49 protein-coding genes and 2 pseudogenes (1 of these 51 only partly in view) are annotated in these 56763 nt (G+C 64.1%); 26 read left to right on the top strand and 25 right to left on the bottom strand.

Annotation, left to right across the window (positions count from 1 at the left end):
- Positions 1–105: 105 nt before the first annotated feature.
- Positions 106–885 carry an exodeoxyribonuclease III gene (locus ACIPZ8_RS12575; protein WP_008091582.1) on the bottom strand — a complete coding sequence of 260 codons (780 nt, stop codon included), beginning with the start codon at positions 883–885 and terminating at the stop codon, positions 106–108.
- A gap of 80 nt (positions 886–965) precedes the next feature.
- Between ACIPZ8_RS12575 and pyrE the strand changes: the two genes are divergently transcribed.
- Positions 966–1607 carry an orotate phosphoribosyltransferase gene (pyrE, locus tag ACIPZ8_RS12580; RefSeq protein WP_028632893.1) on the top strand — a complete coding sequence of 214 codons (642 nt, stop codon included), beginning with the start codon at positions 966–968 and terminating at the stop codon, positions 1605–1607.
- Positions 1608–1676: 69 nt separating this feature from the next.
- Here the strand turns inward: pyrE and argB are convergent, their stop codons facing one another.
- From argB to coaBC, 4 genes and pseudogenes are all read right to left on the bottom strand, one after another.
- Positions 1677–2585, bottom strand: a complete 909-nt coding sequence (gene argB, locus ACIPZ8_RS12585) for an acetylglutamate kinase (protein ID WP_110639898.1) — start codon at positions 2583–2585, stop codon at positions 1677–1679.
- A gap of 30 nt (positions 2586–2615) precedes the next feature.
- Positions 2616–3989, bottom strand: a pseudogene (locus ACIPZ8_RS12590) (phosphomannomutase/phosphoglucomutase); the annotation flags it as partial.
- Positions 3990–4124: 135 nt separating this feature from the next.
- Positions 4125–4580 (bottom strand): dUTP diphosphatase, encoded by a 456-nt coding sequence (dut, locus tag ACIPZ8_RS12595; RefSeq protein WP_400723303.1) that lies wholly within the window; start codon positions 4578–4580, stop codon positions 4125–4127.
- Positions 4581–4585: 5 nt separating this feature from the next.
- Entirely contained in the window at positions 4586–5797 is a 1212-nt protein-coding gene (coaBC, locus tag ACIPZ8_RS12600) for a bifunctional phosphopantothenoylcysteine decarboxylase/phosphopantothenate--cysteine ligase CoaBC (RefSeq protein WP_294340832.1), read from the bottom strand.
- A gap of 128 nt (positions 5798–5925) precedes the next feature.
- Here coaBC and radC point away from each other — a divergent pair, with 128 nt between their 5' ends.
- Positions 5926–6606: a DNA repair protein RadC gene (radC, locus tag ACIPZ8_RS12605; protein WP_400723306.1), complete on the top strand. Its 681-nt coding sequence runs from the start codon at positions 5926–5928 to the stop codon at positions 6604–6606.
- A gap of 97 nt (positions 6607–6703) precedes the next feature.
- Here radC and ACIPZ8_RS12610 read toward each other — a convergent pair whose 3' ends face one another.
- Entirely contained in the window at positions 6704–8293 is a 1590-nt protein-coding gene (locus tag ACIPZ8_RS12610) for an ABC transporter substrate-binding protein (RefSeq protein WP_400723309.1), read from the bottom strand.
- A gap of 361 nt (positions 8294–8654) precedes the next feature.
- On the opposite strand from ACIPZ8_RS12610, the gene rpmB reads away from it, so the two are divergent.
- Together rpmB and rpmG are read left to right on the top strand one after the other, a co-directional pair.
- Positions 8655–8891: a 50S ribosomal protein L28 gene (gene rpmB, locus ACIPZ8_RS12615; RefSeq protein ID WP_003253504.1), complete on the top strand. Its 237-nt coding sequence runs from the start codon at positions 8655–8657 to the stop codon at positions 8889–8891.
- A gap of 11 nt (positions 8892–8902) precedes the next feature.
- Entirely contained in the window at positions 8903–9058 is a 156-nt protein-coding gene (gene rpmG / locus ACIPZ8_RS12620; protein WP_003253507.1) for a 50S ribosomal protein L33, read from the top strand.
- Between the two features lie 67 nt (positions 9059–9125).
- Here the strand turns inward: rpmG and ACIPZ8_RS12625 are convergent, their stop codons facing one another.
- The 3 genes from ACIPZ8_RS12625 to ACIPZ8_RS12635 all read right to left on the bottom strand — a co-directional run bounded on the left by ACIPZ8_RS12625 (position 9126) and on the right by ACIPZ8_RS12635 (position 10279).
- On the bottom strand, positions 9126–9329 hold the full coding sequence (locus ACIPZ8_RS12625) for a hypothetical protein (RefSeq protein WP_400723312.1): 204 nt from the start codon (positions 9327–9329) through the stop codon (positions 9126–9128).
- Between the two features lie 282 nt (positions 9330–9611).
- Positions 9612–9833, bottom strand: coding sequence for a hypothetical protein (locus tag ACIPZ8_RS12630; RefSeq protein WP_400723315.1), 222 nt, complete (start codon positions 9831–9833; stop codon positions 9612–9614).
- Between the two features lie 86 nt (positions 9834–9919).
- The gene (locus ACIPZ8_RS12635) at positions 9920–10279 is read right to left on the bottom strand and encodes a cupin domain-containing protein (RefSeq protein ID WP_400723318.1); all 360 of its coding nucleotides are present in this window, start codon (positions 10277–10279) and stop codon (positions 9920–9922) included.
- A gap of 196 nt (positions 10280–10475) precedes the next feature.
- On the opposite strand from ACIPZ8_RS12635, the gene ACIPZ8_RS12640 reads away from it, so the two are divergent.
- On the top strand, positions 10476–11969 hold the full coding sequence (locus ACIPZ8_RS12640; protein ID WP_400723321.1) for an aldehyde dehydrogenase: 1494 nt from the start codon (positions 10476–10478) through the stop codon (positions 11967–11969).
- A gap of 102 nt (positions 11970–12071) precedes the next feature.
- A complete protein-coding gene (locus ACIPZ8_RS12645) occupies positions 12072–13211 on the top strand; it encodes an MFS transporter (RefSeq protein WP_400723324.1) in 1140 nt (379 codons plus the stop codon).
- A gap of 2 nt (positions 13212–13213) precedes the next feature.
- On the opposite strand, the gene ACIPZ8_RS12650 is transcribed toward ACIPZ8_RS12645, so the two are convergent.
- Together ACIPZ8_RS12650 and ACIPZ8_RS12655 are read right to left on the bottom strand one after the other, a co-directional pair.
- Positions 13214–14770, bottom strand: coding sequence for a phospholipase D family protein (locus ACIPZ8_RS12650; protein WP_400723327.1), 1557 nt, complete (start codon positions 14768–14770; stop codon positions 13214–13216).
- A gap of 60 nt (positions 14771–14830) precedes the next feature.
- Positions 14831–16261 (bottom strand): PLP-dependent aminotransferase family protein, encoded by a 1431-nt coding sequence (locus tag ACIPZ8_RS12655; RefSeq protein WP_400723330.1) that lies wholly within the window; start codon positions 16259–16261, stop codon positions 14831–14833.
- Positions 16262–16440: 179 nt separating this feature from the next.
- Here ACIPZ8_RS12655 and ACIPZ8_RS12660 point away from each other — a divergent pair, with 179 nt between their 5' ends.
- Complete coding sequence (locus ACIPZ8_RS12660; protein WP_400723333.1) at positions 16441–16671, top strand: DUF1127 domain-containing protein; 231 nt, start codon at positions 16441–16443, stop codon at positions 16669–16671.
- A 30-nt stretch (positions 16672–16701) separates the two neighbouring features.
- On the opposite strand, the gene ACIPZ8_RS12665 is transcribed toward ACIPZ8_RS12660, so the two are convergent.
- Positions 16702–17994, bottom strand: coding sequence for an NAD(P)/FAD-dependent oxidoreductase (locus ACIPZ8_RS12665; protein ID WP_400723336.1), 1293 nt, complete (start codon positions 17992–17994; stop codon positions 16702–16704).
- Positions 17995–18096: 102 nt separating this feature from the next.
- On the opposite strand from ACIPZ8_RS12665, the gene ACIPZ8_RS12670 reads away from it, so the two are divergent.
- Positions 18097–18450 (top strand): YkgJ family cysteine cluster protein, encoded by a 354-nt coding sequence (locus ACIPZ8_RS12670; RefSeq protein WP_400723339.1) that lies wholly within the window; start codon positions 18097–18099, stop codon positions 18448–18450.
- A gap of 2 nt (positions 18451–18452) precedes the next feature.
- On the opposite strand, the gene ACIPZ8_RS12675 is transcribed toward ACIPZ8_RS12670, so the two are convergent.
- Positions 18453–18941, bottom strand: coding sequence for an Lrp/AsnC ligand binding domain-containing protein (locus tag ACIPZ8_RS12675; RefSeq protein WP_400723342.1), 489 nt, complete (start codon positions 18939–18941; stop codon positions 18453–18455).
- Positions 18942–19094: 153 nt separating this feature from the next.
- On the opposite strand from ACIPZ8_RS12675, the gene dadA reads away from it, so the two are divergent.
- The 5 genes from dadA (at position 19095) to ACIPZ8_RS12700 (ending at position 24883) form a co-directional block, all read left to right on the top strand.
- The gene (gene dadA / locus ACIPZ8_RS12680; protein WP_110639855.1) at positions 19095–20399 is read left to right on the top strand and encodes a D-amino acid dehydrogenase; all 1305 of its coding nucleotides are present in this window, start codon (positions 19095–19097) and stop codon (positions 20397–20399) included.
- Positions 20400–20546: 147 nt separating this feature from the next.
- A complete protein-coding gene (alr, locus tag ACIPZ8_RS12685) occupies positions 20547–21620 on the top strand; it encodes an alanine racemase (RefSeq protein WP_400723345.1) in 1074 nt (357 codons plus the stop codon).
- Between the two features lie 110 nt (positions 21621–21730).
- A complete protein-coding gene (locus tag ACIPZ8_RS12690; protein ID WP_027917004.1) occupies positions 21731–22279 on the top strand; it encodes a cupin domain-containing protein in 549 nt (182 codons plus the stop codon).
- A gap of 136 nt (positions 22280–22415) precedes the next feature.
- Positions 22416–22838 carry a cytochrome c5 family protein gene (locus ACIPZ8_RS12695; protein ID WP_027917003.1) on the top strand — a complete coding sequence of 141 codons (423 nt, stop codon included), beginning with the start codon at positions 22416–22418 and terminating at the stop codon, positions 22836–22838.
- Between the two features lie 188 nt (positions 22839–23026).
- Entirely contained in the window at positions 23027–24883 is a 1857-nt protein-coding gene (locus tag ACIPZ8_RS12700; protein WP_400723350.1) for an acetyl-CoA hydrolase/transferase C-terminal domain-containing protein, read from the top strand.
- A 118-nt stretch (positions 24884–25001) separates the two neighbouring features.
- Here ACIPZ8_RS12700 and ACIPZ8_RS12705 read toward each other — a convergent pair whose 3' ends face one another.
- Together ACIPZ8_RS12705 and rep are read right to left on the bottom strand one after the other, a co-directional pair.
- Complete coding sequence (locus tag ACIPZ8_RS12705; RefSeq protein WP_003253535.1) at positions 25002–25574, bottom strand: xanthine phosphoribosyltransferase; 573 nt, start codon at positions 25572–25574, stop codon at positions 25002–25004.
- A 65-nt stretch (positions 25575–25639) separates the two neighbouring features.
- On the bottom strand, positions 25640–27649 hold the full coding sequence (rep, locus tag ACIPZ8_RS12710; RefSeq protein WP_027917001.1) for a DNA helicase Rep: 2010 nt from the start codon (positions 27647–27649) through the stop codon (positions 25640–25642).
- A gap of 299 nt (positions 27650–27948) precedes the next feature.
- Between rep and ACIPZ8_RS12715 the strand changes: the two genes are divergently transcribed.
- Positions 27949–29616 (top strand): putative bifunctional diguanylate cyclase/phosphodiesterase, encoded by a 1668-nt coding sequence (locus tag ACIPZ8_RS12715; protein WP_400723353.1) that lies wholly within the window; start codon positions 27949–27951, stop codon positions 29614–29616.
- Between the two features lie 54 nt (positions 29617–29670).
- Here the strand turns inward: ACIPZ8_RS12715 and ACIPZ8_RS12720 are convergent, their stop codons facing one another.
- Positions 29671–31053 (bottom strand): NorM family multidrug efflux MATE transporter, encoded by a 1383-nt coding sequence (locus tag ACIPZ8_RS12720; protein ID WP_400723356.1) that lies wholly within the window; start codon positions 31051–31053, stop codon positions 29671–29673.
- Positions 31054–31209: 156 nt separating this feature from the next.
- Here ACIPZ8_RS12720 and ACIPZ8_RS12725 point away from each other — a divergent pair, with 156 nt between their 5' ends.
- The 3 genes and pseudogenes from ACIPZ8_RS12725 (at position 31210) to ACIPZ8_RS12735 (ending at position 34235) form a co-directional block, all read left to right on the top strand.
- Positions 31210–32136, top strand: a complete 927-nt coding sequence (locus tag ACIPZ8_RS12725) for a LysR substrate-binding domain-containing protein (RefSeq protein WP_400723359.1) — start codon at positions 31210–31212, stop codon at positions 32134–32136.
- A 200-nt stretch (positions 32137–32336) separates the two neighbouring features.
- Positions 32337–33377: pseudogene (locus ACIPZ8_RS12730) on the top strand (Cache 3/Cache 2 fusion domain-containing protein); the annotation flags it as partial.
- Between the two features lie 135 nt (positions 33378–33512).
- Entirely contained in the window at positions 33513–34235 is a 723-nt protein-coding gene (locus ACIPZ8_RS12735; RefSeq protein ID WP_371915561.1) for a methyl-accepting chemotaxis protein, read from the top strand.
- A gap of 128 nt (positions 34236–34363) precedes the next feature.
- On the opposite strand, the gene ACIPZ8_RS12740 is transcribed toward ACIPZ8_RS12735, so the two are convergent.
- Together ACIPZ8_RS12740 and ACIPZ8_RS12745 are read right to left on the bottom strand one after the other, a co-directional pair.
- The gene (locus ACIPZ8_RS12740; protein ID WP_400723362.1) at positions 34364–35749 is read right to left on the bottom strand and encodes a VOC family protein; all 1386 of its coding nucleotides are present in this window, start codon (positions 35747–35749) and stop codon (positions 34364–34366) included.
- Positions 35750–35867: 118 nt separating this feature from the next.
- Entirely contained in the window at positions 35868–36758 is an 891-nt protein-coding gene (locus tag ACIPZ8_RS12745) for a LysR family transcriptional regulator (protein WP_400723365.1), read from the bottom strand.
- Between the two features lie 136 nt (positions 36759–36894).
- Here ACIPZ8_RS12745 and ACIPZ8_RS12750 point away from each other — a divergent pair, with 136 nt between their 5' ends.
- Both ACIPZ8_RS12750 and ACIPZ8_RS12755 read left to right on the top strand, forming a co-directional pair.
- The gene (locus ACIPZ8_RS12750) at positions 36895–38385 is read left to right on the top strand and encodes an aldehyde dehydrogenase family protein (RefSeq protein ID WP_103448501.1); all 1491 of its coding nucleotides are present in this window, start codon (positions 36895–36897) and stop codon (positions 38383–38385) included.
- A 166-nt stretch (positions 38386–38551) separates the two neighbouring features.
- Positions 38552–39838, top strand: a complete 1287-nt coding sequence (locus ACIPZ8_RS12755; protein WP_400723368.1) for an NAD(P)/FAD-dependent oxidoreductase — start codon at positions 38552–38554, stop codon at positions 39836–39838.
- Between the two features lie 34 nt (positions 39839–39872).
- Here the strand turns inward: ACIPZ8_RS12755 and ACIPZ8_RS12760 are convergent, their stop codons facing one another.
- Positions 39873–41300, bottom strand: a complete 1428-nt coding sequence (locus tag ACIPZ8_RS12760; protein ID WP_400723371.1) for a mechanosensitive ion channel domain-containing protein — start codon at positions 41298–41300, stop codon at positions 39873–39875.
- Positions 41301–41521: 221 nt separating this feature from the next.
- Between ACIPZ8_RS12760 and ycaC (ACIPZ8_RS12765) the strand changes: the two genes are divergently transcribed.
- The 4 genes from ycaC (ACIPZ8_RS12765) to ACIPZ8_RS12780 all read left to right on the top strand — a co-directional run bounded on the left by ycaC (ACIPZ8_RS12765) (position 41522) and on the right by ACIPZ8_RS12780 (position 45868).
- The gene (gene ycaC, locus ACIPZ8_RS12765; RefSeq protein WP_085676453.1) at positions 41522–42151 is read left to right on the top strand and encodes an isochorismate family cysteine hydrolase YcaC; all 630 of its coding nucleotides are present in this window, start codon (positions 41522–41524) and stop codon (positions 42149–42151) included.
- A 114-nt stretch (positions 42152–42265) separates the two neighbouring features.
- Positions 42266–42832: an antibiotic biosynthesis monooxygenase gene (locus ACIPZ8_RS12770; protein WP_400723374.1), complete on the top strand. Its 567-nt coding sequence runs from the start codon at positions 42266–42268 to the stop codon at positions 42830–42832.
- 39 nt (positions 42833–42871) lie between these two features.
- Positions 42872–43693, top strand: a complete 822-nt coding sequence (locus tag ACIPZ8_RS12775) for an alpha/beta fold hydrolase (protein ID WP_400723377.1) — start codon at positions 42872–42874, stop codon at positions 43691–43693.
- Between the two features lie 192 nt (positions 43694–43885).
- On the top strand, positions 43886–45868 hold the full coding sequence (locus tag ACIPZ8_RS12780) for an amidohydrolase (protein ID WP_400723380.1): 1983 nt from the start codon (positions 43886–43888) through the stop codon (positions 45866–45868).
- A gap of 104 nt (positions 45869–45972) precedes the next feature.
- Here the strand turns inward: ACIPZ8_RS12780 and ACIPZ8_RS12785 are convergent, their stop codons facing one another.
- The 3 genes from ACIPZ8_RS12785 to ACIPZ8_RS12795 form a co-directional block, all read right to left on the bottom strand.
- A complete protein-coding gene (locus ACIPZ8_RS12785) occupies positions 45973–47571 on the bottom strand; it encodes an MFS transporter (RefSeq protein WP_400723383.1) in 1599 nt (532 codons plus the stop codon).
- 1 nt (position 47572) lies between these two features.
- Positions 47573–48835, bottom strand: a complete 1263-nt coding sequence (locus ACIPZ8_RS12790) for an OprD family porin (RefSeq protein WP_400723386.1) — start codon at positions 48833–48835, stop codon at positions 47573–47575.
- A 100-nt stretch (positions 48836–48935) separates the two neighbouring features.
- Entirely contained in the window at positions 48936–49847 is a 912-nt protein-coding gene (locus ACIPZ8_RS12795; RefSeq protein ID WP_027916985.1) for a LysR substrate-binding domain-containing protein, read from the bottom strand.
- Positions 49848–49982: 135 nt separating this feature from the next.
- Here ACIPZ8_RS12795 and ycaC (ACIPZ8_RS12800) point away from each other — a divergent pair, with 135 nt between their 5' ends.
- Entirely contained in the window at positions 49983–50612 is a 630-nt protein-coding gene (gene ycaC, locus ACIPZ8_RS12800) for an isochorismate family cysteine hydrolase YcaC (RefSeq protein ID WP_079230358.1), read from the top strand.
- 492 nt (positions 50613–51104) lie between these two features.
- On the opposite strand, the gene ACIPZ8_RS12805 is transcribed toward ycaC (ACIPZ8_RS12800), so the two are convergent.
- Together ACIPZ8_RS12805 and ACIPZ8_RS12810 are read right to left on the bottom strand one after the other, a co-directional pair.
- Positions 51105–52892 carry a monovalent cation:proton antiporter-2 (CPA2) family protein gene (locus ACIPZ8_RS12805; protein ID WP_400723390.1) on the bottom strand — a complete coding sequence of 596 codons (1788 nt, stop codon included), beginning with the start codon at positions 52890–52892 and terminating at the stop codon, positions 51105–51107.
- 135 nt (positions 52893–53027) lie between these two features.
- Positions 53028–54002, bottom strand: a complete 975-nt coding sequence (locus ACIPZ8_RS12810) for a GlxA family transcriptional regulator (protein WP_400723393.1) — start codon at positions 54000–54002, stop codon at positions 53028–53030.
- A 132-nt stretch (positions 54003–54134) separates the two neighbouring features.
- Here ACIPZ8_RS12810 and ACIPZ8_RS12815 point away from each other — a divergent pair, with 132 nt between their 5' ends.
- Together ACIPZ8_RS12815 and ycaC (ACIPZ8_RS12820) are read left to right on the top strand one after the other, a co-directional pair.
- Complete coding sequence (locus tag ACIPZ8_RS12815) at positions 54135–54497, top strand: helix-turn-helix domain-containing protein (protein ID WP_400723396.1); 363 nt, start codon at positions 54135–54137, stop codon at positions 54495–54497.
- Positions 54498–54583: 86 nt separating this feature from the next.
- The gene (gene ycaC / locus ACIPZ8_RS12820) at positions 54584–55210 is read left to right on the top strand and encodes an isochorismate family cysteine hydrolase YcaC (protein ID WP_400723399.1); all 627 of its coding nucleotides are present in this window, start codon (positions 54584–54586) and stop codon (positions 55208–55210) included.
- A gap of 73 nt (positions 55211–55283) precedes the next feature.
- On the opposite strand, the gene ACIPZ8_RS12825 is transcribed toward ycaC (ACIPZ8_RS12820), so the two are convergent.
- A protein-coding gene (locus tag ACIPZ8_RS12825) for an AAA family ATPase (RefSeq protein ID WP_400723402.1) crosses the window boundary here: on the bottom strand, positions 55284–56763 show its 3' portion. It continues 3569 nt past the right edge of the window; 1480 of the gene's 5049 nt are visible here — the last part of the coding sequence; its start codon lies off the right edge, out of view; it ends in the stop codon at positions 55284–55286.

Raw genomic sequence — 56763 nt, forward strand, 5'->3', positions numbered from 1 at the left:
GGCTCTGAAAAACAAAACGCCCGATGCGGTGCATCGGGCGTTTTGAGGCCTGTCGGCCTACCTGAACAGGTGTAAACCTATTTCAGGACTAGACATGAGAAAAACTCAGATGGTCAACGTCCAGTCGTAGTCGACAATCAGCGGCGCATGCTGGGAGAAGCGCGGCTGACGCGGCAGGCGGGCATTGCGCACGAAACGGCGCAGGCCCGGGGTGAGGATCTGGTAGTCGAACCGGTAGCCCAGGTTGAGCATCTCGGCCTGCTCGTTGTCCGGCCACCAGCTGTACTGGTCGCCTTCACGGCTGACTTCGCGCAAGGCATCGACATAGCCCATGTCGCCGGTGATCGCATCCATCCACGCCCGCTCTGGCGGCAGGAAGCCCGGCGACTGCTGGCTGTCACGCCAGTTCTTGATGTCGAGCTTCTGCTGCGCCACGTAGAACGAGCCGCAATAGATGTATTCGCGACGCTTGCGACGCTGTTTGTCCAGGTACTTGGCGAAGTCGTCCATCAACTTGAACTTCTGGTTCAAGTCTTCGTCGCCGTTCATGCCCGAAGGCAGCAGCAGGCTGGCAATACTGACTTTGTCGAAATCTGCTTGCAGATAACGCCCGTAGCGATCGGCTGTCTCGAAACCCAGGCCGGTGATGACTGCCTTGGGCTGCATGCGCGAGTACAGTGCCACGCCACCTTGGGCGGGTACCTCCGCGTCGCAGGCATAAAGGAAATAGCCATCGAGCTGGAAAGCTGGGTCGTCGAGTTCAAAGGCCGAGGCGCGGGTATCCTGAAGGCAGATGACGTCGGCATTCTGGGCTTGCAACCAGCTGAGCAATCCACGCTCGGCTGCAGCCTGAATGCCATTCACGTTCACACTGATGATCCGCATAAATGGCCCCAAAAATCTCGTGCGTGTATGATACCCGAGCTCAACCCATTTAGCTAAATCCGTGGTGTCCGGGACCTTACATGCAGCCGTATCAGCGCGACTTCATCCGTTTTGCCATCGATCGCGGCGTGCTGCGCTTCGGTGAATTCACCCTGAAATCGGGCCGTACCAGCCCGTATTTCTTCAATGCCGGCCTGTTCAGCAGCGGTTCGGCCCTTGCGCAACTGGGCCGTTGCTACGCGGCAGCCATCGTCGACAGCAAGATCCCGTTCGATGTGCTGTTTGGCCCGGCCTACAAGGGTATCCCCCTGGCGGCGGCCACCGCCGTGGCCCTGGCCGAGCAGCATCAGCTCGACGTGCCGTGGTGCTTCAACCGCAAGGAAGCCAAGGATCACGGCGAAGGCGGCAGCCTGGTAGGCGCGCCGCTGGCCGGTGACGTGCTGATCATCGACGACGTGATCACTGCCGGAACCGCGATTCGCGAAGTGATGCAGATCATCAACGCCCAGCAGGCCAAGGCCGCTGGCGTGCTGATCGCGCTGAACCGCGAAGAGCGCGGCAATGGCGAGCTGTCGGCGATCCAGGAAGTGGAGCGCGACTTCGGCATTCCTGTGGTGAGCATCGTTTCGCTGACCCAGGTGCTGGAGTTCCTGGCGGACGATCCGCAGCTCAAGCAGCATCTGCCGGCTGTCGAGGCTTACCGGGCGCAGTACGGGATCTGATCCTGGCCCGGTAACGAAAAAAGGCGACCTTCGTGAGAAGGTCGCCTTTTTTATTTCTGCCTGTGCAGGTTATGCGTGACGCTTGCGGTTGGTGATCAGGGTGCCGACGCCGCTGTCGGTGAAGATCTCCAGCAGCACTGCGTTCGGCACGCGGCCGTCGACGATGTGCGAGCTGTTGACGCCGCCCTGGACCGCTTCCAGCGCGCACTTGATCTTCGGCAGCATGCCACCGTAGATGGTGCCGTCGGCGATCAGTTCGTTGACCTGCTCGGTGGTCAGGCCGGTCAGGACCTGGCCCTGCTTGTCCATCAGGCCGGCGATGTTGGTCAGCAGCATCAGCTTTTCAGCCTTCAGCGCTTCGGCAACCTTGCCCGCCACCAGGTCGGCGTTGATGTTGTACGACTCACCGTTGGCGCCCACGCCGATCGGCGCGATCACCGGGATGAAGTCGCCCTTCACCAGCATGTTCAGCAGGTCGGTGTTGACGCTCACCACTTCGCCGACGTGACCGATGTCGATGATTTCCGGCTGGGTCATCTCCGGGGTCTGGCGGGTGACGGTGAGCTTCTTCGCACGAATCAGCTCGGCGTCCTTGCCGGTCAGGCCGATGGCGCTGCCGCCGTGGCGGTTGATCAGGTTGACGATGTCCTTGTTGACCTGGCCGCCGAGGACCATTTCCACCACATCCATGGTCGCGGCGTCGGTGACGCGCATGCCATCGATGAAGTGGCTCTCGATCGACAGACGCTTGAGCAGGTCGCCGATCTGCGGGCCGCCACCGTGCACGACCACCGGGTTGATGCCCACGGCCTTCATCAGCACGATGTCACGGGCAAAGCCGGTCTTGAGCTCCTCGCTCTCCATCGCGTTGCCGCCGTACTTGATCACCAGGGTCTTGCCGACAAAGCGGCGGATGTAAGGCAGTGCTTCGGACAAAACCTCGGCTACATGGGAAGCGGCATCGCGATCGAGGGTCATGCAGGGCTCCTGTAAGGAACAGATAGTCGGTCAGAACGGCAGTTGCAGCTCAGGGGCAACCCGCAGCAACTGGGCGCGGAAAACATCCTTGATACGTTGCAACTCGGCGGCGCTTTCAGCCTCGAAACGCAGCACCAGCACCGGTGTGGTGTTGGAGGCGCGGACCAGGCCCCAGCCTTTCGGGTAGTCCACCCGCACACCGTCGATGGTGGTCAGGTTGGCTTCGCCCCAGTCGGCGTCGCGTTGCAGTGCATCAATGATGCTGAATTTACCCTCGTCGGTCACATCAATATTGATTTCCGGCGTGGAAATATCGTTCGGGAAGCCGGCGAACAGGTCTTCGGCGTTCTGCGAGGCCTTGCTGAGGATTTCCAGCAGGCGCGCGGCACTGTAGATGCCGTCGTCGAAACCGTACCAGCGTTCCTTGATGAAGATGTGACCGCTCATCTCGCCAGCCAGCAGCGAGCCGGTCTGCTTCATCTTCTTCTTGATCAGCGAGTGGCCGGTCTTCCACATCAGCGCGCGGCCACCGTGCTGTTCGATCAGCGGGGTCAGGCGGCGGGTGCATTTGACGTCGAAGATGATCTCCGCGCCCGGGTTGCGCTCCAGCACGTCGAGTGCGAACAGCATCAGCAGGCGGTCGGGGTAGACAATGCTGCCGGTGTTGGTCACCACGCCCACGCGGTCACCGTCGCCGTCGAAGGCCAGGCCGATGTCGGCGCCGGTTTCCTTGACCTTGGCGATCAGGTCTTCAAGGTTTTCAGGCTTGCCCGGGTCCGGGTGGTGGTTGGGGAAGTTGCCGTCCACCTCGCAGAACAGCGGGATGACGTCGCAGCCCAGGGCTTCGATCAGCTGCGGTGCGATCACACCTGCAGCGCCGTTGCCGCAATCCACCACGACCTTGAGCTTCTTCGCCAGCTTCACGTCAGCGACGATCTGCTGGAAGTAGCGGTCGAGGATCTCGACCTTCTGCACGCTGCCTTCGCCGCGCGGCACGTCGTTGGTCTTCAGGCGGGTCAGCAGGGCCTGGATCTGCTCGTTGGCCAGGGTGTCGCCAGCAATGACGATCTTGAAGCCGTTGTAGTCCGACGGGTTGTGGCTGCCGGTGAGCATCACGCCCGATTTGCCGGCCAGCACGTTGGCGGCGAAGTACAGGGCCGGGGTCGGCACCAGGCCGACGTCGCTGACCTGGCAACCGGCATCGATCAGGCCCTGGATCAGCTGTTCGACCAGCATCGGGCCGGACAGGCGGCCATCGCGGCCAACGGAAATCTGCGGTTCGCCCTGGGCAATGGTCTGCGCGCCGATGGCGCGGCCGATCCAGTAGGCGGTTTCGCCGTGCAGGGTCTTGCCGACCACGCCACGGATGTCATAGGCGCGGAAGATGCTTTCCGGCAGTGCCGGGACCAGGTGGGCCATGTCGTTCATCTCGGAAAACTCCATTAGTCAAAGGCTTTCTGGGCAGGCGCAAACTGAACGCTTGGACGGTGGAAACGCCAGAGAGTTCGCCATCCTTGGCCTGAACGGTTGCTGGTCGGCTCAGTGGCTGCCGGAATGGCCGAAGCCGCCCGTGCCACGCTGGCTCTCGTCGAAGCTCTCGACGATGTCGAAATGTGCTTGTACCACAGGCACCAGGACAAGTTGTGCGATGCGCTCGCCGACGGCGATGGTGAACGCTGTGTTGCCACGGTTCCAGCACGACACCATCAGCTCGCCCTGGTAGTCCGAATCGATCAGGCCAACCAGGTTGCCGAGCACGATGCCGTGCTTGTGACCCAGGCCCGAGCGCGGCAGGATCATGGCTGCCAGGCCTGGGTCGCCGATGTAGATCGACAGGCCGGTCGGGATCAGCAGTGTCTGGCCCGGCTCGAGGACGGTGTCCTCTTTCAGCAGGGCGCGCAGGTCGAGGCCGGCGGACCCCGGGGTGGCGTATTGCGGCAGCGGGAATTCGCTGCCCAGGCGTGGGTCGAGGATCTTGGCTTGAAGTGCGTGCATGTAACTTATTGAACCTGGTTGAGCCGTTCGGCGATGAAGGCGACCAGTTGCCGGGCGATCTTGCCCTTGCTGGTCTGCGCGAAGAGGGTCTGGTGCTGCTGGCGGTCGATCACGGTCAGGGCATTTTCCTCGCTGTTGAAGCCGATGCTGGGGTTGGCCACATCATTGGCGACGATCAGGTCGAGGTTCTTGTCCTTGAGCTTGCGCGTGGCGTAATCGAGCAAGTGTTCGGTCTCGGCGGCGAAGCCGACGCTGAACGGACGGTCGGTGCGGCCAGCAAGGGTGGCAAGGATATCGGGATTACGCACCATCTGCAGCAGCATGCCGTCGCCGGTCGTAGGATCCTTCTTGAGCTTTTGCGGGGCGACCACCTCTGGGCGGTAGTCCGCGACCGCCGCGGAAGCGATGAACAGGTCGCACGGCATGGCGGCTTCACAGGCTGCGAGCATGTCCCGTGCGCTTACCACGTCGATACGCTGCACGCGGTCGGGGGTCTGCAGGTGCACAGGGCCGGTGACGAGGGTCACCCGAGCACCGGCTTCGGCGGCCGCCTCGGCCAGGGCGAAGCCCATCTTGCCGGAGCTATGATTGGTGATGTAGCGCACCGGGTCGATGTTTTCCTGGGTCGGGCCGGCGGTGATCAGCACGTGCTTGCCGGTCAGCGCCTGGCGCTTGAAGCTTTCCGCGGCGCACCAGGCCAGGTCGGTGGCTTCGAGCATGCGGCCCAGGCCCACATCGCCACAGGCCTGGCTGCCCGAGGCCGGGCCGAACACCTGGATGCCACGGCTCTTGAGCAGCTCAAGGTTGGCCTGGGTGGCCGGGTCGCGCCACATCGCCTGGTTCATCGCCGGGGCCACGGCCACGGTGGCGTCGGTGGCCAGCACCAGGGTGGTCAGCAGGTCATCGGCCATGCCTTGGGCCAGGCGCGCCATGAGGTCGGCGGTGGCCGGGGCGATCAGTACCAGGTCGGCCCACTTGGCCAGTTCGATGTGGCCCATGGCCGCTTCGGCGGCAGGGTCGAGCAGATCCATGTGCACCGGGTGGCCGGACAGCGCCTGCAGGGTCAGCGGGGTGATGAATTCGGCACCACCACGGGTCATGACGACGCGCACCTGCGCGCCGTGCTCCAGGAGTCGGCGAATCAGCTCGGCACTTTTGTAGGCGGCAATGCCACCTCCGACGCCGAGAACGATGCGCTTGCGATACAGCCGCTGCATAGGCTTGCCTTTTTCCAGTGAGAGCGGGCGGCGACGTTTGAAAATGCCTGCGGCAGAACGTCGCATGTACGAGGCGAAATAGATTAACACAGGGCCGAAACGGGCCGCAGCAAGGGCAGGGAGCAGGGATGAACATCAGGGAGTGGCCGGCTGAAGAGCGGCCGAGGGAGAAATTGTTGCAGCGCGGGGCTGGAAGCCTGACCGATGCAGAGTTGCTGGCTGTGTTTCTTGGCTCTGGCGTGCGTGGGCGAAATGTCGTGGAGCTGGCGCGAGGTCTGCTGGTGAAGTTCGGCGGCTTGCGTCAGTTGCTGGAAGCCGACCGTGAAGCCTTCGTCGGTGAGCTTGGGCTGGGTCCGGTGAGGTACAGCCAGTTGCAGGCATTGCTGGAGATCGGGCGCAGGCACCTGGCCACTGCGATCGAACGCGAGTCGGTCATGGACAGCCCGGCTGCGGTGCGACGCTATCTGAAGTCCATGCTGCGCCATGAAGTGAGCGAGGTGTTCGGCTGTCTGTTTCTGGATACCAAGCACCGTCCGCTGGCGTTCGAAATCCTCTTCCGGGGCACGATAGACCGAGCGAGTGTCTACCCGCGCGAAGTGGTGCGCCGGGCGCTGCAGCACAACGCGGCGGCGCTGATCCTGTGCCACAACCATCCTTCGGGCAGCAGTGAGCCGAGCCAGGATGATGTGCACCTGACGCTGTCGCTGAAGCGGGGGTTGGGGCTGATCGATGTGCGGGTGCTGGATCACATCATCATCGGCGAAGGCGAGCCGCTGTCGATGGTCGAGCATGGGTGGATTGTGGCTTAGGCGGGGTAATACGGTCAGGGCTGCAAGGCGCCTGTCTTGAGGGGTGTGGCGCTCGATCTCAACGCCACCACAACTCTCAAGGCCGGCGCCCCAAAGCTCAGCGAGTAGCCGACACCTTGCTGAAGTCCAGCCGCCCGAACGGGTTCACCTGATAGCCCTCGATCCCTTGGCGCAACAGCGTCGCTGCCGTCGGATGCGCCAGCGGCACCCACAGCGCCTGCTGCTGGATCAAGGTCTGCGCCTGCTGGTACAGCCGGCTGCGCACGCTCTGGTCGTTGGTGGTGCGCCCGGCACTGATCAGCTGGTCCAGGCGGTCATCGCAGAACCGTGCGAAATTGGTCCCCGACTTTACCGCCGCGCAGGAAAACTGCGGGCTGAGGAAGTTGTCCGGGTCGCCGTTGTCACCGGCCCAGCCCATGAACAGCAGGTCATGCTCACCCGCCTTGGCCCGGCGGATCAGCTCGCCCCACTCGATCACGCGGATCTCGGCCTTGATGCCGATCTTCGCCAGGTCGGCCTGGAGCATCTGTGCCCCCAGGCTCGGGTTGGGGTTGAGCAGGCTGCCTGACGGCCGGGTCCAGAGGGTGGTGCTGAAGCCGTCGGCCAGGCCGGCCTTGGCCAGCAGTAACTTGGCCTTGCTCAGGTCCTGCGGGTAACCGGGCAGGTCCTTGGCGTAGCTCCAGGTGTTGGGCGGGTAGGGGCCGTTGGCGGCGGTGGCGGTGTCTTCGAACACGGCCTTGAGGTAGGCCTGCTTGTCGAAGGCCAGGTTGATCGCCTGGCGCACTTCAGGCTTGTCCAGCGGTGGGTGTTCGCTGTTGATGGCGACGAAGGCGGTCATGAACGCCGGGGTGGTGGCGACCTTGAGGTTGCCGTCCTTGCCGGCTTCGGCGATGTCCACCGGCTTGGGCGACAGGGCCACCTGGCATTCGCCGCGCTTGAGCTTCTGCAGGCGCACGTTGGCGTCGGGGGTGATGGCGAAGATCAGCGGGTCGACTGCGGGCTTGCCGTCGAAGTAATCCGGGTTGGCACGGTAGCGCACCACGGCGTCCTTCTGGAAGCGCTGGAACACGAACGGGCCGGTGCCGATAGGCTGGCTGTTGAGTTTTTCCGGGTTGCCTGCCTTGAGCAGCTTGTCGGCGTACTCGGCCGAGTAGATCGAGGCAAAGCCCATGCTCAGGGTGGCCAGGAAGGTGGCGTCGGCGTGGGTCAGGGTGAAGCGCACGGTGTTTGGTTCCGGGGCCTCGATTGCCTTGATCAGGCTGCCCAGTTGCAGCGACTGGGCGTGCGGGTAGCCGCCCGGCGCGGTCTTGTGCCAGGCGTGGGCGGGGTAGAGCATGCGCTGGAAGCTGAACAGCACGTCGTCGGCATTCAGCTCGCGGGTTGGCTTGAAGTACGGCGTGGTGTGGAACTTGACGCCTTCGCGCAGCTTGAAGTCATAGGTCAGGCCATCGGCCGAGACGCTCCAGCTCTGCGCCAGGCTGGGCACGACCTTGCCCTGGGCCGCATCGAACTCCACCAGGCGGTTCATCAGCATGTCGGCCGAGGCATTGGTGGTGGTCAGCGAGTTGTACTGGACCACATCGAAGCCTTCGGGGCTGGCCTCGCTGCACACGCTCAGCGGGGCGGCCTGGGCTGAGCCTGCGGCAAGCAGGGATGTGAACAATAAGGAAAGGGCGGCAGCACGCATCGTGGCTCCTTGGCTGGTCAGTGGCCCATCTGCCGGTGCAGTCTGGAAACGTCCTACCCTAGTGCGCGTTTTCGGAAATGACCACCTTCTTTTTCAGGCGCTTGGCGACGAGCGGTCGACAGCGTGGCGAGCGAGTCGTTATGCTGCTCGCGCACGATTCGTGGCAGCGGAATGCTCATATTCTGTTGTTGCGGCGTAGTCTTTCTGGTATAAAGCAGCGCTCTTTTCTAGGGGCTCGGCCTGTCGCATCAGCGGATCCGGTCGATAAGACCTCCAGAATCACGGCGCCTGGCGCCAAAGACTGAGAGATTAAGCGGCCAACCCATGCCGGGTTGGGCATGTGGTTTTAGAGGGCTGAGTCATGTCGAGAGTCTGTCAAGTTACTGGTAAGGGTCCAGTAACCGGGAACAACATTTCCCACGCAAACAACAAAACCCGTCGTCGTTTCCTGCCGAACCTGCAGCACCACCGTTTCTGGGTTGAATCCGAGAAGCGTTTCGTGCGTCTGCGCGTATCCGCCAAAGGCATGCGTATCATCGACAAGCGCGGCATCGACGCCGTTCTGGTTGATATCCGTAAAGCTGGCGCCAAGGTTTAAGGGAGAACATCATGCGTGAATTGATCCGTCTGGTTTCGAGTGCCGGTACCGGCCACTTCTACACCACCGACAAGAACAAGCGCACCACCCCGGACAAAATCGAGATCAAGAAATACGATCCGGTTGTTCGCAAGCACGTGGTGTACAAGGAAGCCAAGATCAAGTAATTGATCGGCGACCTGAAAAAAAACCCGCATCCGAAAGGACGCGGGTTTTTTTATGCCTGCGGCAAGGTCAACTGAAGCTGAAGCCCTGGATCAGCTGGTTGGCATCGGTGCGGATGTGAATCCGGTTGATGTCGTACTCCTTGGTGCTGATTTCGTTGGGCCCTACGACGCGAGCCCGGCCAGTGATGCCGGTGATGGTGCTTTTCACCGACGGTTCGTAGGGGGTGCCGATCAGATGGGCGAGAGCTTGCAGCACTTCTTCGTTGTTCATGGCGTACTACCTTTTTTCGTGAGAATGGCCCGGTGTGGGCGGGATCATCATCACGGGGTCCTTCGGGTAGCCTGCGTTACATAGTTGTTATCACTGATCGGAACTGTGCATGGGGCTCGCGGCAAGGCTGTTCGCTGTCACGTGGAGTACAACCCAGCCAAGGCCAGGCAGTGCAGCGGCGACGTGAAAACCCCCGCCTCCGTGAGGGGGCGGGGGTTCTGTGCTTCTCTTCTACGACGCAAAGACGCTGGTCAGCTCACTGAGCTTCGCTCGCAATCTGCCTCAGTTGGGCACGAATTGCTTGATGAGGTCATTTTCGTCGAGGAATAGACGGATCCGGCCTTCCGCGTAGTCCAGGGTGACGATATCGCCGCGGTGAACCGTAGCAAATTGCTTCCCGGTCAGCTCAAGGATGTAGGGTTCGACGCTTTTTACATAGCGCGAGCCGATCAGGTGGCGAATGCTTTCCAGCAGTTTGTTGATCCGATCTTCTTGGTTTTGCATGGTGTACCCCTGCGAATGGTTGAAGTGGCCTCAAGTGGAAAGGCCATCTTCTGCAGATATCGCAGGCGTTGTGCCCTATCTATGTATTACTTCTGTTCGAACATCACATAGATCTTGCGGCACGGCTCCAGCACCTCCCAGGTGCCCTTGAAGCCGGCGGGGATGACAAACCGATCACCGGCACGCAGGGTCTTGGCCCCGCCATCCTGGTCGCGCAGCACCGAAACGCCCTGCACGATCTCGCAGTACTCATGTTCGGTGTAGTTCACCGTCCACTGCCCAATCTCTCCTTCCCAGACGCCTGCGGCGAACTGCCCGCATGGGCTGGAATAGTGGTTGTAGACAGCCTGGTCCGGCTCGCCCTTGAGGATTTTTTCCGCCGCAGGGCGGTAGCGTTCTGCCTCGGTGAGAACCTGGGCGAAGTCGATGATGCTGTCGATGCTCATGGTGCGGCTCCTGTTGTTGTTTAATAAAATGCACATCAGTAGGCTTTTAGGCCGTTCGTGTCAAATATATTGATACTTTATCCCGCCTGGTTTAGGGTATCGCTTGCCAGTGTGCGCTCGTCGCCCGGCCAGAATTCTGACAACGCCAGTGAGTCCTCAGTGCGGCGTTGCACCTAAACAAGAGGAGGAGTTTCGTATGACCACCCTGACCCGTGCGGACTGGGAACAACGTGCCCAGCAACTGAAGATCGAAGGCCGTGCCTTCATCAACGGCGAATACACCGACGCCGCATCCGGTGAAACATTCGACTGCCTGAGCCCGGTCGACGGACGCTTCCTGGCCAAGGTTGCCAGCTGCGACCTGGCCGACGCCAACCGCGCCGTGGAAAACGCCCGCGCCACCTTCAATTCCGGCGTCTGGTCGCAACTGGCCCCGGCCAAGCGCAAGGCCAAGCTGATCCGCTTTGCCGACCTGCTGCGCAAGCATGTCGAAGAGCTGGCGCTGCTGGAAACCCTGGACATGGGCAAGCCGATCGGCGACTCCTCCAGCATTGACGTGCCGGGCGCGGCGCAAGCGATTCACTGGACCGCCGAAGCCATCGACAAGGTCTACGACGAAGTCGCCCCGACGCCACACGACCAGCTCGGTCTTGTGACCCGTGAGCCGGTGGGTGTGGTCGGTGCCATCGTGCCGTGGAACTTCCCGCTGCTGATGGCCTGCTGGAAAATCGCCCCGGCCCTGGCTACCGGCAACTCGCTGGTGCTCAAGCCGTCCGAAAAATCCCCGCTGACCGCCATCCGCATCGCCCAGCTGGCGATCGAAGCCGGCATTCCGGCTGGCGTGCTGAACGTGCTGCCAGGCTACGGCCACACCGTGGGCAAGGCGCTGGCTCTGCACATGGACGTCGACACCCTGGTGTTCACCGGTTCGACCAAGATCGCCAAGCAACTGATGGTCTACGCCGGCGAGTCGAACATGAAGCGCATCTGGCTGGAAGCTGGCGGCAAGAGCCCGAACATCGTCTTCGCCGACGCGCCGGACCTGCAAGCTGCCGCTGAAGCTGCTGCCAGCGCCATCGCCTTCAACCAGGGCGAAGTCTGCACCGCCGGTTCCCGTCTGCTGGTCGAGCGTTCGATCAAGGACAAGTTCCTGCCGATGGTGGTCGAGGCCCTCAAAGGCTGGAAGCCTGGCAACCCGCTGGACCCACAGACCACCGTCGGTGCGCTGGTCGATACCCAGCAGATGAATACCGTGCTGTCGTACATCGACGCTGGCCACAAGGACGGCGCCAAGCTGCTGGCCGGTGGCAAGCGCACCCTGGAAGAAACCGGTGGCACCTACGTCGAGCCGACCATCTTCGACGGCGTGACCAACGCCATGAAGATTGCCCAGGAAGAAATCTTCGGCCCAGTGCTGTCGGTGATCGCCTTCGACACCGCCGAAGAAGCCATCGCCATCGCCAACGACACCCCGTACGGCCTGGCCGCCGGCATCTGGACCTCGGACATCTCCAAGGCCCACAAGACCGCCCGCGCCGTGCGCGCTGGCAGCGTCTGGGTCAACCAGTACGACGGCGGCGACATGACCGCACCGTTCGGTGGCTTCAAGCAGTCGGGCAACGGCCGTGACAAGTCGCTGCATGCGCTGGAGAAGTACACCGAGCTGAAGGCGACCTGGATCAAGCTGTAATTCCAGTGGGGGCCGCCTGGCGGCCCAACCATGGCCGGGGCGGCTCATACCGCCCCGGCTTCGTCGTTTCTGCCGTTCAAGAATTTTGCCTGGGAGGCTGCAATGCGTTGGGGAACCTACTTTGCCGTGCTGGCGTCGGTGCTCAGTGTCGGGCTCGCGCTCGGTGTGAGCATGCCGCTGGTGTCCCTGCGCCTTGAGGCCTGGGGTTACGGTGGGTTCGCCATCGGCGTGATGGCGGCGATGCCGGCGCTGGGCGTGCTGCTCGGTGCCAGCCTGGCCAGCCGCCTGGCTGGCTGGGTCGGCGTGCCTTCGGCGATGCGCCTGTGCCTGTGGGGTGGGGCACTGTCCATTGGCCTGGTGGCGCTGTTGCCAAGCTACCCGCTGTGGCTGGCCCTGCGCCTGCTCATTGGCATGTCGCTGACCGTGGTGTTCATCCTCGGCGAGAGCTGGATCAATCAGTTGGTGGTCGAGCAATGGCGCGGTCGCCTGGTGGCGTTGTACGGCAGCAGCTACGCCCTGAGCCAGCTGGCCGGGCCGTTGGTGCTGGGGTTCCTTGGCTCGGACGATGACTTCGGCTTCTGGGCCGCGACCGGGCTGTTGCTGCTGGCACCCTTGCTGCTGCTCGGGCGCGGTGGTGCACCCAGCACCGAAGCCTGCAGCGTGACCTTCGGCGACCTGTTCGCCTTCTGCCGCCGCTTGCCGGTGATTGCCTGGGCAGTTGCCCTGTTTGCCGCCTTCGAGGCGATGATTCTTACCTTGTTGCCGGTGTATTGCCTGCAGCAGGGCTTCAGCACCGAGATCGCCCTGTTCATGGTCAGCACCGTGGTGGTGGGCGATGCGGTGCTGCAGTTGCCGATCGGCGCATTGGCCGACCACATGTCGCGGCAGGCGCTGTTCACCGGTTGCGCGGTGACCTTGATGGTTTCCAGCCTGGCGATTCCGTTGCTGCTGGAGACGCCCGCGATCTGGCCCCTGTGGGTGTTGTTCGGTGCCAGTGCCGGTGGCCTGTTCACCTTGTCGCTGATATTGATCGGCGAGCGTTACCGCGATGACGCCCTGGTGCGGGCCAATGCTCATGTGGCGCAGCTATGGGGTATCGGTTGCCTGCTCGGGCCGTTGCTGGCCGGCGCGGGGAGCCAATGGATCAGCGGGCATGCGCTGCTGTGGCTGATGGCGGCGGGGGCAGCCGGCCTGGTGGTGCTGACCCGCCGGCGCGGCGCGTTCGAACCAGCCTCGGCCTGAGCCTACAACATCTTCTCAAGGCCAACGGCCTTGCTGATCCAGGCATTGAACCGCCGCCAGATGCCACCTGGCTCGGAGGTCAGCATGTGCCGTTGGCCATGGTCCTCGGTCGACCAGACCAGTCGGTCACCCACCAGCTTGACCTGATAGCTCAATGCCGGCGCCATACCCTGCTGGGCCAGCTCGCGGGTATATTCGGCCAGCTCCGGGCTGTCCACCAGCACGCCGACTTCGGTGTTCCACAGCACTGAGCGAGGGTCGAAGTTGAACGACCCGATAAACGTCTTGCGGCGGTCGAACACGATGGCCTTGGTGTGCAGGCTCGAGTCCGAGCTGCTGCCATGGAAACTCAGGCGCGCAGGTGTCGGGGCGCCCGGCTGACGGCGCAGTTCGAACAGTTGCACGCCGTGCTCGAGCAGTGCGCGGCGATAGGGTGCATAACCGCCATGCACCGCCGGCACGTCGGTGGCTTCCAGCGAGTTGGTCAGCAACTTGACCGAAGCCCCGGCGTCGGCCCGGCCGGTCAGGTACAGCAAGCCCGGCTCACCTGGCACGAAATAGGCCGACATCAGGATCAGCTCGCGCTGCACGTTGGCCAGGTCCGGTGCCAGTTGCTGGCTCAGCAGCAGTTGCGGGTCTGGCTCATCGTCGGCCAGTACCTTGCTCGGCGCATCCCACAGTGCCTGGGCGTGGGCCCAGATCAGTTCGTTGCGCCAGACATCCAGGCGCGGCTGCGACTGGTAGGACATGAGCCGGTCATACAGGGACTTGCGCTGTACCCGCGCCTGGGCCAGGGACACTTCCAGGCGCTGGCGGCTGGCGCGCAGGTCGTCGGCATCCGGGGCGCGCCAGAGGAAGTCGGTGATCGGCCGGCTCAGGGCGCTGTTCCAGTACTGGTCGAAGCTGTGCCCCAGTTGCTCGGCCACCGGGCCGACGCCGAGCAGGTCGATGTCGGTGAAGTTGAGGTTGGGTTCGGCATCGAAATACTCGTCACCCAGGTTGCGCCCGCCGACGATGGCCATGCTGTTGTCCACCAGGAACAACTTGTTGTGCATGCGCCGGTGCTGGCGCGACAGGTTGAACAGGCGGCCGACTGCACGCGTCACCCCTGTGCTGCGCCCCAGGTGCAACGGATTGAACACGCGGATCTCGATGTTCGGGTGGGCATCGAGGGTGCCCATGATGGTGTCCAGGCCATCGCTGGTGGTGTCGTCAAGCAGGATGCGCACGCGTACGCCGCGGTCGGCTGCACGCAGCAGTTCGTGCACCAGGGCGCGGGTGCTCAAGCCATCGTGGACGATGTAGTACTGCAGGTCGATGCTCGCCTGGGCGTTGCGGGTCAGCTCGGCGCGGGCACGGAAGGCCTCGTTGCTGTTGGGCAGCAGGCGAAAGCCCGAGCGCCCGTCATAGGGTGCGGCCTGGCGCAACACCGAGCGGCCGAATGCCGACTCGCTGGCGGGCAGCGCCTGGCTGGTTTCGCGGGGCGTGCCGACGCTGACACAGCCATTGAGGCCGAGCAGCAGTACCAGCAGCAGAGGCAAGGCTCGCTGGAGTCTCAAGGGTGAATCGTCCTGTACAGCAAAGCGCTAAGGGGTTGGACTACGAAAGGCGGCGCAAAGTTACGCCTCGGTGTTGCCTTCAGCCACTAGACGAAGGGCGGTTTCACCTACCTTGCGCACGGCTGCTTCGATCTTCGGTGTTGGTCGCGCAGCGAAATTCATGCGCAGGCAATGGCGGAACTTGCCCGAGGCCGAGAAGATGCTGCCCACGGCGACCTGCACACCCTGCTCCAGTAAAGCGCGGTTCAGCCGCAGCGTGTCGAAATCTTCGGGCAACTCCACCCACAGCATGAAGCCGCCCTGCGGCCGGCTGACCCGGGTGCCGGGCGGGAAATAACGGGTTACCCAGTCACTCATCAGGTCGCGGCCACGCTGGTACTGGCTGCGCATGCGTCGCACATGGGGCTGGTAGTGGCCGGCGGCGATGAAGTCGGCGATCGCCAGTTGCGGCTGGCTGGCGGTGCTGCCGGTGCTGATGTACTTCATGTGCAGCACCCGCTCCAGGTAGCGGCCGGGGGCGACCCAGCCGATGCGCAGGCCAGGGGCGAGGGTCTTGGAGAACGAACTGCACAGCAGCACGCGGCCGTCGTCGTCGAACGACTTGAGGGTGCGCGGGCGCGGGTAGGTGTACGCCAGGTCGCCATACACGTCGTCTTCAAGGATCGCCACATCGTAGCGCTGGGCCAGGCTCAGCAGGGCTTTCTTGCGGGCTTCGGGCATGATGTAGCCAAGCGGGTTGTTGCAGCTCGGGGTGATCTGGATGAGCTTGATCGGCCATTGCTCGAGCGCCAGCTCCAGGGCTTCGAGGCTGATGCCGGTGACCGGGTCGGTAGGTATTTCCAGGGCTTTCATGCCCAGGCCCTTGAGGGTCTGCATGGCGCCGTGGAAGCTCGGTGAGTCGACCGCGACGATATCGCCCGGCTCGCACACTGCGCGGATGCTGCACGACAGCGCTTCGTGGCAGCCGGTGGTCACCACCAGGTCGGCCGGGCCCAGGCGGCAGCCGGAGTCGAGCATCAGCCGGGCGATCTGCTCGCGCAGGGCGAGGTTGCCGTGGATGTTGTCGTAGTACAGGCCAGGCATGTCCTGGCGTCGGCTCAGTTGGGCGAGGCTGCGCAGCAGCGGCTTGAGGGTCGGGCTGTCGATGTCAGGCATGCCGCGGCCGAGCTGGATCACGTCCTGGCGAGGAGTACTGCGCACCAGTTCGAGCACCTGCTCCCATTGCGAGATATCCACCGGGCGTTGGGCCGGGCGGCTGACTGCTGGCAGGGCAGGGAGGTGGCGATGGTCGCTGACGAAGTAGCCGGACTTGGGCCGAGGCGAGACCATGCCGGAGTCTTCGAGCATGCGGTAGGCCTGCTGCACGGTACTCAGGCTGACACCGTGCTCCACGCTCAGGGCGCGCACCGATGGCAGGCGTTGGCCGGGGCGGTAGAGGCCCTGTTCGATGCGCGCCCCGAGCAGTTCGGCGAGGTTCAGGTAGAGGGTCACGGCATACTCCTACGCTTCTTGACGAAAGCGACCAGTACAGTTGCGTTGAAAATACAGCATTCAGGCGTCAGGCGACCAATTCTGTATGGGAATAATAAGCCTGTATTGGATCTGTATTGCCAGGCCTGTCGTCGCGCATGCTTTCTCCACGGTTACACACTGAATGGGAGAAAGCAGCGATGGGTGGCATGAGCGATGTGCGCTTGCAACTGTTGGCCAAGGAACTGGACGCCGGGCAGCAGACCAAGGTATTCAATGCACCGGCAGGGCTCGGGCGTTGGGGGCTGATGCTGCATCGCTGGCACACCCGCCGGGCCCTGCTGCAGCTGGATGATGACCAATTGCGGGACATCGGCTTGAGTTGGGAACAGGCGCGTCGGGAAGGCTATAAACCCTTCTGGAAAGACTGACGCGGACCTTTGTAGGAGTTGCGCCAGCTATTAGATGAGCTCTTTCAGGCGATGCCAGAGCATCCCCAGGGCCAGTATTGGCGAGCGCAAATGCTTGCCACCAGGGAAGGTCACGTGCGGCACCTTGGCGAACAGGTCGAAGCGCCCGCTTTGCTGGCCGCTGATCGCTTCACCCAGCAGGCGCGCGGCCAGGTGGGTGGCGTTCAGGCCGTGGCCGGCGTAGGCCTGGGCGTAATACACATTCGGCTGGCTGGCCAGGCGGCCGACCTGTGGCAGGCGGTTGGCGCCGATGCCGATCATGCCGCCCCACTGATAATCGATGCGCACATCCGCCAGTTGCGGGAACACCTGGAGCATCTTCGGCCGCATGTAGGCAGCGATGTCCTTCGGGTCGCGCCCGGAATAGTGGCAGGCACCGCCGAACAACAGGCGACGGTCGGCCGACAGGCGATAGTAGTCCAGCGCCACGCGCTGGTCGCACACGGCCATGTTCTGCGGCAGCAGCTGATGGGCGCGTTCTTCGCCCAGCGGCTCGGTGGCAATGATGTAGCTGCCGGCAGGCAGCACCTTGCCGCCCAGCTCGCGGTTGAGGTCGTTGTGGTAGGCGTTGCAGCACAGCACCAGGGTCTTGGCACGCACCCGGCCCTGGGCGGTGTGCACCTGGACCTCAGGGCCGTAGTCGATGCGCGTGACCTCGGACTGCTCGAACAACTGCACGCCCAGGCGACTGGCCACGGCCGCTTCACCCAGGGCCAGGTTGAGCGGGTGCAGGTGGCCCGAGCCCATGTCGATCAGGCCGCCGACATAGCGATCGGAGCCCACCACGCTGTGCATGTCATCCTTGCCGACCAGGCGCAGTTCGTGGCGGTAGCCCAGGCTGCGCAGTTCATCGGCATCCTCGGCAAAACCCTTCAGCTCGCCGGGTTTGTTGGCCAGGTCACAGTAGCCCCAGGTCAGGTCGCAGGCGATGGCGTGGCGCTCGACCCGTTCGCGGACGATCTGCACGGCTTCCAGGCCCATCAGCCTCAGGCTGCGTACGCCGTCCTCGCCGATCACCGGGAGAAACTGCTCCAGGCCGTGGCCGACGCCGCGAATCAGTTGGCCGCCATTGCGCCCGCTGGCGCCCCAGCCGAGCTTGCGTGCTTCCAGGAGTATCACCGAGAAGCCCCGCTCGGCCAGTTCGATGGCGGTGTTCAGGCCCGAGTAGCCACCACCAACGATGCACACGTCGGCGCTGTGTTCGCCTTGCAGGAAGGAGTGGTCCGGGTGGGGCGCGCTGCTGGCGGCGTAGTAGGAGGCGGCGTGCTGCGCGCTGTGGATCATGAGCGAGGTCCTGTGGCGGTTTGGTTGTAGGAGGATAAGCCGTGGCTTGGCAATTGGCCCTATAATTCAGGCCAGATTTCACTTTCGATCCTGTACCCAGCCATGTCCTGCAACCGTCACAAGATCCACTTCCTGCGCGAGCTCATTCCTTCATTCGAATGCGAGCCCGGCTGCCATGACTGCTGCGGCCCGGTGACCACCTCGTCGGAAGAGATGGCCCGCCTGCCGCGCAAGACCCAGGCCGAGCAGGATGCCGCGCTGGAGCACCTGAACTGCGTGCACCTGGGGCCCAACGGCTGCACCGTCTATGAAGAACGGCCGATGATCTGCCGCCTGTTCGGCACCACGCCGCGCATGGCCTGCCCGCGCGGCCGTGGCCCGGAGCCGATGATCGAGCCCGAGGCCGAGCAGCTGGTCCATCAGTTCATCGCCAGCACGCGCCAGGTGCTGGTCTAGCCTCAGTCAGGGATCGGCAGGCAGAGGCTCTCCTTCACCTCTTCCATCACGATGTAGCTCTTCGACTCGCGCACGTGTGGCAGCTTCAGCAGGATGTCGCCGAGCAGCTTGCGGTACGAGGCCATTTCCGAAATGCGCGCTTTCACCAGGTAGTCGAAGTCGCCGGATACCAGGTGGCATTCCAGCACATGGGGCAGCTTGAGCACCGCGCGGCGGAACTCCTCGAAGGTGTCGCCGGACTTGTAGTCCAGGCTGATTTCCACGAACACCAGCAGGCTGCCCTTGAGGTGCAGCGGATTCAGGCGGGCGTTGTAGCCCATGATGATGCCCTCGCGCTCCAGGCGGCGTACTCGCTCGGTGCAAGGGGTGGTGGAAAGCCCAACTTTCTCGCCCAGTTCGGTGAAGGAAATACGCCCGTCATTCTGCAGGATACGCAGGATGTTACGGTCGATCTTGTCCAGTTCACGCTTGCTCTGGTGCTGGGTTCTCATAGGGGATGCCCCTCCGTGAAAGGCGATTTTGCCGAGAATTCTCGCCAATAATAGGCTTTTATATAGTGAATTGCACTGGGCTCAGATTCTTATACTGCGCGCATCCATGCCATATCAACAAAATAGCGGTGCGCCGCGTGCGAGGGATGAACGATGCGAGTATTGGTACTTGGTAGCGGTGTGATCGGTACCGCCAGTGCCTATTATCTGGCCCGGCAAGGCTTCGAGGTGACCGTGGTCGACCGCCAGCCGGCAGTGGCCCTGGAAACCAGCTTCGCCAACGCAGGCCAGATCTCGCCCGGCTATGCCTCGCCCTGGGCCGCCCCCGGCGTGCCGCTGAAAGCCATCAAGTGGCTGCTGGAGCGCCACGCGCCCCTGGCCATCAAGCTGACCGGCGATGTCGACCAGTACCTGTGGATGGCGCAGATGCTGCGCAACTGCACCGCCAGCCGCTACGCGGTGAACAAGGAGCGCATGGTGCGCCTGTCCGAGTACAGCCGTGACTGCCTCGACGAACTGCGTGCCGAAACCGGTATTGCCTACGAGAACCGTAGCCTGGGTACTACCCAGCTGTTCCGCACCCAGGCCCAGGTTGACGCTGCGGCCAAGGACATCGCCGTGCTCGAACAGTCCGGCGTGCCTTACGAGCTGCTCGACCGCGATGGCATCGCCCGTGTGGAACCGGCCCTGGCCGGGGTGAAAGACATCCTCGCCGGCGCCCTGCGCCTGCCCAACGACCAGACCGGCGACTGCCAGCTGTTCACCACCAAGCTCGCCGAAATGGCCGTGAAGCTGGGTGTGGAATTCCGCTTCGGCCAGGACATCCAGCGCCTGGACTTCGCCGGCGACCGCATCAACGGTGTGTGGATCGACGGCAAGCTGGAAACCGCCGACCGCTACGTGCTGGCCCTGGGCAGCTACTCGCCGCAGATGCTCAAGCCCCTGGGCATCAAGGCCCCGGTGTATCCGCTCAAGGGTTACTCGCTGACCGTGCCGATCACCAATGCCGACATGGCGCCGACCTCGACCATTCTCGACGAGACCTACAAGGTCGCGATCACCCGTTTCGACAATCGCATCCGCGTTGGCGGCATGGCTGAAATCGCCGGTTTTGACCTGTCGCTGAACCCACGTCGACGCGAAACGCTGGAGATGATCGTCAACGACCTTTATCCTCGCGGCGGTGACCTGAGCCAGGCCAGTTTCTGGACCGGCCTGCGCCCGGCGACCCCGGACGGTACGCCGATCGTGGGCGCCACTGCGTTCCGCAACCTGTTCCTCAACACCGGCCACGGTACGCTGGGCTGGACCATGGCGTGCGGCTCTGGCCGTCTGCTGGCCGACCTGATTGCGCGCAAGAAGCCGCAGATCAGCGCCGAAGGCCTGGACATCTCCCGGTATGGCAACAGCCCGGAAGTCGCCAAGCACGGCCAGACCGCGCCTGCCCACCAGCAGTAAGGTTGCCTGTACCGGCCCTTTCGCGGCTAAAGCCGCTCCCACAGGACCGCATGATCCTGAAGATTGTGCAGTCCCCTGTGGGAGCGGCTTTAGCCGCGAAGAACCCAACACCGTTTTCAACTTGTGAACCACCATAAGGCAGCCGCCATGCGTCCCGCCCGCGCCCTGATCGACCTGCAAGCCCTTCGCCACAACTACCGCCTGGCCCGTGAACTGTCCGGTGCCAAGGCCCTTGCCGTGGTCAAGGCTGATGCCTACGGCCACGGCGCCGTGCGTTGCGCCCTGGCCCTGGAGCCCGAAGCCGACGGCTTTGCCGTGGCCTGCATCGAAGAAGCGCTGGAGTTGCGTGCCGCCGGCATCAAGGCCCCGGTACTGCTGCTTGAAGGTTTCTTTGAAGCCAGCGAGCTGGCGCTGATCGCCGAGCACGACCTGTGGTGCGTAGTGCATTCACTGTGGCAGCTCGAAGCCATCGAGCAGACCCAGGTGCACAAGCCGCTGACCGTCTGGCTCAAGCTCGACAGCGGCATGCACCGCGTCGGCCTGCACCCCAAGGACTACCACGACGCCTACCAGCGCCTGCTGGCCAGCGGCAAGGTTTCGCGCATCGTGCTGATGAGCCACTTCGCCCGTGCTGATGAGCCGGAGGCCGACGCCACCGAGCAGCAGATCGCCGTGTTCAACGCCGCCCGTGAAGGCCTGGCCGCCGAATGCAGCCTGCGCAACTCGCCCGGCGTGCTGGCCTGGCCGCAGGCCCCGAGCGACTGGGTGCGCCCAGGCATCATGCTGTACGGCGCCAGTCCTTTCGAAGCCGACCAGCCCCAGGCCGCACGCTTGCAGCCGGTAATGACCCTGCAATCACGGGTCATCAGCGTGCGCGAGCTGCCTACCGGTGAACCGGTGGGCTACGGTGCCAAGTTCGTCAGCCCGCGCCCGACCCGTGTCGGTGTGGTCGCCATGGGCTACGCCGACGGCTACCCGCGCCATGCGCCCACCGGCACGCCGGTGATGGTTGCCGGCAAGCGCAGCCAGCTGATCGGCCGTGTGTCGATGGACATGCTCTGCATCGACCTCACCGACGTGCCCGAGGCCACGGTCGGCAGCCCGGTCGAGCTGTGGGGCAAGCAGGTGCTGGCCAGTGATGTGGCGATGCAGGCCGGGAGCATTCCCTACCAGATCTTCTGCAACCTGAAACGCGTGCCGCTGGACTATTACGGCGAATAAGGCGCCGAAGCGGACAGCTTGAGGGGCGGTGTGTTGTAAATACTGAACGGCATTGCCATGATATCGTTCACATTCACCCCGCCATCTCACCGTTTCAGGAGGCTCCAGCTTTGGACGTCGGCGAACGACTGCAAGCCATCCGCAAGCTCAAGGGCCTGTCCCAGCGGGAACTCGCCAAGCGCGCGGGGGTGACCAACAGCACCATCTCGATGATCGAGAAGAACAGCGTGAGCCCCTCGATCAGCTCGCTGCGCAAGGTCCTCAGCGGCATTCCCATGTCGATGGTCGAATTCTTTTCGGTCGAACTGGAGGCCGAAAGCCCCGCGCAGATTGTCTACAAAGCCCACGAGCTGATCGACATCTCCGACGGTGCGGTGACCATGAAGCTGGTGGGCAAGTCGCACCCCAACCGCGCCATCGCCTTCCTGACCGAGGTCTACCCGCCGGGTGCCGATACCGGTGCCGAGATGCTCACCCACGATGGTGAAGAAACCGGCATCCTGCTCGAAGGCAAGCTCGAGCTGGTGGTGGGCAACGAGATCTTCATCCTTGAGGCGGGCGACAGCTACTACTTCGAAAGCACCCGCCCGCACCGTTTCCGCAACCCGTTCGATGCGCCAGCGCGGCTGATCAGCGCAGCGACACCGTCGAACTTTTGATCCAGCGCAGTGCATTGCTTCGGCAATACCCCTTTCCTGAGTAGGGTCGTTCCACGGTTTCCGGGTTCCCGCTATACTTTTCAACGCTCGCATTACCGTGGCCGCGGGCGTGATTAGCCACCATGAGGGTGTTCGCGTGAACCAAATCAAGAAGATGCTGGCCGTACCAGCAGCCGTATTCGCCCTTTGGGCAATGAGCGCAACCGCAGCGACCAACGACGAGCTCGCCAAACGCCTTGAGCCGGTGGGCCAGGTGTGTGTGCAGGGCCAGGAATGCAAGGGCATGGAAGTGGCTGCCGCAGCAGGGGGCGGTGGGGCCAAGACCCCGGATGATGTGATTGCCAAGCATTGCAACGCCTGCCACGGTACCGGCTTGCTGGGGGCGCCGAAGATTGGCGACGGGGCAGCGTGGAAGAAGCGCGCAGACGAGCAGGGTGGTGTTGACGGGCTGTTGGCCAAGGCCATCACCGGCCTGAACGCCATGCCGCCGAAAGGTACCTGCGCGGACTGCTCGGATGATGACCTGAAAGGGGCCATCAAGAAGATGTCCGGGCTCTGAGCCACAGATGAATTGCACAAGGCCCGCCATTTCAGGCGGGCTTTGTTTTTCCACAGGGACATCACAAGACTCAAGGATGGTGAAGATCCTGTGGGAGCGGCTTTAGCCGCGAAAGGGACGGTACAGGCAACCAACCCGCTTGAGCCCATGTCCAACCCCTGACCCCATGGATGATTCAGGAGGCCCCGATGCACCTTTGCTCCATCGACCAGGCCGTCGAGCAGGTCCTCTCCCGGTTGCCAGCCCACATTCACATGGGGCTGCCGCTGGGCCTGGGCAAGCCCAACGCCTTCGTCAACGCACTGTACGCCCGGGTCCGCGAGCTGCCGGAGCGACGGTTGACGATCTACACCGCGCTCTCGCTTGGCAGGCCACCCCTGGGCGACGGCCTGCAGCGGCGGTTTCTCGAGCCCTTCGTCGAGCGTGTGTTCGCCGATTACGAAGAGCTCACCTACCTCGCCGATCTGCGCAACGACAGCCTGCCGCCGAACATCCGTGTCGAGCAGTTCTTCATGCAACCCGGCAGCCTGCTGCACAGCGAAACCGCCCAGCAGGACTACATCAGCAGCAACTACAGCCATGCCGCGCGCGACATCAACGCCAAGGGCCTGAACCTGATCGCCCAGCTGGTCGCCGCCACGCCGGAGAAGCCCGTCCACCTGAGCCTGGCCTGCAACCCCGACATCACCCTCGACCTGCAGCCGATGATCGCCAAGCGGCGTGCAACAGGTGAAACCATCCTCATGCTCGGCCAGGTGCATACCGAACTGCCCTACATGCCGGGCGATGCGGAGTTGCCGATCGACGCATTCGACCTGTTGATCGACGAAGCGGAGCAGCGCCGGCTGTTTTCTACCCCGAACATGCCGGTTACCACCCAGGACCACTGCATCGGCTTGCACGCCAGCACACTGGTGCGTGACGGTGGCACCCTGCAGATCGGCATCGGCGCCATGGGGGATGCGCTGGCAGCAGCGTTGCTGGCGCGCCAGGGTGACAACGAAGGCTATCGTGCGCTGCTCGACGAGCTGGACGTCGGCCCATGGCAAGCGCTGATCGAGCGGGAAGGGGGCCTGGATGCCTTCGCCCAGGGCCTCTACGGCTGCAGCGAAATGTTCGTCAACGGCCTGCTGGCGCTGGTCGAGGCCGGTGTGGTGCGGCGCCCGGCGGATGAGCACGGCGTGTTGGTGCATGGCGGCTTCTTCCTCGGCCCGCAGGCGTTCTACCAGCGCTTGCGCGAGATGCCGCTGGAGCAGCGTGGCCGGTTCGTCATGACCCGCATCAGCTTCATCAACGAACTGTACGGCCAGGAAGACCTCAAGCGCCGCCAGCGCCGCGATGCGCGCTTCGTCAACACGGTGTTCGGCATGACCCTGCTTGGCGCCGGGGTGGCCGACCAGCTGGAGGACGGGCGCGTACTGAGCGGGGTCGGCGGGCAATACAACTTCGTTGCCCAGGGCCATGCGCTGGAGGGCGGGCGCTCGATCCTGCTGCTGCGCAGCTGGCGCGAGTCGGGTGGGGAGGTGACGTCCAACCTGTTCTGGCGCTACGGCCACTGCACCATCCCCCGCCACCTGCGCGATATCGTGGTGACCGAATACGGCATTGCCGATTTGCGTGGGCAGACCGACAGCGAGGTGATTGCGCGGCTGCTGGCGGTGAGTGATTCGCGCTTTCAGGGCGAGTTGATGGAGCAGGCCAAGCGTGCCGGCAAGCTATCCAGGGACTTTCAGCTGGATGCGCGCTTTGCCGACAACACCCCAGAGCGGCTGGAGGCCATCAAGGCGCGGCATGCACGGTTGTTCCCGGAGTATCCGCTGGGCACGGATTTCACGGCAGAAGAACGGGATCTGTTGCGGGCGCTGAACTGGTTGAAGAGCAAGTTCAAGCTGAGCGAAGTGCTGGAGCTGGGCAAGGCGGCACTGGAGGCGCCGGGGCCGGAAGGGTATGAGGCGCACCTGGTGCGGATGCAGCTCGACAAGCCGCAGGGGTTGAAGGAAGAGCTGTATCAGCGGTTGTTGCTGGCGGGGTTGGCGGCTACCTGACGATCGCCGGGGCTGCTTTGCAGCCCATCGCGACCTGCGGTCGCTCCTACAGGGGATCGCGTTCCTTCGTAGGAGCGACCGCAGGTCGCGATGGGCCGCAAAGCGGCCCCAATGGCCATCACTCGATAAAGCTGACCACACCACCTTCCAGCGACTTCACCCGGGCCAGCGATTCAACGCGGTAGCCCTGGCTGTCCAGCTCGGCACGGCCGCCCTGGAACGACTTCTCGATGACGATGCCCAGGCCGGCAACGGTCGCACCGGCCTGCTTGATGATCGAGATCAGCGCCTGCGATGCCTTGCCATTGGCCAGGAAGTCGTCGATCACCAGCACGCGGTCGCTGCTGTTGAGGTGGCGCGGCGAGATGGCCACGGTGTTCTCGGTCTGCTTGGTGAAGGAGTACACCGAGGCGGTCAGCAGGTTCTCGGTCAGGGTCAGCGACTGGTGCTTGCGCGCGAAGATCACCGGTACGCCCAGCTTCAGGCCTGTCATCACCGCCGGGGCAATGCCCGAGGCTTCGATGGTGACGATCTTGGTCACGCCGGCATCGGCGAACAGGCGGGCGAACTCGTCACCGATCAGCTGCATCAGCGCCGGGTCGATCTGGTGGTTGAGAAACGCGTCGACTTTGAGAACCTGGTCGGAAAGCACGATGCCTTCTTCGCGAATCTTCTGATGCAGTGCTTCCACTGTGGTATTCCTCGATGTAACAAAGGTGGCCGCTGAAAGCGGCAGATTTAAAGAATAAGGGTTGATCAGCGTTTGAGCATCGCCCGGATATCGGCCAGGGCGTTGTTGCCGCGAGCGGCCTTCACCTCGACCGGCGCGTCGTCCAGGCCTTCCCAGGCCAGGTCGTCCGGTGGTAATTCATCAAGGAACCGGCTCGGCGTGCAGTCGATGATCTCACCGTACTGCTTGCGCTTGGCGGCGAAGGTGAAGGCCAGGGTCTGGCGCGCGCGGGTGATGCCCACGTAGGCCAGGCGGCGTTCCTCTTCGATGGTGTCGGCCTCGATGCTGGAGCGGTGGGGGAGGATCTCCTCCTCCATGCCCATGATGAACACGTAAGGGAATTCCAGGCCCTTGGAGGCGTGCAGGGTCATCATCTGCACACCTTCGGCGTTTTCTTCCTCTTCCTGCTGGCGCTCGAGCATGTCGCGCAGCACCAGCTTGCCGATGGCGTCCTCGATGGTCATGTCACCCTCTTCGTCCTTCTCGAGGGTGTTCTTCAGCGCTTCGACCAGGAACCAGACGTTGCTGATGCGGAACTCCGCCGCCTTGTCGCTGGCGGTCTGCTGGCGGATCCAGTTCTCGTAGTCGATGTCGCGGATCATCTCGTGCAGCGCGGCAATCGGGTCTTCCAGGGCGACCTTGTGGCGCACCCCGTCGAGCCAGTGCTTGAAGCGCTGCAGGCGCTCGGTGTAGCGGGCGTCCAGGTGCTCGCCCAGGCCCAGCTCTTCGCTGGCGGCGTACATCGAGATGCCGCGCTCGGTGGAATAGTTGCCGAGCTTTTCCAGGGTGGTCGAGCCGATTTCCCGGCGCGGCACGTTGATCACCCGCAGGTAGGCGTTGTCGTCGTCCGGGTTCACCAACAGGCGCAGGTAGGCCATCAGGTCCTTGACCTCCTGGCGGCCGAAGAAGCTGTTGCCGCCCGACAGGCGATACGGCACCTGGTGGTGCTGCAGCTTCAGTTCGATCAGCTTGGCCTGGTAGTTGCCGCGGTAGAGGATGGCGAAATCGCTGTAAGGACGGTTGGTGCGCAGGTGCAGGGTGAGGATCTCCATGGCCACGCGTTCGGCCTCGGCTTCCTCGTTCTTGCAGCGGATCACGCGGATCTCGTCGCCCACGCCCATCTCGCTCCACAGCTGCTTTTCGAAAGCATGCGGGTTGTTGGCGATCAGCACGTTGGCGCAGCGAAGGATGCGGCTGGTGGAGCGGTAGTTCTGTTCGAGCATGACGATCTTCAGGGAGGGGTAGTCCTCCTTGAGCAGCATCAGGTTCTCGGGGCGCGCGCCACGCCAGGCGTAGATCGACTGGTCGTCATCGCCCACCACGGTGAACTGGTTGCGCATGCCGATCAGCATCTTCACCAGCAGGTACTGGCTGGCGTTGGTGTCCTGGTATTCGTCCACCAGCAGGTAGCGCACGCGGTTCTGCCAGCGTTCGAGCACGTCGGGGTGCTCCTGGAACAGCTTGACCGGCAGCAGGATCAGGTCGTCGAAGTCCACCGCATTGAACGCCTTGAGCGTGCGCTGGTAGTGGGTGTAGACGATGGCGGCGGTCTGCTCGCGCGGGTTGCGCGCCTTTTCCAGCGCTTCGGCGGGCAGGATCAGGTCGTTCTTCCAGGCACCGATCATGTTCTTGATCTCGTCGATGCCGTCGTCGCCGGAGTATTCCTTCTGCATGATGTCCGACAGCAGGGCCTTGATGTCGGATTCGTCGAAGATCGAGAAGCCCGGCTTGTAGCCCAGGCGCTCGTGTTCCTTGCGGATGATGTTCAGGCCCAGGTTGTGGAACGTGCACACCGTCAGGCCCCGGCCTTCCCCCGGACGCAGCAGGGTGGCGACCCGCTCCTTCATCTCGCGGGCGGCCTTGTTGGTGAAGGTCATCGCCACGATGTACTGGGCACGGATGCCGCAGTTCTGGATGAGGTGGGCAATCTTGCGCGTGATCACGCTGGTCTTGCCCGAGCCAGCACCGGCGAGCACCAATAGAGGGCCGCCGACGTAGTCACGGGCTTCCTGTTGCCGGGGATTGAGTCGGGACATGCTAGAAACCGGGGGTCGCCAGAAAATAGCCGCGCATTCTAACAGGCATGGGCCACTTGTGGCGCGACCGTCTGACGTTTGAGTCAGACTTTTGTTCAGGGCTAAGCATTAGTGAAACTAATGCTATTCACCGGAAAAATCGTAATTGCCGGTTTGACGACTTTCGCGCAGGATGCACGTCAAAATGCGACGGGAGGCACTGTAGGCAAAGGATATGTCTAAAAGTGAAAATCATTTTCATTTATGCAGTAGCATGTCCGACATCCAACGCTACACCTTTCGAGCCTTAAGGAGCCCGCTTGTCCACGCCTGTCGAACCTTTGCGTTTGCTGCTGTTGGCTGATGAGCCGGAATGGGCCGCCTTATTACGCGAATGCCTGCTGCCGCTTGACGGTAGCGCCGTATTGCTGACCGCGCCGAACTGGGCGGCAGTCGATACCCTGTTCAGCCATGATCGCCAGGCCGTGGTGCTGGCCACGCCGGCATTGCAGCCTGCCCCCGGGCGCTGTGAACTGCCGACCATTCTGTTGCTCGACCATGAACCTGAGACGTCGCCCACTGGCGTCAGTGACTGGCTGGTACGCGACCAGCTCAACGTCGATGCCCTGCGCCGCTCGCTGCGCCATGTGCGTGAGCGTGGTGTGCTGGTGGCCACGTTGCAGCGCCTGGCCGAGCAGGACCCACTGACCGGCATCGCCAACCGCCAAGGCTTCCAGGCCCTGCTGACCACGCGCCTGGCCGAGAACGAAGGCCGCGGCGTGGCCCTCGGCCACCTGGACCTGGACAACTTCCGCCATGTCAACGACGCCCTTGGCCATCAGTGCGGCGACCGCCTGATCCTGCAAGTGGTGGCGCGCCTCAAGCAGCAACTGGAAGCCGGTGACCAGCTGGCGCGCCTGGGCAGCGATGAATTCGCCCTGCTGATCGACACGCGCCGCGATGCCAACCGCGCCGAATGGATCGCCGAGCGCATCGTCGAGGCGCTGGCCGAACCCTACTGGATCGACGGCGAAAGCCTGCTGCTCGGCTGCAGCCTGGGCCTGGCCCACGCCCGTGCCCAGGGCGGGCCCGACCCGCTGATGTGGCATGCGCACATCGCCATGCGCCAGGCCAAGGGCAGCCAGGGCTGTACCTTCCACGTGTTCAACGAACGCATCAACCGCAACGCGCGCAGCCTGGCCGACCTGGAAAGCGAGCTGCGCCGGGCGCTGCGCCGCGACGAACTGGAGCTGCACTACCAGCCGCGGCTGAACCTGGCCGATGGGCGCATCGTCGGCCTCGAGGCCCTGGTACGCTGGCGCCATGCCGAGCGCGGCCTGCTGCCGCCCAGCGAGTTCGTGCCGCTGGCCGAACAGAGCGGGCTGATCGTGCCGCTGGGCTACTGGGTGATTTCCCGTGCCCTGCGTGACATGCAGGCGCTGCGCGAGCAGGGGCTTGCGCCGCTGCACATGGCGGTGAACCTGAGTTTCCGCCAGTTCCAGGACAGCCAGCTGCTGGCCACCCTGAGCCGGTTGATCATCGAGCACGGTGTGGATGCCCGTTGGCTGGAATTTGAACTGACCGAAACGGCGGTAATGCGCCGCAACGAGCTGGTGCGCCAGACCATGGACGCCCTCGGGCGGCTGGGGGTGCGCTTCTCGCTGGACGACTTCGGTACCGGTTTCTCGTCGTTCGTGCACCTGAACAGCCTGCCGATCACCTTGCTCAAGGTCGACCGCAGCTTCGTTGCCGAGATGGAGATGCGCGAAGAGAACCGCAAGCTGGTGCACGCCATGATCAACCTGGCGCACAACCTCAACCTGGAGGTGGTGGCCGAGGGTGTGGAAAGCCCGGAACAGATGGCCTTGCTGCGCGGGTTTGGCTGTGACCAGGTGCAAGGGTTCCTGGTCAGCAAGCCGCTGCCGGTAGAAGAGCTGATGGAATATCTGCTGCAGGCGTCGGAGCGACAGCTCGTAGCCGCCCTCTAGGGGCCTCTTCGCGGGTTTATCGAGGCGTCGAACCGCCGCGAAAGGGCCCTCCAGTCAGGCCGATACAGCAGCCCCAACCCCGGCCTTGCCCAGCAACCGCTTCATCCGCCACTCGAAGCCGATGGTCAGCGCGACCGCGGCACAGGCCAGCCCCAGTGCCAGCCCCCACCACACCCCCACGGCCCCTCCACCCAGGGTAAAGGTGAACAGCCAGGCACTCGGCGCCCCTACCAGCCAGTAGCAGCACAGCCCGATCAGGAAGGTGGTCTTGGCGTCCTTCAAGCCACGGATCGAACCCATGGCAATGGTCTGCATGCCATCGAACAGCTCGAACCACGCCGCCACCATCAGCAACTGCACCGCCAGCTGATAGATCGCGGTAAAGCCGGGGTCGTTACGGTCGATGAACAGCCCCACCAGCGCCTCCGGCAGCAGCAGGAACAACGCCGCAAAGGCAAACATGATCGTCGCCCCGAAGCCGATTCCCACCCGCCCGGCGCTGCGTGCGGCCAGCAGGTTGCCAGCGCCGTAGTACAGGCCTACGCGCATGGTCACTGCATATGACAGCCCGGTCGGTACCATGAACGCGGTCGAGACGATCTGCAGGGCAACCTGGTGCGCCGCCAGCTGCGTGCTGCCCAGCACGCCCATGCACAGCGCGGCGAAGGCGAACAGCCCGACTTCCACCATGTAGGTGCCGCCAATCGGCAGTCCCAACCGCCACAGCTCGCGCAGGGCTGGCAGCGAAGGGCGCGACAGCCCTTTGCGCAGCGGGTAGTCGGCATAGGCCGGGTGCCAGCGGATGTACAGCGCCAAGGCGATGGCCATGCCCATCGACACCACCGCGGTAACCAGGCCAATGCCCATCAGGCCCAGCTTCGGCAGGCCGAACATGCCTTCGATCAGGGCGACGTTGAACAGGTAGTTGAGCACCGTGCCGACCAGGCTGATGACCATCACCGGGGTCGAGCGCCCCAGCGCACTGGTGAAGCCGCGCAGGGCCATGAAGGTCAGGTAGCCGGGCAGGGCCAGTGGCAGCAGGGTGAGGAACTCGGCTGCCGAGTTGACGTTCTCCGGCTGCTGGCCGAACAGCAACAGCACCGGTTTCAGGTTCCACAGCACCAGTGCCGCCACCAGCGCCAGGCCCCAGGCCAGCCACAGGCCGTTCTGCGCCAGGCGGGTGGCGCCCTCGATGTCGTTGGCGCCCTTGCGGATCGCCACCAGGGTGCCCACTGCAGCAATCACGCCCAGGCAGAAGATCGACACGAACGAATAGCTCGCCGCGCCCAGCCCGCCGCCGGCCAGGGCCTGCGGGCTGATGCGGGCCATCATCAGGGTGTCGGTGAGCACCATCAGCATGTGCGCCAACTGCGAGGCGATCAGCGGCCCGGCCAGGCGCAGCAAAGCCTTGAGTTCTGTGGTGGGCGCTACATGCATGGGTGTGGTCCTTGTGCCTGATCCTGTGAGCGAGGGACGATTCTGAGGCTTCGGTCAACTTTGCACAAAAGGATAAAAGCGATGGTTGGCATGAGTTGAACTCATGCATATATGATTCTGAGCATTCCATTCCTATCCCCGGACGACAGGTGCCCCATGTCCCGCCAGCTGCCTCCCCTGTATGCACTGCGCGCATTCGAAGCAGCTGCGCGGCTGAGCTCGTTCACCCGTGCCGGTGAAGAGCTGTCGATCACCCAGAGCGCGGTGAGCCGGCATATCCGCACCCTCGAAGAGCACTTCGCCTGCCGGCTGTTCGTGCGCAGTGGTCGCAGCCTGCAACTGACCGAGGCGGCACGGGTGCTGCTGCCCGGTGTGCGTGAAGGCTTTGCGGCGCTGGAGCGGGCCTGCGATACCTTGCGCGGGGAGGATGACATCCTGCGCATGAAGGCACCGTCGACGCTGACCATGCGCTGGCTGCTGGCGCGGCTGAGCCGCTTTCGGCACCTGCAACCGGGCAACGAGGTGCAGCTGACCAGTGCCTGGATGGATGTCGACCATGTGGACTTCAATCAGGAGCCGTTCGATTGCGCGGTGCTGCTCAGCGACGGGGTGTTCCCGGCGGACTGGGAGGTGCGTCGGTTGTTTTCCGAGCTGTTGATCCCGGTGGGGGCGCCAGACCTGCTGAAGGAGGGGCCGTGGGACGAGAGGCGGCTGGCCGGTATCGAGCTGCTGCACCCGACCCCCGACAAGCGTGACTGGCGCGAATGGCTGGAGCGCATGGGGCTCAGCGACAAAGTCTCGCTCAAGGGCGGGCAGGTGTTCGATACCCTGGAGCTGGGCATGATCGCGGCGGCGCGGGGTTACGGTATTTCGATGGGCGACTTGCTGATGGTCGCCGAGGATGTGGCCCAGGGGCGACTGAGCCTGCCATGGCCAACGGCGGTGCCCAGTGGCATGGATTATTACCTGGTGTGGCCGCGGACCCGGCCAGGCGGGGAGCGGTTGCGGCGGTTGAGCTTGTTTTTGCAGGAAGAGGCAGCAGCGGTCGACCTGCCTGTGGTGGAAATCCTGGCAGCCCTTTGATTGCCTCACTGCCCCGCGTAGAGGCCGGTACAGGCAAAAGGAAAACGTTTGCGAATACCCCGGCCCGACACTCAAGTATTCAAGAGCGACGCCGATCTACTGGCACCAGCGTCCCGGAAGAGGGCGCGATTTCCCGTCTATAACAAGCGGGAGGTCAGCGTGATCAGGGACGATCCCGGCCTCTTGCCAGGAGCTTCTTCATGTCTCAACCGCGTGCCCGAATTGCCTCGCAACTCGGTGTCGCCCTCGCCGTCGTGCTGGCGCTGGTGATTTCCGGCAGTACCCTGTTCGCCCTGCGTGCGCTGGACGACGCCAACCTCGCCACCCGCCAGGCCCACCTGGCCAGCGAAGCGCGGCTGCTGGCCGACCAGCTCGATACCTTCCACGGTTCGCTCAAGGACAACACCCAGCGCCTGAGCGGCCTGTTCGAGCGCCGCTTCGCCTCGGGCCTGTCGCTGCACGCTGGCGAGACCGTGCAGGTCGCAGGCCAGAACACGCCCGCCCTGTACCTGGGCGATCGGCTGCTGAACAACGATTTCCAGGTGGTCGACGAATTCCAGCAGATGACCGCCGGTATCGCGACCCTGTTCGTGCGCAGCGGCGATGACTTCGTGCGCATCAGCACCAACCTCAAGAAGCAGGACGGCACCCGCGCCATCGGCACCCAGCTCGACCGCCAGCACCCGGCCTATACCAAGCTGCTGGCCGGGCAGATGTACGTCGGCCGTGCCGTGCTGTTCGAACGCAACTACATGACCCGCTACGTGCCGGTCAGCGACAGCAGCGGCCGGGTGATCGCGGTGTTGTTCGTCGGCTTCGACTACACCGACGCGCAGAACGCCCAGTTCGCCAACCTCAAGCGCTTCCGGATCGGTGAGACCGGCTCCCTGGCCATTCGCGATGAAAAAGGCCAATGGCTGGTGCCGCCGGCCAATGCCGACCAGGACCTGTTCAGCGCCAGCGCGCCGTTCGCCGAGGGCCCTTGGACCGTGGTCGCCAGCATGCCGAAGGCGGAAATCCGCGAGGTGACCTGGAGCGTCGGCATGCGCCTGGCCATCGGCAGCCTGCTGGCGATGCTGCTGGCCGTGGCCGCCACCCTGTGGCTGCTGCGCCGCAAGCTGCGGCCGCTGGATGACCTGGTACGCCAGGCCGAGGCACTGGGTGCCGGCGACCTGAATGCGCGCCTGAGCGTGACCAGCCATGACGAGATCGGCCAGCTGGCGCGCAGCTTCAACCAGATGGGCGAGGCGCTGGCGACCATGGTCGAGCACATTCGCAGTGCCTCCGAGCAGGTCAGCAGCCGTGCGCGTTCGCTGTCCGGGCTGTCGACCGGTGCCTGTGAAGGCATGGACCAGCAGTCCGGCGAGATCACCAGCATGGCCGGTGCGGTGGAGGAGTTCAGTGCGACTTCGATGAACATCGCTGACAACATGGCCGGTACCGAGCGCATGGCCCGCGACAACGCCCAGCAGACCCGCATCGGCCGCAGTGCCATGGACGAAGCGTCGAGCTCGCTACGGCAGATTGCCGAAGCGCTGGGCGGTACCGCCACGGTGATGGACAGCCTGGGCGCCCGCTCGCAGGAGATTGGCGGCATCATCAGCGTAATTACTGCGATTGCCGAGCAGACCAACCTGCTGGCGCTGAACGCCGCCATCGAGGCTGCCCGGGCCGGTGAGCAGGGCCGTGGCTTTGCCGTGGTCGCGGATGAGGTGCGCGGGCTGGCCGCGCGCACGCGCCAGGCAACCGATGAGATTTCCGGGATGATCACCAGCATCCAGCAGCAGACCGGGCACGCCATCAATACCCTGGAACAGGGTAATCAGCTGATGCAGGAAGGGCTGGCGCGCAATGACAAGGTTGCCGAGGCGCTGGCACGGATCGATGAGCAGAGCCGTACGGCGGGTGAGCAGTTTGCCGTGATCAGCACGGCGACCCAGGAGCAGAGCAGCACGGCGACGGTGCTCAGCCGCAACCTGCAGAGCATTGCCCAGGCCAACAGCGAGCAGCGGGACGTGGCCAATGAGCTGGCCTTTACCGCACGGGAGCTGGAAGGGCTGGCGGCGCAGCTGCGCCAGGAAGTGGACCGCTTCCGCTGAGATTGCAGGGGGGCCGCTTCGCAGCCCTTTCGCGACACAAGGCCGCTCCTACAGGAGTGCGCGCTGCCTTTGTAGGAGCGGCCTTGTGTCGCGAAAGGGGCGCAAAGCGCCCCCGGCAATCCTGAGCCTTACATCGAACCCAGGTTCAGCGCCTGGGCACAGGCCTGCAACGAGCGCCGCTCGCTCTGCGCATACAGCGCCAGTTCATCCTGCACCTGCAGCCCCAGCGCCGCTTCAAAGGCCTCGCGGTTGGCATTGCTGCCATACTCGGCCTGGCCCTCATCCCCCAGGTTCGACTGGAAGATCCCCGCCGCACTCACCGGCAGGAAGTCCTCGTACACCAGTGCCTCGAAGTGCACATGGCCGGCGTCGATCAGGCCTTCCAGCGTGGTCGGGCGATCCTTCAGGTCGCGCTCCGCCAGACCTTTCTCCGTAGCGAAATAGCGGAAGTACGCCAGCCCCTGCTCACGCATCTGCGCCAGGTCATCCGGGAATGCTGCGAAGCTTTCCTGCAGCAGTGCCCTGTAGCGCTCGGCATTGGCCTCGGCGGGTGCGCCACCCAAGGCCGCGCGGGTGGCATCGAGCAGTTTGTCGTACAGCTGGCGGCCCTTCGGCGTCAGCGCTGCGCCACGCTGTTCGATCTCGCCGAAACGTGCGGTGTGGCTACCCTGGTGATCGCTGAACGCAACCTTCTCCTGCAGCGCCTTGAAGCTGGTCTGGCGCAGCAGGATCGGGTGGCGGCGAGTCGGCGGGCCTTCGACCACGGCTTTCGGCGGGATGCCCTTGGCCGGCATGCCGACCTGGATCGCGTCGATGTCCAGGGTGCGTGGGGTCAGGTGGTTGATGTGCGGACCCTTGAAGGCCACCACGTCGGCGATCAGGCGGTGCTGGTCGTGCAGCTGCTGGTACTGCTCGGCAGTCACCGTGGCATCCTGGTGCCAGCGGAAGGTGTGCAAGGCTTCGCGGACGAACTCGTCGGCATCGGCTGCGTTCAGGCCGCCATCGTGCTCGGATTGGGCAATCAGTTCGAGCGCGCGAGCGGTGAAGATCTTGCGCTTGGCCAGAATGCCCTGGGCCAGCTCACGCAGTGGCAGGTTGTCGATCAGCTCCAGGCGCAGCAGCGAGGTGAACACGCGGAACGGGCTGACGTGCAGCGACTGCTCGTGCACGGCGCGGAACGCGGTGGAGTGCACCGGCACGCCAGCGGAGCTGAGGTCGTAGTAGCCGATCGGCGCCATGCCCATCACCGCGAACAGGCGGGCGATGGTTGCCAGCTCTTCGGCTGTGCCGACGCGGATGGCACCGTGGCGTTCCTGGTCCAGGCGCTCGATCTCACCGGTCCAGCGCAGGGCCTCGGCCACCTTGGGCTGCTCGGCCATGACCTGCTGGTTGATTTCGCTTACCAGCTCCAGCAGCGTGCCGTACAGCGGCACTTCCTGTTTGTACATGAGCGACATGGCGGCAGAGAACTGCGCGCGGATGCTGTCGGGGCTGACGAAATCGTGGGCGGGCATCGCTAGCTTCCTGGGTAGGTTCGGACGCTTACATGAAAGCTGGGAATGCACTTGGCCCACAAGCGAAAAAAAGTGAGCCAGTCATTCCATTATTGATCGACCTTCGGCCCCGGCAATCTCAAGCCTGAAGCTGCTCGCGAATCCATTCCACCAATGCCCGCACCTTGGGCACTTCAGCCGCATGCTCGGCGTAGGCCAGGTAATGCTTGCCGGCACTGCGCATCGCATGATTCCACGGCATGACCAAGCTACCCTCAGCCAGCTCCTTGGCCACCAGGTACTGCGGCACCAACGCCACCCCGCACCCCGCCTGCGCCGCGCTCAGCGCCATGTAGAACGTGTCGAAGCGCGGCCCGTGGTAGGCGCTGACACTGTGCAACCCCAGCTCCAGGAACCACTCATGCCAGGCCTCCGGCCGCGACGTGCTCTGCAGCAGCACCATGTCCGCCAACTCGCGCGCATCCCCCAGCTCACGCCCGGCCAGCAACTCCGGCGCACACACCGGCACCACCTCCTCGCCGAACAGCTCCACGCAGGTAGCCCCCGGCCAGGTGCCCTGGCCGTAGAAGAACACCACGTCCGCCGAGCCCTGCAGCAGGGCGAACGGCTCCATCTCGTTGCGGATGTCGAGGTGGATGTTCGCGTGGCGTTTGCCAAAGCCCTTGAGGTGCGGGATCAGCCAGCGCACGCCAAAACTCGGTTGAGTGGCTACTTTCAATATCTCGGTCTGCTCGCCGTAGGTGAGCACGTAGCGGCTGGACATGTCGACCTGGGTGAGGATCTTGTTGACCTCGGCCAGGTACAGACTGCCAGCGGGCGTGAGTTGCAGGCGCCGGCGGATACGCAGGAACAGGTGGTGGCGCAGCATCTCTTCGAGCTGCGCCACCTGCTTGCTGACCGCACTCTGGGTCAGGTGCAGCTCTTCGGCGGCGCGGGTAAAGCTCAGGTGACGGGCTGCAGCTTCAAAGCACTGCAGGGCGGTCATGGAGGGCACCAGGCGTTTGGACATAGCGGTCTCTGCGGCTCAAATCATTACCTGACGGAATGATAAGCGGAATAAAGGTCGTTTGTTGCACCGGTGTGATCGGATTAATACTGATCCACATCATTTTTCCACCCCATCACCCGATGTAGGAGAAGCACAAATGGTTGCTGGATTGCTCGAGCGCCTTGGCGTTGCCGCCGAGGCTTACACCCAGGGCGACTACCCTGTTCACACGCCGATCGACGGCAGCCAGATCGCCAAGGTGAAATTGCTCGGCAAGGCCGAGACCATCGCCCGTATCGATCAGGCCCAGAGCGCCTTCGAGGCTTGGCGCAGCGTGCCGGCCCCGCGCCGTGGCGAGCTGGTGCGCCTGTTCGGCGAAGTGCTGCGTGAGCACAAGGCCGACCTCGGCGAGCTGGTCTCGATCGAAGCCGGCAAGATCACCCAGGAAGGCCTGGGCGAAGTGCAGGAAATGATCGACATCTGCGACTTCGCCGTCGGCCTGTCGCGCCAGCTGTACGGCCTGACCATCGCCTCCGAGCGCCCGGGCCACCACATGCGTGAAACCTGGCACCCGCTGGGCGTGGTCGGCGTGATCAGCGCTTTCAACTTCCCGGTGGCGGTGTGGGCCTGGAACACCGCGCTGGCCCTGGTGGCCGGTAACTCGGTGGTGTGGAAGCCGTCCGAGAAGACCCCGCTGACCGCCCTGGCTTGCCAGGCGCTGTTCGAAAAAGCCCTGAAAGCCTTCGGCGATGCCCCGGCTGGCCTGGCGCAACTGGTGATCGGCGGCCGTGAAGCTGGCGAGGCCATGGTCGACGACCCACGCGTACCGCTGGTCAGCGCCACCGGCAGCACCCGCATGGGCCGCGAAGTCGGCCCGCGTGTGGCCGCCCGCTTCGGCCGCAGCATCCTCGAGCTGGGTGGCAACAACGCCATGATCCTGGCCCCGAGCGCTGACCTCGACCTGGCCGTGCGCGGCATCCTGTTCTCTGCGGTCGGCACCGCCGGCCAGCGCTGCACCACCCTGCGTCGCCTGATCGTGCACCGCTCGATCAAGGACGAAGTGGTTGCCCGCGTCAAAGCCGCCTACGGCAAGGTGCGCATTGGTGACCCACGCAAGGACAACCTGGTCGGCCCGCTGATCGACAAGCAGTCGTTCGATGCCATGCAGGGTGCACTGGCCAAGGCCCGTGACGAGGGTGGTCAGGTATTTGGCGGCGAGCGCCAGCTGGCCGAGCAGTACCCGAACGCCTACTACGTGTCGCCTGCCATTGCTGAAATGCCGGCCCAGAGCGACGTGGTGCGCCATGAAACCTTCGCGCCGATCCTCTACGTGCTGGCCTACGACGACTTCGAAGAGGCCCTGCGCCTGAACAACGAAGTGCCACAAGGCCTGTCGTCGTGCATCTTCACCACCGACATTCGCGAAGCCGAGCGCTTCCAGAGTGCTTCGGGCAGCGACTGCGGCATCGCCAACGTCAACATCGGCACCAGCGGCGCCGAGATCGGCGGGGCGTTCGGTGGCGAGAAGGAGACTGGCGGTGGTCGTGAGTCCGGTTCCGATGCCTGGAAAGGCTACATGCGTCGCCAGACCAACACCGTGAACTACTCGCGCGAGCTGCCGCTGGCGCAGGGTATCGTGTTCGACTGATGGATTGATGCCGCATGGCCGGGGGCTTCGCCCCCGGTTCGCGGGCAAGCCCGCTCCCACAGGGTCCCCACAGCCTTCGAAACTGTGAGGTCCCTGTGGGAGCGGGCTTGCCCGCGAATGGGCTGCAAAGCAGCCCCAACAAGAACAACACTGCTGGAGCCGGGCCATGTCCGAACTGCGTCAACAATGCTTGTGGGAACACGTCAGCCAACCGACTGTCGCCAGCCAGGCCCTGGCCGGTGAACACAAGGCCGATGTCTGCGTGATCGGCGGCGGCATCACAGGCCTGTCGGCGGCCATCCACCTGCTCGAACAGGGCAAGTCGGTGATCCTGCTGGAGGCCTGGAAAATTGGCCACGGTGGCTCCGGGCGTAATGTCGGCCTGGTCAACGCTGGCACCTGGATCCGCCCCGACGACGTCGAGGCGACCCTGGGCCAGAAGCAGGGCAGCCGCCTGAACAAGGTGCTGGGTGAAGCCCCGGCTGATGTGTTCGCCATGATCGAGCGCCTCGGCATCGACTGCCAGGCCCAGCACAAAGGCACGCTGCACATGGCGCACAACGCCACCGGTATCGCCGACCTCGAGGCCCGCCACGAGCAATGGCGCCGCCGCGGTGCCGACGTCGAACTGCTGACCGGCGCCCAATGCCGGGAATACTGCGGTACCGACAAGATTTCCGCCGCGCTGCTCGACCGCCGCGCCGGCACCATCAACCCGATGGGCTACACCCAGGGCCTGGCCTCCGCCGTGGTGCGCCTGGGCGGCAAGCTGTTCCAGCAATCCTCGGTCGAAGGCCTTGAGCGCGATGGCGATGCCTGGCGGGTGAAGACCGCGCGTGGCTCGGTGCGCGCCGAGAAAGTGGTGATTTCCACGGGTGCCTACACCGAAGGCGACTGGAGCAACCTGCAGAAGCAGTTCTTCCGTGGCTACTACTACCAGGTGGCGTCCAAGCCGCTGCACGGCGCGGCAGCCGACAAGGTGCTGCCGCACGGCCAGGGCTCGTGGGACACCCGCACCGTACTCAGCAGCATCCGCCGCGACGATCAGGGCCGTTTGCTGCTGGGCAGCCTTGGCCGTGTCGACAACAAGCCGGCCTGGTTCGTGCGCAGCTGGGCCGACCGGATCCAGAGCCATTACTACCCGGAGCTGGGCAAGGTCGAGTGGGAAATGCACTGGACCGGCTGCATCGATTTCACGCCGGACCACCTGATGCGGCTGTTCGAGCCGGCGCCGGGGCTGGTGGCGGTGACGGGCTATAACGGCCGCGGCAACACCACCGGGACCGTAATTGGCCGGGCGTTTGCCGAGTTCCTGCTGAAGGGCGAGGCGGACAGCTTGCCGATCCCGTTCTCACCGATGACCGGGGTAAGTGCGCCGTCGCTGCGGACCGCGTTCTATGAGTCCGGGTTCTCGCTGTACCACGCGGGGCAGTGCCTGAGAGTGGTCCTGTAAGGCCTTAACTGCTTTTGTAGGAGCGCGTGGCAGGTCATTTGTGCAACCAGCTGAGGAAGCCGCCTTTCTTGATCGAAACCGGCTTCTGCAGCAACAGCGACTCCCGGCTCTGCCGCCGGAACCGCTGCAGCTTGCTCAGCGCGGTCTGCACCTCACCCCGCTGCACCAGGCAGCTCTTCACCTGCGCCTTGTCGATGCGGTACAGCACGCAACTGGTCAGCGTGCGGAACTCGGCAAACGAGTGATCTTCATCAATGATCCCCTCGATCCCCAGCACCTCACCCGGCCCCATGCGCCCGGCCTCCAGCAGCTTGTCGCCATCGCGCACCGACGCCGAAACCACGCCGCTGCCAATCACCAGCAAGTGCTCGGACTGCTCACCCACCTCAAGAATCACCTGATCGGCCAGGTACTCCACCGCGGTCATGCGCTGGCTCAAGGCATCCCGCTCTTCACCACTCAGCGAGCGGAACACCCGCACCTCGTCCAGCACTTCGCGCTGGCGGCTGCGGGGCGGCATGGCCAGGTCGACGTTCCACATCACGCCATTGGCCTCCAGATGGCGGTGCGCCAGGTCGAACAGCTGGTTGCGGGCATCGGTCTTGCCGCCCATGTCGGCGATGAAACCGCTGGCTTCGTACTCCACCGATTCAAGCGTCGAGGCTTTCACCGAGACCTTGGGCTTGGGTGAGGCGAGGATCGCGCTGGTGCCCTGCAGGGCTTTTTCCAGCGCATCGAAAACCCGCCTGGGGCGTACCTTGGCCGGCACCACCACGCTGATCGATACCCCGTTCACATCGGCCGGGCGGCTGTGGTTGAGCAGCCGCGCCTTGGCCGCCACCGAGTTGGGGATCACCGCCAGGCTGCCACTGCCGGTGAGCAGGCGTGTGGCGCGCCAGTCGATATCCAGCACCTTGCCCTCGGTGCCGTCGATGGAGATCGAATCGCCAATCTGATAAGGCCGCGTGGTGTTCAGCACGATGCCGCTGAACACGTCGGCCAGGGTGCTCTGCAGCGCCAGGCCGATGACGATGGCCATCACCCCGGAGGTTGCCAGCAGGCCCTTCACCGGCAATTGCAGTACATAGCCCGCTGCGGCGACCACGGCCGCGAGGAAGATCAGCGCCCCCAGCACATCCTGCAGCAGGCGCCCACCGTGGCTGCCACGGGCCACCAGCAGCAGGCCGAACACCACCGTCACCGTGCGCGCGCCAAACAGCCACCAGCCGATGGCCAACACCGTGGCGATCAGGTTGCGCGCTACATCGTCGGGCCACGGCGGCGGTTGCAGCGGGCTCATCCCGGCGGCCACCAGCACCGCGCTGAACAGCAGGAAGATCGCCAGCCGCGTGCCGATGCGCCAGGCCAGGCGCTGGATCGGGATCAACTGCCAGAGCACGAGGTCGAGCAGGATCAGGGCGGTGCCGAGCAACAACGGGGACGACTGGATGAACGCCAGCATGGTGGTCTCGGGGGTGAGGGGAGGGCTGTGCGTAGTAATAGAGCAGCTTGCTCAGGCAAGCAATGAGGCCAGCAAATCCACTGCCAACAGATCGTTCCTTAAATGGAACGCTAAAGCCAAAAACCACTATCTACCGCTCCAAAGGTGATGGTTTTAATCTTCTCCCATCAACGCGAAACACCCCACTTACTGAAATTCAAAACCCCTTAGGAGCTACCCAAATGACCAACTTCAAATACAACCGCCTGAACAAAGACGACGCCGCTGTCCTGCTGGTCGACCACCAGGCTGGCCTGCTGTCCCTGGTCCGCGACATCGAACCGGACGCGTTCAAGAACAACGTCCTGGCCCTGGCCGACCTGGCCAAGTTCTTCAACCTGCCGACCATCCTCACCACCAGCTTCGAGCAAGGCCCCAACGGCCCGCTGGTACCTGAGCTGAAGGAACTGTTCCCGGATGCGCCGTACATCGCCCGCCCAGGCCAGATCAATGCCTGGGACAACGAAGACTTCGTCAAGGCGGTGAAGGCCACTGGCAAGAAGCAGCTGATCATTGCCGGTGTAGTGACTGAAGTCTGCGTGGCCTTCCCGGCGCTGTCGGCCCTGGAAGAAGAGTTCGACGTGTTCGTGGTGACCGATGCCTCCGGTACCTTCAACGCCATGACCCGCGACGCCGCCCATGACCGCATGAGCCAGGCCGGTGCGCAACTGATGACCTGGTTCGGCGTGGCCTGTGAGCTGCACCGCGACTGGCGCAACGACATCGAAGGGCTGGCCGCGCTGTGCTCCAACCACATCCCGGACTACCGCAACCTGATGACCAGCTACAACGCCTTCAACGCCAACAAGTAAGCCGCTCCCCGGGCACCGCCAGGCGGTGCCCGCCACGGGCAGCACACCCATTCAATCCTCCGCCCGTCCGCCGTTGCACAGTGGATGCGGGCAAGCTCATCCCAAGGAACGCCGATGAACACCGCACTCCAGGACAACCGCAATGTGGTGACCCTGGTCATCCAGCACAAGGTTCGCGCCGAGTCGCTGGCGACCTACGAAGCGTGGCTCAAGCGTACGGTCAGCACCGCACGCCGCCAGCCGGGGCACCTGGACGTCAACGTCATCCGTCCCGACCAGGGCGGGCTGCACTTCACCACCGTGGTGCGCTTCGCCGACGCCAGCCTGCTGCAGGCCTGGGTCAACTCGGCCGAGCGCCAGGCGCTGGTCAACGAAGTGCTGCCACTGCTCGAAGGCGGTGACCACACCCAGGTGCACGACGACCCGGAGTTCTGGTTCACCCCGCCGAGCGTCAACGCGGCGCAACCGCCACGCTGGAAGCAGGCGCTGCTGACCTACCTGGTGATCTGCCCGATGACCCTGGTCATCCCGCAATTGCTGGCGCCGCTGTTTGCGCGCTTCCCGCACCTAGGCGGCCCGATCAGCGGCAACCTCATCGTCAACCTGTTCGTCATCCTGCCCGTGGTGTTCTACATCATGCCTTGGGTAACCCGTCGCTGCGCCAACTGGCTGCGCGGCTGAGCCACGCCTTCACCTTCAGACTTTCAAGGAGATACCGACATGACTACGCTCGTTACCCGCGACGGCACTTCGATCTATTACAAGGACTGGGGCAGCGGCAAACCGGTGCTGTTCAGCCACGGTTGGCCACTGGACGCCGACATGTGGGATTCGCAGATGGAGTTCCTGGCCAGCCGCGGTTACCGCGCCATCGCCTTCGACCGCCGTGGTTTCGGCCGTTCGAGCCAGCCGTGGACCGGCTACGACTACGATACCTTCGCCGACGACATTGCCCAGCTGATCGAACACCTCGACCTGCGTGACGTGACCCTGGTGGGCTTTTCGATGGGGGGTGGCGATGTCAGCCGCTATATCGCCCGCCACGGCAGCGAGCGGGTGGCCGGGTTGGTGCTGCTGGGCGCGGTGACACCGGTGTTCGGCAAGCGTGAAGACAACCCTGAAGGGGTCGACCTGTCGGTATTCGAAGGTATCCGCGCCGGCCTGCGTGCAGACCGGGCGCAGTTCATCGCAGATTTCGCCACACCGTTCTATGGCCTGAACCACGGGCAGCAGGTGTCCCAGGGCGTCCAGACCCAGACCCTGAACATTGCGCTGATGGCGTCGATCAAAGGCACCCTCGATTGCGTGACTGCGTTCTCGGAGACCGATTTCCGCCCGGATATGGCCAAGATCGATGTGCCGACCCTGGTGATCCATGGTGACGACGACCAGATCGTGCCATTTGAAACTACCGGCAAGCAGGCTGCGGAGCTGATTCGCGGGGCCGAGCTGAAGGTGTATGCCGGCGCGCCACACGGGTTTGCCGTGACTCATGCGCAGCAGCTGAATGAAGACTTGCTGGGGTTCCTCCAGCAGCAGTAGTGGGTGGCGATCGCGGGCAAGGCCGCTCCTGCAGGAGCGGGCTTGTCCCGCGAATAGGCCAGCCCAGGCAGCACAGATTTCGAACAGGGCTAACCTTCTACGACCCACCGCACATCCGTGCAATCCCTGGCCTTGCATCAACCGGCATGCTCCGCAGTTGCGCCTGCCGCCGCCCCCCAGACGGAGAAGCCCATGCCCCAGGACCGCAACGACAAGACCCGTCGCCAGTTCCTCGCCACCAGCACCGTGCTGGGAGCTGCCGGCGCCCTCTGGTCTGCATTGCCCTTCACCGGCCAAGCCGGTTCCGCCCACGCATCCACCCAAGGAGGCTCCATGACCGCCGACCTGATTCTGTTCAACGGCAAATTGCACACCGTTGACCGCGAAAAGCCCACCGCCACTGCCGTCGCCATCAAGGACGGCCGCTTCATCGCCGTGGGTAACGACGCCGAGGCCATGGCCCACAAGGGCGCAGCCACGCAGATCATCGACCTCAAGCAGCGCACGGTGATCCCTGGCCTGAACGACTCGCACCTGCACCTGATCCGCGGTGGCCTGAACTACAACCTGGAACTGCGCTGGGAAGGCGTGCCGTCGGTGGCCGATGCCCTGCGCATGCTCAAAGACCAGGCCGCACGTACGCCGACGCCGCAGTGGGTGCGCGTGGTTGGTGGCTGGAACGAATTCCAGTTCGCCGAGAAGCGCATGCCGACCCTGGAAGAAATCAACCAGGCCGCGCCCGATACCCCGGTATTCCTGCTGCACCTGTATGACCGCGCGCTGCTCAACCGCGCCGCGCTCAAGGCTGTCGGCTACACCAAGGACACGCCAAACCCGCCGGGTGGCGAGATCCAGCGCGACAAGTTCGGCAACCCGACCGGCATGCTGATCGCCCGCCCCAACGCGATGATCCTCTACGCGACCCTGGCCAAAGGGCCGAAGCTGCCGCTGGAATACCAGGTCAACTCCACCCGCCAGTTCATGCGCGAGCTGAACCGCCTGGGCCTGACCAGCGCCATCGACGCCGGCGGCGGCTACCAGAACTTCCCCGACGACTACTCAGTGATCCAGGAGCTGGCCGACAACAACCAGCTGACCGTGCGCATCGCCTACAACCTGTTTACCCAGAAGCCCAAGGAAGAGCTCGACGACTTCCGCAAGTGGACCTCCAGCGTCAAGCTGCACAGCGGCACCGATTTCCTGCGCCACAACGGCGCTGGTGAGATGCTGGTGTTCTCCGCCGCCGACTTCGAGGACTTCCTCGAACCGCGCCCGGACCTGCCGCAGACCATGGAAGAAGAGCTGGAACCGGTGGTGCGCCACCTGGTCGAGCAACGCTGGCCATTCCGCTTGCACGCCACCTACAACGAATCGATCACGCGCATGCTCGACGTGTTCGAGAAGGTCAACCGCGACATCCCGTTCAACGGCCTGCCGTGGTTCTTCGACCACGCCGAAACTATCACCCCGCAGAACATCGAACGCGTGCGAGCGCTGGGTGGCGGTATCGCCATCCAGGACCGCATGGCCTTCCAGGGTGAATACTTCGTCGACCGTTATGGCGCCAAGGCGGCTGAGCAGACGCCGCCGATCAAGCGCATGCTCGAGATGGGCGTGCCGGTGGGTGCTGGTACCGACGCCACCCGCGTATCGAGCTACAACCCGTGGACTTCGCTGTATTGGCTGGTCAGCGGCAAGACGGTGGGTGGCATGGAGTTGTATCCGGAAGGCCTGAGCCGCGACACCGCGCTGCAATTGTTCACCCAGGGCAGCGCCTGGTTCTCCAGCGAGCAGGGCAAGAAGGGCCAGATCAAGGTGGGCCAGCTGGCCGACCTGGCGGCGCTTTCGCTGGACTTCTTCAGCGTCGATGAGGAAGCGATCAAGGGCATCGAGTCGGTGCTGACGGTCGTTGACGGCAAAGTCGTGTATGCAGCGGGCGAGTTCGATCGCCTCGGTCCACCGCAGGTACCTGTGCTGCCGGAGTGGTCGCCAGTGGCCAAGGTGCCAGGGCACTGGCGCGTCGGTACGCCATCGCTGGCAGCAGCCGTGCACCAGTGCTCGGGGCCATGCGGAGTGCATGCGCACAGCCATGACAAGGCACGTAAGTCGAGTGTGCCGGTGAATGACTTCCAGGGCTTCTGGGGGGCGCTGGGTTGCTCATGCTTCGCTTTCTAGGCTGAGCTGATGTGAAGAAGGGGCCAGTTTCTGGCCCCTTTTTTTGTTCCTGCAGTGCCGGCCTCTTCGCGGTTTTACCCGCGAAGAGGCCGGCACAGCTGAAATCAAGGGTGAGCCTTGTGCTCTGTGCCAGCCAACAGATGCCGGATCTTCACCTCGACCCCATCAGTCTGCAGCATTCGCACCCGCGCCTCGATCTTCAGCTCCCCCCGGGTCACCCGGTGGTGATGGCGCAAATGCTCCAGCCACGACTCCTCGAAGAAGAATTCCAGCCATCGCGCAGGGTCGGCACTGTCACGCATCAACCCCCACGACAACGCGCCATTGCGCTTGCGCATCGCCTCCAGCTCCCGCGCCGCCTGCTGGAACGCCTCGGCCTTGGCCGGCTCGATGTGGTACTCCACGGTCACCATGACCGGCCCGCTTTCCTTGTCCATGTCATCGCTCAGCACCGGTACCGGCCAGTGCAGCGACGGCGTCAGCTCCTCGGCTTCGGTTTCCGGCAGGGTGACCTTGCAGGTCAGCAATGTACCTAGCGCGAGGCCGCCGGCAGCCAGCAACAGGCTCAGGGTGATCGACGCATGGCTGGCCAGCGTACCCCACAGCAACCCGCCGCTGGCCATGGCACCGAAGAAGACCAGGATGTACACCGACAACGCCCGCGCCCGTACCCAGGCCGGTACCGAGGTCTGCGCCGCCACCTGCAGGTTGGACAGCACCGCGATCCACGCCGCACCGCTGAGCAGCATCGCTGGCAGCAGCACATGGAAGTTGCGCACCAGCGCCAGGGCCAGCAGGAACAGGGCATACAGCAAGCTGGCGAACATCACCAGGCGGTCGCGGCTGATGCGCTCGCGCAGGCGTGGCAGCAAGGTGGCGCCGGCTACCGCGCCGATGCCGATGGCCGCCAGCAGCAGGCCAAAGTCGGCCGCAGTGCCGTGCATCTCACCGCGTACGATCAACGGCAGCAGCGAAGTCCCGGCACTGGCGCAGAAAAAGAACGCCAAGGCCCGCAACAGCACGGCCTGCAGCGGTTTGGCGCTGCGGGCAAAGCGCAGGCCGGTGCGCATGGCGCCGACGAAGCGTTCGGCCGGCAACAACGGCTCCTTCACCTCGCGCTTCCACAGCAACAGCACCAGAATCACCCCAGCGAAGGACGCGGCATTCAGGGCGAACGTCAGCCAGGGGCCGACCATGCTCACCACCACGCCGGCCAGCGCCGGGCCGATGGCGCGGGACACGTTGATGCCGACGCTGGAAATGGCCACCGCGTTGGCCAGGTCTTCCTTGCCCACCAGTTCCGGCGTCAGCGCGCTCCAGGCCGGCATCATCAACGCCGTGCCGATGCCCAGCGCCAAGGTCAGCACCAGCAACAGGGTGACATTCATCAGCCCGAGCAGCGTCAGGGCCGCCAGCACTACGGCCACCGATGACATCCACAACTGCACCAGCAGCAAGTAGCGGCGCTTGTCGACGATATCCGCCGCCGCGCCGGCCGGCAGGGCAAGGAAGAACATCGGCAGCGAGCCGGCCACCTGGATCAGCGCCACGTGCAGCGGGTTGGCCGACAGCGTGGTCATCAGCCAGCCGGCGCCCACCTCGTGCATCCAGGTGCCGATGTTGGAGGCGATGGTGGCGATCCACAGCAGCCGGAAGGTGGTGTTGCGCAACGGGCTCCAGGCACCTGAAGGGGAAGTGCTCATGTCAGAAGCTGCCTTTGAGTGGGTATTCGATGATCAGGTAGATACGATCAATGTCATCGCCGGCCTGGGCCTGGTTGGCGCGGTGGCTGACGTGGGAGAACGACAGGCTCAGGTCTTTGGCGGCGCCCGACTGCACCACGTACTTCAGGTCGACGTCGCGTTCCCAGTGCTTGCCGCCCTGACCGTACTGATTCACGTAGGCGCCGCCCGCAGGCGCATGGCTGCCGTCGATGCCGCGGCCGCTGACGTAGCGGCCCATCAGGCTCAGGCCAGGTACGCCGAGGGTGGCGAAGTTGAGGTCGTAGCGCAGTTGCCACGAGCGTTCACCGGGGCCGTTGAAGTCGGCGTACTTGATCGAGTTCGCCAGGTAGATGGAGTCGCCGCCGACAAAGTCGAACGGCGTGTCGCCCTCGACCTTTTGATAAGCCAGGGTCAGGGCCTGAGCGCCGAAGCTGTACTTGCTCAGCAGGCTGTAGGCGAGGGTGTCGATCGCTCCGGCGCTGGCGTTGCCGGTGTCGCGGGTCTTGTAGAGATTGCCGTCCAGGCGCCAGTTGCCCTCGGCCAGGTTCAGGTTGAGGTAGGCCTGGCGCCAGGTGTCTTCCAGCTCCCCGGCGTACAACGCGCCGCCGAACGGGCCGTGCGGCGCGAAGGTGGCACCGGCCAGGCTGATGGCGCGGTTGCGGGTGGTGGCGCCGTAGCCGCTGAAATCGTCGTGGGTGGAACTGTTGTCCTGGTTGTTGAAGGCCGTGAAGCGTCCGGCCTGCAGCCGCCAGTCGGGCAGGTCGGCGTTGTCCACGAACCAGCCAGTGGCGTACTCCGGGTGCAGGCGCTTGTCGCCGGTGTCGAACACCGGGGTTTCCACGGTCATTTCACCGTAGCGCAGCTGGGTGTTGCCCAGGCGCAGCTTGAGCGCGGCACCGGCGCTGGAGTAGTCGGATTCGGCGCGGCCATCGCTGTCGCGGGGCAACAGGCCGGTACCGGCGTGCCCGCGACCGCCGTCGAGCTTGAGGCCGAGGAAACCGTGGGCGTCGACGCCCAGGCCTGCAGTGCCCTCGGTGAAGCCGGAGCGGACCTCGCCAATGAAACCCTGGGCCCATTCCTGGCGGTAGTTCTGGCCGCTGACGGAGGGCGAGCGAAAATCGCTGTGCAGGAAGTAGTTGCGGCTGAGCAGCGACCAGCCGGGTTCGTCGGCCTGGCTGAGCACCGGGCAGAAGGCGAGGGTGGCGAGCAGGGCGCGGCCTGGTCCGTGAATGGCGCGGATCATGGGGGCTCCGGGGGGTATGATCCGGGACTTTGGAGCAAGGATAGGTCAGGGGTCTTGTAACTGTGTGCTGGGGGCCGGCTTTACCTGTGCCGGCCTGGACTCAAGCCATGTCGCTGATCGCGAACTCCTCGGCCAGGTGATCGATCAACGCCCGCACCGACGGCAACAACCCGCGCCGCGACGGGAAGATCGCATGCACGATGCCGCAGCGCGGGTGCCAGTCCGGGATCAGTTCCACCAATCTACCTGCCGCCAGGTCTTCACGCACCGCCACCCGCGGCAAGTGCGCAATGCCCACCCCAGCCACCACGAAGTGACGCAGGGCAAACAGGTCATCGGTCACCATGCGCGGTGTATGCGGGATGACGATGCTGCGGCTGCTGTCCTCGCCCTGAAACAGCTCCCATTGGTACTCCCGCTGGGCGCTGCCCCAGTGCAGGCTCGGCAGGGTGCTCAGCAACTGCGGGTCAAAGCCTTTCGGCAGTTGTTCCAGGTACTGCGGTTGGCCGACCAGGCACTGGGTGCTGTTACTCAGCACCTTCATCACCATGTCGGTGTTCTCCAGCGGCGGGAAGCGCACCCGCAGGGCAATGTCGAAGCCCTCGTGCAGCAGGTCGACACGGCGGTTGGTGCTTTCGATGAACAGCTCCACTTGCGGGTACTTGAGCATGTAGCGGGTGAGCATCGGCCCGACCCAGGAATTGAGCAGGGTGGTCGGGCAGCTGATGCGCACCAGCCCGCGCGGCTCGCTGCGGTTGCGCTCGATGATCTCTGCCGCGCCTTCGGCCTCCACGCGCATGGCCAGGCAACGGTTGTAGTAGGCCTGGCCGATCTCGGTGAGTGAGCAGTGGCGGCTGGTGCGATGCAGCAGGCGTACACCCAGGCGGTCCTCAAGGTCGGCGATGCGCCGGCTGAGCTTCGACTTGGGCATGTCCAGTGCACGCCCGGCCGGGGCGAAGCCGCCGTGCTCTACAACCTGGGTGAAGTAGTAGAGGGAATTGAGGTCTTCCACTGATCGTTCTCCAGATGGAACGCTAAGGGCAATTTTCGCAGTCTACCGCTGTAAAGGTGATGATTTTAATCTGTGCTCATCAACGCGAAACACCCCAGATTGCTGAAAAATTCATAAACCTTAGGAGCACAGACCATGAGCAAATTCACCTACAACCGCCTGAACAAAGACGACGCCGCTGTTCTGCTGGTCGACCACCAGGCTGGCTTGCTGTCCCTGGTGCGCGACATCGAGCCGGACAAGTTCAAGAACAACGTGCTGGCCCTGGCCGACCTGGCCAAGTTCTTCAACCTGCCGACCATCCTCACCACCAGCTTCGAGCAAGGCCCCAACGGCCCGCTGGTACCTGAACTGAAGGAACTGTTCCCAGACGCCCCGTACATCGCCCGCCCAGGCCAGATCAATGCCTGGGACAACGAAGACTTCGTGAAGGCAGTGAAGGCCACTGGCAAGAAGCAGCTGATCATTGCCGGCGTGGTGACTGAAGTCTGCGTAGCCTTCCCGGCGCTGGCCGCTCTGGAAGAAGAGTTCGAGGTGTTCGTGGTGACCGATGCTTCCGGCACCTTCAACGAAATGACCCGCGACGCCGCTCATGACCGCATGAGCCGCGCCGGTGCTCAGCTGATGACCTGGTTCGGCGTGGCATGTGAACTGCACCGCGACTGGCGCAACGACATCGAAGGGCTGGCGGCGCTGTGCTCCAACCACATTCCGGATTATCGGAACCTGATGACCAGCTATAACGCGTTGACTGCTGGTAAGTAACAGCGACAGATTTCAGGTTGAAGAGGCCGACCCCGATTGCGGGGTCGGCCTTTTTCGTTTGGCTGTGTGATGGCCGCCAGGTGCATGCCTTGATGGTTGTGGCGCCTGTGAGATCGAGCGCCGCCCGCGCGGCGCATCGCAGGCAAGCCTGCTCCTACATCTGTTTCGGGCCAGTCATTTCTGTACCATAGGCGCGCGCGCCTCTTGTTTGTTCCATTCGGTATCGCATGTTGCGCGGATGCTTTTCATCCATCCCAAGCCATGCGCCCAGGGTGCGCGCGCCTCGGGTGCAGGAGAAATTGGCCCGAAACAGATGTAGGAGCAGGCTTGCCTGCGATGCGCCGCGCGGGCGGCGCTCGATCTCTCAGGCGCTAAAGAATTCATTGCATGCGCGTGGGGCATGGACTCATGCCTACCGCCAGGCGCTCGCCCACATTCTGAAGCGCCAAAAAAGAGGGCCTAAGCCCTCTTCTCATATCACAGCGCCAACCTTCAATCCGCATCCGAATCAAACAACCGCGCCAACTCCACCCGTGCCTCCTTGGCCGTCTGCATCACCTTGGCCCGGTCATCACGCACCAGCCCCTGAGCCTCCAGCACTTCCTCGTCGTGCTGGGCAAACCGCTCGATCCGGTCCGCCGCCTGCTCGTCGCTCAAGCCCAGCCCGACCAGCGCCCGGCGGGTCATTTCCAGGCTGGAGTAAAACGTCTCGCGAATCGGTTCGGCCCCTACATCTGCCAGCTTGTGCACATGCTGGCGGTTACGCGCCCGGGCCAGCACTTTCAGGTGCGGGTACTGGCGCTTCACCCGTTCAGCAGTATGGATCGCGGCTTCAGGGTCATCGATGGTGATGATGAAGTACTCCGCCTCACCGACCTTGGCCGCATGCAGCACCTCGGGGCGCAGCGGGTCGCCATAGAACACCGGCACCTGTTCGAACATGCGCGTCATTTCGATGGTGTCCACCGAGGTTTCCAGGGCAATGAACGGGATCTTCTGCGCGCGCAGGATGCGTGCGACGATCTGGCCCATACGGCCCATGCCGACAATCACCACCCGCGGCGTGCCGGCGTCGATGGTCTTGTACTGCTCGGGCACTTCACGCGCCGGTTGCGGGCGCTTGAGGGCGCGGGCGCAGCCGAGCATCAGCAGCGGGGTGATGGCCATCGACAGGGTGATGGTCATCAGCAGCAGGTCGTAGGTCTGGGTGTCGAACAGGCCTTGGTCCTTGCCCAGCTTGAACACCACGAAGGCAAATTCGCCACCGGCGGCCAGCACCATTCCCAGGCGCAGCGCGCTGGCGCTGTTCAGGCCACCGGCCAGGCGGCCGACACCGATCAGCAGGGCCAGCTTCACCGCCACCAGTAGCAGGGTCAGGCCCAGCAGCACCAGTGGCATTTCCAGCAGCAGGCTCAAGTTGGCGCCCATGCCGACGCTGATGAAGAACAGCCCCAGCAACAGGCCCTTGAACGGCTCGATCTGCGACTCAAGCTCGTGACGGTATTCCGAATCGGCCAGCAGCAGGCCGGCGAGGAAGGCGCCCAGGGCCATGGAAATGCCGGCTTCCTCCATCAGCCAGGCGGTGCCGATCACCACCAGCAGTGCGGTGGCGGTGGACACTTCCGGCAGGCCGGTGCGGGCCACGGTGCGAAACACCGGGCGCAGCAGGTAGCGGCCGCCGATGATGACGATGGCGATGCTGGCTAACACCTTCAGGCCGTGTTGCAGGCTGTCGCCGTGGCTGGTGTCCGGGCCGCTGGCGGCCAGCAACGGGACCAGGGCGATCAGCGGGATCGCGGCGATGTCCTGGAACAGCAGGATGGCGAACGCCAGACGGCCATGGGGCGCGTTGAGCTGCTTGGTTTCGGCCAGGCTTTGCAGGCCGAGGGCGGTGGATGACAGTGCCAGGCCCAGGCCGAGCACGATGGCTGCCGGTAGCGACTGGCCAAAGCCGAACAGGGCGATGGCGCCGATCACCGCGCCGGTCAGCAGCACCTGGGCGGTGCCGACACCGAACACCGACTTGCGCATCAGCCACAGGCGCTTGGGTGACAGCTCAAGGCCGATGATGAACAGCAGCAGGACCACGCCCAGCTCGGATATATGCGCGACGCTTTCGGTGTCGCGGATCAGGCCCAGGGCCTGCGGGCCGATGGCCACGCCGGCGAGCAGGTAACCGATCACGGCTCCCAGTTGCAGGCGCTTGGCCAGTGGGACGGCGACGACTGCGGCGAGCAGGAAGATCACCGCGGTTTGCAGAAGGCTGCCTTCGTGTGGCATTGGCTCGTACTCCATGAGCTGCCGGGGCAGCGTTTGAAAATTGGGCGGACAAGTCTGGAGGCAGGAGCATGGGCAGACAATCTGCCATCGAGGAGAAACATTGTCCTGAAAAACAGGACAGCCGGTGCTGGCTGGTCAACCGCCCCCAAACTGCGCCCGATATTGCGCCGGCGTCATGCCGATCCGCTCGCAGAACACCTTTCTCATATGCCGGTCACTGCCAAACCCGCAGCGCGCCGCCACCACCTTCAATGGCAGCTCGCCGCATTCGAGCAGCTTGCGCGCCTGGTCGATCCGCGCGTTCTGCAGGTATTGCAGCGGCGTGATCCCGACCTCACGCTGAAAGGTCCGGGCAAAGTTGCGCCCGCTCATGGCCACCAGGTCGGCCATCTTCTGCACGGTGAACACCTGGTCGATGTGGTCGACGATATAGGCCTGCACCCGGGCAATCGGCGAATCATCACGTGGTACTGCGGCCAGCAACGGCCCGTAAGGCGTCTGCCCGCCCTGGCGATGACGGGCCACCAGCAGCACCTTGGCCACTTCCAGGGCCAGCGCCTTGCCGTGGTCCTCGGCCACTACCGCCAGTGCCAGGTCGATCCCTGCGGTGATCCCGCCCGAGGTGATCAGGCAGCGATCGATCACGTAGATCTGCTCGGTTTCGACCTTGGCTTCGGGGAATGCCCGTGCCAGGCGCTCCACGTAATTCCAGTGGGTAGTGCAGCGGTAGCCGTCGAGTAACCCGGCCCGGCCCAGCAGGAACACGCCGGTGCAGATGGCGCCAAAGCGTCTGGCACCGCGTACGGCCTGCGGCAGCCAGCGCTCCAGCGCAGGCAGGGCGATGTCATAGGCACCCGGGCCGCCCGGAACCAGCAACAGATCGACGCCCTCGGGCAATGCCCCCAGGCGCAGGTCGGCCAGGACTTTCAGGCCGCAAGAGCCGCGAATCGCCTGTTGGCCTTCGGCCACGGTGAGCAACCGGTAATGCTTGTCCTCGGGCAAGAAGCGGTTGGCGATGGCAAACGCATCCATTGGCCCGGTTACGTCAAGCAACAGCACGTCGTTGAACAGCACCATGGCCACGGTTCGATGAGCGCGATTTTCCTGCATACCCCACAGCCTTTAGTGTCCTGAGCACTGCATCTTAGGTCAGCGCTGCACAATTAAGAACAATTCAGCTTTGGCTCAGGACTTTGTCACAGCCGGGCGGCGAGACTTTCTCCATTGAACAGGAGAGTCGCCATGCACCCTGGGACGCCCCAAGAGACCCCGCCAACCCCCGGCGCACTGACGCCCGCGCGGTTGCGCCAGGCCAAGGAACTGATGCTGCACAGCTCGCTGACGATCATCGAGATCGCTGCTGTGTGCAACCTCACCCGCAGCCATTTCTCCCGCGCCTTCAAGGTCAACACCGGCCTCTCGCCCCAGGCCTGGCGCCTGCTGGCGCGCATGGAAAAAGCCAAGCGCCTGCTCGTCACCGAGGCACCGATCACTCACGTGAGCCTGGAGTGCGGCTTCTGCGACCAGGCCCATTTCACCCGTGCCTTCAGCCGCCTGGTCGGCCAGCCGCCCAAGGCCTGGCGCCAGGCGCAGGCGTTTTCTTAAGCCGGATCTATCCTCCGGTATTAGCCCTTGGGACAAGCCTTTGGGTAAGTCCCGGCCCGTTTTCCCAACCCCAAGGAGTCACCCCCATGAGCCAACCTGATTACAAGCGCCTGAACAAAGACGACGCCGTGGTGCTGCTGGTCGACCACCAGACCGGCCTGATCTCGCTGGTGCAGGACTTCTCGCCCAACGAATTCAAGAACAACGTCCTGGCCCTGGGCGACCTGGCCAAGTTCTTCGGCCTGCCGACCATTCTCACCACCAGCTTCGAGCAGGGCCCTAACGGCCCGCTGGTACCGGAGTTGAAAGAGATGTTCCCGGACGCCCCGTACATCGCTCGACCAGGCCAGATCAACGCCTGGGACAACGCAGACTTCGTCAAGGCGATCAAGGCCACTGGCCGCAAGCAGCTGATCATCGCCGGCGTGGTGACCGATGTGTGCGTGGCCTTCCCGACCCTGTCGGCATTGGCTGAGGGCTTTGAAGTGTTCGTGGTGACCGATGCCTCGGGCACCTTCAACGAGACCGTGCAGCAGGCGGCATGGGTGCGCATGACCCAGGCGGGTGCACAGATGATGAACTGGTTCTCGGTGGCCTGCGAGCTGCACCGAGACTGGCGCAACGACATCGAAGGGCTGGGTAACCTGCTGTCGCAGCGGATCCCCAACTACCGCAACCTGATGAACAGCTATGCGGCGTTGAGCGCTCGCTGAGGTAAACCTGTTCCGGCCTCTGTGGGAGCGGGTTCATCGATGCGTCGAACCGCCGCGAAGAGGCCGGTACAGGCTAAGAAGACTTCACAGGCAGAGTGAAGCGAATCCGGCACCCGCCAAACGCCGACTCCAGCGCCTGCAACTGCCCGCCATGGGCCTGCACCACCGAGCTGCAGATCGCCAGCCCCATCCCCAGCCCCGCTTCCTTGGTGGTGTGGAACGCGTCAAACACCCGTTTCCGCTCATCCGCGGCGATCCCGGGCCCGTTGTCGTCCACGCAGATCTCGACCCCATCCCCGGTGACCACAGACGCAATCTGCAACACCCCATCACTGCGATACCCGGCCAGGGCTTCCAGCGCATTGGTGATCAGGTTGAATACCAGTTGCTGCAACTGCACCGGATCGGCCATCACGCACACCCCCGCCTGCAATCGGGTCTGTACCTCGACCATGTTCTTGGCGGCATCGGCCGAGGTCAGGCGCAATACCTCGCGAATCAGCTCGTCGACCTTTACCGCCTTGAGCTGCGTCGGCGACTGCTTGGCCAGCGAGCGCAGCGCGCGGACGATGTTGGCGGCGCGTTCGCTGTCGTTGCGGATGTCTTCCAGGCCGGCAATCGCCTCTGCCAGGTTGGGCTCGGCGCGCTTGAGCCAGCGCAGGCTGGCCGCGGCATTGGAGGCAATGCCCAGCAGTGGCTGGCTGATTTCGTGGGCAATGGACGCCGACAGCTCGTTCATTACCTGCAGGTGGGCACTGCGAGCAAGTTCGGCGCGTGATCGGCGCAGTTCTTCTTCCATTTGCGCCCGGGCCTGGTTGTCCTCGGCCAGCCGCGTATAGAACTTGGCCGTCTGCAGCGACACCGCCGCCTGCGAGGCGAGGATCTCCAGCATCGCCAGGCGCTGGCTGCCGAACAGGTTCGGCACCAGGCGGTTTTCAAGGTACACCAGGCCGATCAGCACGCCCTGGATCACCAGTGGCAGGCACAGCACCGAACGGGCGTTGCGCGCGAGCAGTTCCTGGCGGAAGGCCTCGGGGCAATCGCTCTGGGCGTCATTGAGCACCAGCGGTTTCTTGGTGCGCAGGGTGGCGTTGATGATCGACAGCGGCGCCTGGGTCATGAACTTCTGGCAGTTGTCCATGCTCACGTGCAGCCCGGCATCGTCGATGAAGGCGAGGGCGGCCATCTGGAACTCGGCGCCACTGACGATCAGCAGTGCACCGTGGTCGGCGCCGGAGTGTTGGGTGAGGTGGCCCATCAGCGTTTCGATCAGGCCTTCGAGCAGCACTTCCTCGGACAACGCCCGCGCCGCCTCGATGCCGGCCTCGAGGTCCAGCTTGGCCTGCTGGGTGGCGCGGTAGGTCTCCTGGACAGGTTGTGTGCGCAGGAACGGATGCAAGGTCTCCAGTTGCTGCACCTTGCCGGTTGCCCCCCAGATATGGAAGCAGTCGCGGGCAATACGCAGGTGCAGGTTGGCACCGGAGATCAGACCGCTGGGGATGCAGACCTCGGCCAGTTGTTCGTGGGCCAGGGCCTGTTCGTGGGTGAAGCCG

The sequence above is a fragment of the Pseudomonas sp. NPDC089422 genome, from assembly GCF_044749405.1.
In the GTDB taxonomy this organism is placed as follows: domain Bacteria; phylum Pseudomonadota; class Gammaproteobacteria; order Pseudomonadales; family Pseudomonadaceae; genus Aquipseudomonas.

Coding starts and splice junctions, on each gene's coding strand:
- ACIPZ8_RS12575 (WP_008091582.1), bottom strand. CDS start 885: ATGCGGATCATCAGTGTGAACGTGAATGGCATTCAGGCTGCAGCCGAG.
- pyrE (WP_028632893.1), top strand. CDS start 966: ATGCAGCCGTATCAGCGCGACTTCATCCGTTTTGCCATCGATCGCGGC.
- argB (WP_110639898.1), bottom strand. CDS start 2,585: ATGACCCTCGATCGCGATGCCGCTTCCCATGTAGCCGAGGTTTTGTCC.
- dut (WP_400723303.1), bottom strand. CDS start 4,580: ATGCACGCACTTCAAGCCAAGATCCTCGACCCACGCCTGGGCAGCGAA.
- coaBC (WP_294340832.1), bottom strand. CDS start 5,797: ATGCAGCGGCTGTATCGCAAGCGCATCGTTCTCGGCGTCGGAGGTGGC.
- radC (WP_400723306.1), top strand. CDS start 5,926: ATGAACATCAGGGAGTGGCCGGCTGAAGAGCGGCCGAGGGAGAAATTG.
- ACIPZ8_RS12610 (WP_400723309.1), bottom strand. CDS start 8,293: ATGCGTGCTGCCGCCCTTTCCTTATTGTTCACATCCCTGCTTGCCGCA.
- rpmB (WP_003253504.1), top strand. CDS start 8,655: ATGTCGAGAGTCTGTCAAGTTACTGGTAAGGGTCCAGTAACCGGGAAC.
- rpmG (WP_003253507.1), top strand. CDS start 8,903: ATGCGTGAATTGATCCGTCTGGTTTCGAGTGCCGGTACCGGCCACTTC.
- ACIPZ8_RS12625 (WP_400723312.1), bottom strand. CDS start 9,329: ATGAACAACGAAGAAGTGCTGCAAGCTCTCGCCCATCTGATCGGCACC.
- ACIPZ8_RS12630 (WP_400723315.1), bottom strand. CDS start 9,833: ATGCAAAACCAAGAAGATCGGATCAACAAACTGCTGGAAAGCATTCGC.
- ACIPZ8_RS12635 (WP_400723318.1), bottom strand. CDS start 10,279: ATGAGCATCGACAGCATCATCGACTTCGCCCAGGTTCTCACCGAGGCA.
- ACIPZ8_RS12640 (WP_400723321.1), top strand. CDS start 10,476: ATGACCACCCTGACCCGTGCGGACTGGGAACAACGTGCCCAGCAACTG.
- ACIPZ8_RS12645 (WP_400723324.1), top strand. CDS start 12,072: ATGCGTTGGGGAACCTACTTTGCCGTGCTGGCGTCGGTGCTCAGTGTC.
- ACIPZ8_RS12660 (WP_400723333.1), top strand. CDS start 16,441: ATGGGTGGCATGAGCGATGTGCGCTTGCAACTGTTGGCCAAGGAACTG.
- ACIPZ8_RS12665 (WP_400723336.1), bottom strand. CDS start 17,994: ATGATCCACAGCGCGCAGCACGCCGCCTCCTACTACGCCGCCAGCAGC.
- ACIPZ8_RS12670 (WP_400723339.1), top strand. CDS start 18,097: ATGTCCTGCAACCGTCACAAGATCCACTTCCTGCGCGAGCTCATTCCT.
- ACIPZ8_RS12675 (WP_400723342.1), bottom strand. CDS start 18,941: ATGAGAACCCAGCACCAGAGCAAGCGTGAACTGGACAAGATCGACCGT.
- dadA (WP_110639855.1), top strand. CDS start 19,095: ATGCGAGTATTGGTACTTGGTAGCGGTGTGATCGGTACCGCCAGTGCC.
- alr (WP_400723345.1), top strand. CDS start 20,547: ATGCGTCCCGCCCGCGCCCTGATCGACCTGCAAGCCCTTCGCCACAAC.
- ACIPZ8_RS12700 (WP_400723350.1), top strand. CDS start 23,027: ATGCACCTTTGCTCCATCGACCAGGCCGTCGAGCAGGTCCTCTCCCGG.
- rep (WP_027917001.1), bottom strand. CDS start 27,649: ATGTCCCGACTCAATCCCCGGCAACAGGAAGCCCGTGACTACGTCGGC.
- ACIPZ8_RS12720 (WP_400723356.1), bottom strand. CDS start 31,053: ATGCATGTAGCGCCCACCACAGAACTCAAGGCTTTGCTGCGCCTGGCC.
- ACIPZ8_RS12725 (WP_400723359.1), top strand. CDS start 31,210: ATGTCCCGCCAGCTGCCTCCCCTGTATGCACTGCGCGCATTCGAAGCA.
- ACIPZ8_RS12735 (WP_371915561.1), top strand. CDS start 33,513: ATGGCCGGTGCGGTGGAGGAGTTCAGTGCGACTTCGATGAACATCGCT.
- ACIPZ8_RS12740 (WP_400723362.1), bottom strand. CDS start 35,749: ATGCCCGCCCACGATTTCGTCAGCCCCGACAGCATCCGCGCGCAGTTC.
- ACIPZ8_RS12745 (WP_400723365.1), bottom strand. CDS start 36,758: ATGTCCAAACGCCTGGTGCCCTCCATGACCGCCCTGCAGTGCTTTGAA.
- ACIPZ8_RS12750 (WP_103448501.1), top strand. CDS start 36,895: ATGGTTGCTGGATTGCTCGAGCGCCTTGGCGTTGCCGCCGAGGCTTAC.
- ACIPZ8_RS12755 (WP_400723368.1), top strand. CDS start 38,552: ATGTCCGAACTGCGTCAACAATGCTTGTGGGAACACGTCAGCCAACCG.
- ACIPZ8_RS12760 (WP_400723371.1), bottom strand. CDS start 41,300: ATGCTGGCGTTCATCCAGTCGTCCCCGTTGTTGCTCGGCACCGCCCTG.
- ycaC (WP_085676453.1), top strand. CDS start 41,522: ATGACCAACTTCAAATACAACCGCCTGAACAAAGACGACGCCGCTGTC.
- ACIPZ8_RS12770 (WP_400723374.1), top strand. CDS start 42,266: ATGAACACCGCACTCCAGGACAACCGCAATGTGGTGACCCTGGTCATC.
- ACIPZ8_RS12775 (WP_400723377.1), top strand. CDS start 42,872: ATGACTACGCTCGTTACCCGCGACGGCACTTCGATCTATTACAAGGAC.
- ACIPZ8_RS12780 (WP_400723380.1), top strand. CDS start 43,886: ATGCCCCAGGACCGCAACGACAAGACCCGTCGCCAGTTCCTCGCCACC.
- ACIPZ8_RS12785 (WP_400723383.1), bottom strand. CDS start 47,571: ATGAGCACTTCCCCTTCAGGTGCCTGGAGCCCGTTGCGCAACACCACC.
- ACIPZ8_RS12790 (WP_400723386.1), bottom strand. CDS start 48,835: ATGATCCGCGCCATTCACGGACCAGGCCGCGCCCTGCTCGCCACCCTC.
- ycaC (WP_079230358.1), top strand. CDS start 49,983: ATGAGCAAATTCACCTACAACCGCCTGAACAAAGACGACGCCGCTGTT.
- ACIPZ8_RS12805 (WP_400723390.1), bottom strand. CDS start 52,892: ATGCCACACGAAGGCAGCCTTCTGCAAACCGCGGTGATCTTCCTGCTC.
- ACIPZ8_RS12810 (WP_400723393.1), bottom strand. CDS start 54,002: ATGCAGGAAAATCGCGCTCATCGAACCGTGGCCATGGTGCTGTTCAAC.
- ACIPZ8_RS12815 (WP_400723396.1), top strand. CDS start 54,135: ATGCACCCTGGGACGCCCCAAGAGACCCCGCCAACCCCCGGCGCACTG.
- ycaC (WP_400723399.1), top strand. CDS start 54,584: ATGAGCCAACCTGATTACAAGCGCCTGAACAAAGACGACGCCGTGGTG.